Below are 57,671 nucleotides of genomic sequence, written 5' to 3'. Positions count from 1 at the left end.
ATCCCAGCGCAAGCAGCCACGGAGATCGCACTACCCACAGCACCGAACCAGGGTAACACACCCCAGAAAACAGAAGACAGGCTCACAAAAGCCATGGCGACATTGGCGGCAAATGTAAAATGCCAGATAAATGAGGATGGCAAATCAGGCATCTTCATTGAAGGGCGTTGCAATTCAAGCTAATATGCTGCCAAATTTGCCATGAGCGTAATTGTGCTCAGAGGCGGCAAACGGAGTTTTAATCTAGGCCAATCTTTGGAGATTTAATAATCTCACTATGGTGCTGATTAAATAAGGTTTTCTAAAAACTGCTAGAAGAGCTTTTGTGATATTCCATGTCAGAGGTAGACATCTCATTTTTTTGTCTGGACGCTGAGCAAAAAGTAGTGAAAAATGAGCAATCTTAAACAAAAAGAAAAACCATCGGTTTTGCACTGCGAGAAGGCGGCAAATGAGCCATTCGACGCGGTCAGCACCTGGATAAGTCTGAGCCAAAAGGGCTATTTATGAACGTCTTTCAAACACATTCACGTATAGTTTCGGATTACGAAACATACATTCAAAGCTTTCTAAACATAGCAGATTCTCAAATCCTTGAGAAAGTCAAAGATGAACTTGGTCAAGGAAAACTATGGCCAGAGCCGCTTTTGCAATTTAATCCGTCGTTTGAGATGTCTGGCAACGTGGCAGAGCTTTGTAAAAAAAATGTACTGCACTCAGATATTGCTGACATCTTTAAGGGATATTCATTATATAAACACCAAAAAGATGCGATTGAGTTGGGTAAAGACGGCAAAGATTTCATCGTTACCTCAGGTACAGGTTCTGGTAAATCTCTAACATACATTGGTTCTATTTTTCATCATCTTCTTTCCAATCCAGATGCAAAGGGCGTTACTGCCATTATTGTTTATCCGATGAATGCACTTATCAATTCGCAATTTGATGAGTTCACTCGTTACAAAGAAAATTACGAAAATTCGACCGGTAAGAAATTTCCAATCTCATTCGGCCAATACACCGGTCAGGAAAAAGAAGATTCCCGAGCGCGAATGCGAGATAGTCCGCCGCAAATTCTTTTGACCAACTACATGATGCTAGAGTTGCTCTTGACTCGTATCCGCGAGCGCCCCATTCGTGATGCTATCTTCAAGAACTTACAATTTCTCGTTTTTGACGAACTGCATACATACAGAGGTCGACAAGGTGCCGATGTAGCTATGTTGATTCGCCGTATACGCTCGAAATGCGCCCATAATGCTACTTGTATTGGGACATCTGCGACCATGGTTTCGGTTGGGAGTATTTCTTCGCAACGTGAGGAAGTCGCTGGCGTTGCTACCACTTTATTTGGAAAGTCATTTGAACCGACACAGGTTATTAATGAAACTTTAGCGCGTTCTTTATCGCTTTCCTCTATGGTCGCAGGACCTGCTGAACTATCTAAGGCAATTAAAGCAGGCATTGATGTGGAAGCGGATGTCGAATTTTTAAAAAGTCATCCGGTTGCAGCTTGGTTAGAAAATTGTGTGGCGTTAGAAGAGGTCAGTGGTGACTTGATCAGACGTAAACCGCAACGCATAAGTGACATCGTTTCAAATTTGTCCCGTGATTCAAGTTTGACTGAGTTGGAATGCCGACAATTTATCGCAGCATTATTGCAATGGATAAGCAACGTTAACAAACGGTTGCAGGACGGAGGTCATCGGTACACGATTTTGCCATTCAAATTACACCAGTTTATTTCTCAAACTGGTTCTGTTTATACAACCCTTGATCAGGATGAAAATCGTTTCATTACTTTAGAACCTGGTATTTTTAAATTAGATGACGAAGAGAAGAAACCTATCTTCCCTAATGTTTTTAGTCGTGCCACCGGTCACGCTTTCATCTGCGTGTCTCGTTTGGGAAATCGATTGGAACCTCGTGAATTCAGAGAGTATTCTGAAGAAGATGTTGAGCTAGATAGTGCAATAGATGGATATCTAATTGTTGGTGAGGATATTTGGGACCCAGATGAAGATCTTGGATTTTTACCTGACTCATGGTTGCTGAAATCAAAAAAGGGGCCAGAATCAAAAAAGAAGGCCAGCTTTCCTATAAAGCTATATTTTGATCAATTTGGTAAGTGTTCTGAGACAGAACAATTGGCTTGCTGGGGGTGGTTTATGAAAGCGCCACTTCTATTTGATCCGACTGGAGGCGTTTTTTTTGATACGAAGACCAACGAGGGCACGAAACTTACGAAACTTGGAAGTGAAGGGCGGAGCACATCAACAACAATTACAGCCTTTTCAATTCTTAATCAATTGAATGATGCTGGTTATCATTCCAACGACCAGAAACTTTTAAGTTTTACTGACAATCGTCAGGATGCGGCATTGCAAGCCGGACATTTCAATGATTTCGTACAGGTTGTCCGGTTGCGAGCAGGAATCTATAAGGCTTTACAACAAGCGCCTGAAAATTCGTTAAATCATGCAACATTGGGCGAAGCCGTTTTCAAAGCCTTAGGTTTACCATTTCTCGATTTTTCGAATCGCAATGAAGAACCTGAATTAAATAACGTTCGACGAAACTACGAACAATTCTTTCAAACATATATTTTCTATCGTGCCATTGCAGACTTGAGACGTAGTTGGCGAATTATCTTGCCCAATCTTGAGCAATGCGGTTTGCTATCAATTGATTATCTTGACCTCAATGATATTGTCACTGAGGACGGTTTCTGGCAGAACGTGACATTACTAAACGAATTAAATCACACGGAAAGAAAAGAATTTTTATCTACGATCTTGGATTTTTTTCGACTAGAGTTTGCAATTAACGGCGATAGTCTCTCCCAGTCTAAACTCAAAGAGAACGAAAAACAATTTAGGGAAATGCTACGTTCTCCATGGACGTTAGATCGAAATGAAACACTTAGAGAGCCGTTTTATATTCGATATGATCCGCTTCACAAGTCAGCAAAGCTTTTTTCAAAAAGCATGGGGCCAGCTAGTGCATTAGGAAAATTCATTAAACTATATATTCGACAACGTAATTTGAGCATTGATCTCAAAGGCGATCATTATCGCAATTTCATTTCTGATTTAATGGGGAAGCTAGAAGATGCCGATTATCTAATTAGGCATTCAGCACGGAGTGAGCAGAATGCAGATGTCCCAATTTATCGACTGAGAGTAGATAAGATAATTTGGAAATTAGGTGATGGTGAGACCGTGAAGGCTGACATCATTAAGCGGCGGTCGTATAAAGGACAGGAGCAGCGCCCAAATATATTTTTTCGGGAAATGTATCGGCGTGATTTTTCTAAAACTAAACGACTGCGAGGCGAAGATCATACTGGTCAACTTGGGACCGATGTTCGTATTGAACGTGAAGATCTATTTCGTAGTGGAAAGATAAGTGCGCTTTTTTGCTCTCCTACTATGGAGTTGGGAATTGATATTGGTGGTTTGAGTGTTGTGCATCTGCGTAATGCTCCGCCTAATCCAGCAAATTATGCACAACGTTCGGGCCGAGCAGGTCGGAGTGGGCAAGGCGCATTAGTGTTTACTTATTGCTCTAGTTATTCACCACATGACCGGCATTATTTTCAACAACAGGCAGAATTAGTCGCCGGAGCTGTACAGGCACCACGTTTGGATTTGTGCAATCGCGAGTTGTTAGTCACACATCTAAATGCGTTAGCTATTTCGGAAATAGGTATGCCCGGTTTGGAAGAGCATTCAGGCGTAAAGCCATCCATCATGCGATTTGTGATTGATGATAATGATCAACTACAGCTTGCAGGTGAGGTACGAGCAGGACTTGACATACCTCCTAAAGCTTTTGAGGAAATCAAATCTACATTTAAGCGCGTTATACATGATTTCACGCCAGAGCTTGAGAATAGGGCTGCAAGTTGGTATTCGGATTCCTGGGTTGAGCAAAATTTGTCCACTCTCGCCGATCAACTTGATAAAACACTCATTCGATGGCGTAGCTTATATCGATCTGCGCGAACAATTTTGACACGTGCGACTCAAAAGATTGAAAGTGGCACATTGGGATTGGGGAGTGATGAGTATCGCAAACACAAGCGTAATCAGGATCAAGCGACACGCCAATTGGATCTTTTGCGTAATGACCTAAGTGGGCGATCATCTGAGCTTTCGGAGTTCTATCCTTATCGCTATTTGGCATCTGAAGGATTTCTTCCAGGTTATAATTTTACGCGCTTACCATTACGAATCTTTTTACCGACGAGCGACTCGTCAGGAGAATTTATTTCGCGCCCTCGTTCGATCGCGTTGAGAGAGTTCGGACCTTTGAATGTTATTTATCATAATGGCCGAAAATATCGCGTTTCGCAGCTAATAGTGCAAGATGCAGAGTCAGCGCTAACCGAAGGGCGGATAAGTAAAAAAGCGGGCTATTTCTTGACTGCCGATCAAAAAGATCTAGAGATATGTCCACTAACGGGTCTCAATCTGGGAGATGGTGCAAACAAGGAACATTTGCTTCATTTACTTGAAATGGCCGAATCTCGCGCTGAGGAAATTGATCGAATTTCATGTGAAGAAGAAGAGCGTGTATCGCGAGGCTATGAAATCAAAACTTATTTCTCTGTAGACGGAGGGAATTTAGACCGTGTCCGTAAAGCCATCGTGCGATCTAGTGAAAGCTCGTTACTCAATCTCCGCTATATACCCGCTGCGCGTCTTGTGCATGTAAATTATAAATGGCGTTCTCAGGAGTCGGACGGGTTTCCTTTTGGTATGGTATCTGGTGATTGGCGTAGTTCTAGACCAGATCAAGATAGCAATATCAAAGAAGATTTTCCATTGATAAAATTATGGACGTCAAATCTTGCCGATGCCCTTTATATCGAACCGGTTCAGCCGCTGGGATTGAAGCCAGATGGCGTCATAACGTTACAACATGCTCTCAAGCGAGCCATAGAGGGCGTATTTCAGGTCGAACCTAATGAAATTGGTGTGGTAACAGTTGGGGATCCAAATAGTCCAAATATTTTATTGTACGAAGCTTCTGAGGGGAGCCTCGGTATTCTTTCTCAATTTGTAGAGGACGTTTTGATTTTTCACGAAGTTATTGAGCAAGCTATTAATATTTGTCGTTTTGACGATGATCTGTATAAAGGGCCTGCTTCTTATGATGATTTGCTGAGTTATTACAATCAACGTGATCATAAGAAAATTGACCGATATCTTATTCAAGACGCATTGGATAAATTGCGTAATTGCAACATCGAAATTCAGACTAATACTGGTTTTCGCAGCTATGAAGAACACTATCAAGCGTTATTGCGTGGATTAGATCCGTCCTCTTCCACTGAGAGAAAATTTATTGACCATCTTTATACCCATGGCTTGCGTCTGCCGGATGCCGCGCAAAAGCAAGTTGACGGAATATATGTTCAACCCGATTTTTACTACGCGCCACGGATCTGGATTTTTTGTGATGGAACACCTCACGACGAACATTCCGTACAGGCCGATGATGAGTTGAAGCGCCAAGCGATAATTGCACAAGGGGATGAAGTGTGGGTTTACTATTACAAAGATAATTTAGCTGCAAAAGTGGCAGCAAGGCCAGATATTTTTAGGAAAGTCCGATGACGGTCTCTTTACAGCCTGGAAAGCTTGTTTCTTTGCGCGGACGTGACTGGATTGTATTGCCATCTGAAGATCCTGACCTGCTAATTATTAAGCCACTTGGCGGCTCCGATGAGGAAATCACTGGTATTTACTTGCCCTTGGAAGTGAAGAGTGATCAACCTGTTGATGCTAATTTCCCTAACCCAACGTCTGCGGACTTAGGCGACATCAGTACCGCACGGCTTTTGTATGACTCAGCCAGGCTTGCATTCCGTAACGGTGCAGGACCATTCCGTGCGTTGGCAAAACTATCCTTTCGTCCGCGTTCTTATCAGATGGTGCCGCTTATCATGGCGTTGCGCCAAGCAAAAGTCCGACTGCTCGTCGCGGATGATGTCGGTGTGGGTAAGACTGTAGAATCGCTGCTCATCATTAAAGAATTGCTTGAAAGGCGCAAAATCAAGCGCTTCGCCATTGTATGCCTGCCGCATTTGTGCGAACAATGGCAAGCGGAAATACGTGCAAAAATAGATCTGGAAGCCGTCATCATCCGGTCAAATACTCAGGCACGACTTGATCGCCAAATCCAGGGGGATACTAGTGTTTATGACTACTATCCCTATCAAGTGATTAGTATTGATTTTATCAAAGCAGACAGCCGCCGCGATGTTTTTGTCGAACAATGCCCCGAAATGGTCATTATTGACGAGGCGCATACTTGTGCTCGTCCTGCTGGCGCATCCAACAGTCAGCAGCAACGTTACCACTTGATTAGTCGGATTGCGGCAAAACCCGACCAGCAAATCGTTTTACTCACAGCCACTCCACACAGTGGAAAGCCAGAGGAATTTCAGTCTCTTCTCGGATTGCTAAGGTCAGATTTTGAGTCTGTTGACTTACCGAATTCTACGCAGCAACAGCGCCGGGATCTTGCCCATTACTTTATACAGCGTAAGCGCGGAGATGTCGAAAAATGGTTAGGAGAAGATACTCCCTTTCCTCAACGCGATGCATTTGAGTGGCCGTATCAACTGTCACCTGCTTACCAAAGATTCTTTGAGGATATTATAGATTTCGCTCGAAGGATGATTGCCCCAGATCCCGCGCGTAGTGATAGGAAGCACGTTCAATACTGGACTGCATTAGCGTTGCTGCGCGGTGTTATGTCCAGTCCTGCTGCAGGCGTTGAAATGCTCAACACTAGGCTTTCTGGACTGGCTGTTGCCGTGGGAGGTGATGACGAAAATTTGGTCCAGCCGGAGCTTGATTTTCAAGAAAATCCTGTACGAGATACCGAGTTTGGCTTTGAAGGGGACAATGCACCCACGCAACTAGTCGAGCGCAATGACTGGACCAAATATCAACGCGAAGAGCTTCGTGGTTTTGCAAAGCAACTTGAGCAACTAGGCGACTTGAAGCAAGATTTAAAACTTGCTTCTACTGAATTGATTATTGACGAATGGCTCTCTAACGGGTTTAGCCCGGTAGTGTTCTGTCGTTATATTGCTACGGCAAAATATGTCGGTGAAAAACTTGCACCTGTTCTGCGAAAGAAATTTCCCAACGTCGACGTGCAAATCGTAACGAGTGAACTTCCCGATGAATTACGTAGGCAGCTAATCGAGGAAATGGGAAGACAACGCAGAAACTCAACAGGAAAGTTGAATCCTCTGGTTTTGATTGCAACTGATTGTTTATCTGAAGGGATTAATCTGCAAGAGCATTTCACTGGCGTCTTACATTACGATCTACCATGGAATCCCAATCGCCTTGAACAACGTGAAGGCCGTGTTGACCGTTTCGGTCAAGATGCCCCAATTGTTAAAGCATGCCTGCTTTATGGAGAAGATAATCCTATTGATGGAATTGTTCTTGATGTCCTGCTTCGCAAGGTGAGAGAGATCAAACGAGCTACAGGTATCAATGTACCTTTTCCTGAAGACTCGCAAAGTATTATCGACACAATTACGCAGGCGCTTTTGCTAAATCCAAACCGTCAAGTCTCATCAAAGCGTACTAACAAGCATCAAATCGCATTCGATTTCGGCGATTTTGAGGAAGCGAGTATTGCAAAGGTCAACGTGACTCGTAAGATCGACGAAGCTGCTGAAAGAGCGAAGGTATCGCACAGTATTTTTGCCCAAAATTCGATTAAGGCGCAAGAAATAGAAGCTGATCTCCGTAGTGTGGATGAAGCTATCGGCGAACCGCACGCTGTTGAAAGCTTTGTTACCTCATCACTGAATAATCTGTTTGGTGTGCAAATTAATAAAGATGGCAAAGGCTACAGGATTGTGACGGGAAATATTCCTCGGCAATTACGCGAATTGTTGCCAACTGGTGATTTTGTCAAGGTGAGCTTTATTTCTCCAACTCCTCACGGCTATCAATACCTCGGTCGCAATCACCGGTTCGTCGAACAGATCTGTCAGATCGTGATGGCAAATACTTTGGCGAGAGTAGACCGGCGAGCGGCAAGAGCTGCTGTCATTCGTTCGAAGCAGGTCAACGTTAAAACCACTCTGCTACTTTTTCGTTGCCGGAACGTCATCGAACAGGTCAAGGCCAACCACCAGATTGTTGCTGAAGAAATGTTGCTCTGGGGCTGGCGCGGCGTACCTCAGCAAAAGGAGTTTCTCAATCATACGATCGCGAAATCCCTGTTGACTGAAGCACGAGCGTCGTCGGATTTATCACCACAGGCTCGTGCCAGTTTCCTTGAGAACGAGTTGAAGCTGCTCGATAATCTGGGCGATGAGTTTCGTGTCATAGCTGAGCAACAATCCAAGCACCTTGTAGAAGCTCACGAGCGCTTCAGTGCGTTAATGGACAAACAAAATTTCCAAGTTGTTTATCCAGTATTGCCGATGGATCTTCTTGGCATTTATATCTTACTACCAGAATAAATCATGCTTTTGTTAATTTACATTGGTGACATCTTCTGCAGCAAGTGGGAGTACACCGAATTCAAAGCTCTCTGGATTTCTCTGGATGGCCAGCGCACTCTTTCTGCTTTTACCAGTAATTTCCTCAACTTCATTTGCGAAAATATAGTCGCAGGCTTAGCTGTGAAACTAGAGAGCATCGAATGATTTATCCCAGCATTCGCATTGAAGGTGCCATTCTTTCTCCAGATATTCTTGATCATCTTGACGATGCTGTTGGACAACGTCCTGCTGATTTTGGCCTAGACAGTGCCACCAAGGTCAAAGACGAAATCGCTCGCGCTTGGGCTGACGCGCAAGACTACTGGCGTATCTTTCAACGTAAGCTAGAGGCACTGCGGTCAGACTCTCCGGCAACCACTGAAACACGTCAACAATGGATTACTCCTTTATTGGGTCTTCTAGGATACCAACTTGAATACCAGGCTAAAGGGGCTGAACTCAACGGTAAGACTTATACTATTTCCCACCGCGTTACTAATCGCGGCAATGTTCCCGTTTACATCATCGGCGCTCGTGAATCAGCAGGATTGGACCGCAAGCCTGAGCGCACCCATATTGGTGCACCACGTATGTCCGCTCACGCGATTGTTCAGGAATACATCAATCTCCACGACGAACTGTATGGTCTTGTCACCAATGGACGTGTACTACGGCTACTGCGTGATAGTTCCCGGCTCATTAAGCTCAGCTATCTTGAATTTGATCTTGACCGCATTTTCGGGGACGGGTTGTTTGCAGATTTCGCCATTCTCTATCGTTTGCTGCACGTTTCCCGTCTGCCGGCAAGCAACGAGAGCGCGAACGAAAGTCTGATCGAACGCTATCATCAGGACTCGCTTGATTCTGGAACACGCATCCGCGAAGGACTTTCCAAGGCAGTTGAGCAGGCCATACGAGATTTTGCTGACGGTTTTCTTGTGCATCCTGCTAACGAGGAAATGCGCCAATTGATTATTGACGGAAAGTTGACGCCGGAAGCTTTCTATCAACATCTTTTGCGCCTGATATACCGCTTACTGTTTTTGCTCGTCATCGAAGAACGTGATCTCATATTTCCGATCGCTATTAACAAGACCCAACGTGATATTTACCGACAATGCTACAGCCTTCAACGTCTAAGGATATTATCTGAGAAACCTCACTTAGCAGAAAAGCGTCACCATGATCTTTGGTTAGCGTTACTTGCCAGTTTCCGCCTTTTTGAAGCGCACGGACCTGGATGCAAACTCGGTGTTGCCGCCTTGGCAGGAGATCTGTTTGATTCTGCTGCTATCGGTCTGTTGTCGAAGTGTATGCTTGGGAATGATGTGCTTCTTGGCTGCCTGCGTTCACTTGGACTTTATCAACACCCGCAAAACGGGCAGGTCATTCGTGTGAATTATGCTGCTCTTAACGTTGAGGAATTCGGTTCGGTCTATGAGGGCATGCTTGAATTTGAACCGGTTTTCCTGCACACCAATGACCGTATTGAGTTTTCTTTTGCGCAGGGTGACCAGCGTGCGGCGACAGGTTCTCACTACACGCCTGACGATCTTGTTCAGCCTCTAATCAAGCACTCACTTGACTACCTGATAGCTGACAAGCTTAAGGCGCCTAATCCTGCACAGAGTTTACTCGATTTGAGGGTGGCAGATATTTCTTGTGGTTCCGGCCACATATTACTTGCTGCTGCGCGCCGTATCGCAACCGAACTCGCTATTGTCCGCACTGGCGAGGAGCAACCATCACCCACTGCTTACCGCAATGCGATTCGTGACGTTATCCGTGACTGTATTTACGGAGTGGACTTGAATCCACTCGCTGTCGAGCTATGCAAAGTCGCTCTCTGGCTGGAGGCCCACAGTCCAGGTGAGCCGCTCAGCTTCCTTGATCACCACATCAAGTGTGGCAATGCAATCGTCGGCTTTACAAGTCGTGAGGAAGCTGAACGCGGTGTACCTAACGAAGCTTTCTCGACTATGCCTGGCGACGATAAGGACACTGTCGCAATGCTTAGAAAACGCAATAAACAGGAGCGTAAGGATCATGAAACGGGCCAGTTACCTCTCTCTCCGAGTCTACAAAAGCAACTGGATGACATCCTGCGTGGATGGGGTGAACTTGCGACGCTACCGGAGCACACGCCTGATGAAATTGAAACAAAAAAAAGTAGGTATTTCTCCTTTAGTCAAAGTGAAGATGCTTGGCTACTAAACCAGATTACCGCTATTCCCATAGCTCAGTTTTACATACCTAAGACGTCAGGAAATTTGCAAAAAATTATTACTGATGCCACTTATCGGCGTTACTGGAAAGGCGAATTGACTCCACAGGGACAGGCTACAGCTGAAGCATGGACTATCGCAGAGCGCAAACGCTTCTTCCATTGGTTTCTTGAATTCCCGGAGATTATTGGGCGAGGTGGATTCGACTGTATTCTTGGGAACCCCCCGTATTTAGGTGACAAACGAATTAGTGGGAAGTACGGTTATCCATTTTGCGAGTACGTGAAATGGGAGTTTGCACCGACCGGCATATCTGATCTTGTCGTCTATTTCGTGCGTCGCATATTTAGCCTGCTTAAGCCAAACGGATTTTCCGCGTTCATTACCACTAACTCCATTAAAGATGGCGACATTCGAAAGGATGGTCTTGAGCAAGTGATCTCTAAGGGGGGTGAGATAAATATGGCCGTACGTGGTGTGAAATGGCCGGGCCGGGCAAATCTTGTGGTGTCTTTAGTGTCATTGCACAAAGGAGCGTGGAATGGCAGACGCTGGTTGGACGGACAAAATGTTCCTTCAATCACAGCATTTTTTGAGGCGACACCTGATGGTGGCGAGCCAAAATCTCTCGTTGAAAGCTGTCAAAAAGTTTATACAGGTTATTACTGGCTGGGCGATGGCTTTCTCTTATCGCATGCCGATGCCAAGCGATTATGTGGGCTTGACATGCGGAACAGCGACGTTTTGTTCCCGGTTATTAACGGGCAAGAACTTAACAACGAACCAGATCAGAGCCCACAACGAAGCATTATAAATTTTCATGATTGGAGCGAAGAAAAGGCACGAACTTACATTGAGCCGTTTCGAATTATTGAAGACTTGGTTAAACCGTTCCGAGCAACGCAGAACAGACCGCGTAATAGAGACATCTGGTGGATTTATGCTGAACATCGGCCGGGATTGACTGCCGCGATCAAGCCGCTTTCGCGGTGCTTCGTTACGGCTAATACGACCAAATATCTGAATTTCTCAGCTGTTCCTACCAACTGGATGATTAGCCACCCACAAAATATCTTCACGACTGACCGTTGGGATCTATATGCTGTCGTCCAATCTACGCTACACGAAGTCTGGGCGCGCAAATATAGCGGCGCATTGGAAACACGATTACGCTATTCACCGTCGGAATGCTTTGAAACTTTTCCTTTTCCCGAACATCTGTGGAGTACAGTCAATCTCACCTTGGCTGACCTTGGTGAGAAGTATCACGAATACCGGCGCGCGCTCATGCGACAGCTTTGGTTGGGGTTAACTGATATTTATAATCTTTTGCACACACGCGACCTGACGTGCGAGCGAGTCGCCAAGGTCAGCAAAAAATCATTGGAGGAAGCGGAGAAAGGATACCAAGGTATCCTCACTCTCCGTCGCTTGCATCGAGAGTTGGATCTTGCTATTCGTGATGCCTATGGTTGGTCTAATGTTAATTTAGCTCATGATTTTCACGAAATCGAGAGTTTTCCTGAAAACGATCGCGTTCGTTTTACTATCAGCGAAACCGCACGCAAGGAGATTTTGTGTCTATTGTTGGATCTCAATCATAAACGCGCTGCAGAGCAGACTGTTGCAATGCCAGCTAAGAAAAAACGTAGCAAGAAATTGAATATCGATGATGTACGCGGCGATTTGTTCGATTCTGTCAATCTCTTACCTTTGCCAGAAGTGGTGTTGGCACCATCGACAGATATTGACTTAACCGTTCTTCTTTCCGGCTCTTGGTCACGGCCACATACAGATCACAATAGCGAAGTGATGGCAATAATCGCGGCAGTTCTCAAATCCATCAGAGCGCCAAAAGCGATACATGATATCCGCTTGGCTGCTCTACTAGCCGAAGAGCCACGACTACTCACACCCATGCTCACTGATGACGATGCTGCTCAATGGAAGCGAGTTATCGGAGCGGAAGCAGATATTCTCGTAGCTAATGTACAAGCATTGGTGCCTTATGCTAATCGCGCTTGGGGTGAGGCAGTACGACATTTACGGAGTAGCGGCTTGCTTATCGAAGATATTGTCGCCGGTACTTGGGCACCAGGACCTGGATTGGATGCCTTATATACGGACGGCTGGCCAATTGGCCGCGCTCAAATGGTACTGACCGTGTTGAATCAACGTGGTGCCGACCAAATCATGCAACAGCTTCCAGAGGAATATAAAGGATTGATTTATGCCCGCGCAGCTTAATCTGTTACCGCAGTCTGAATTTATTGTGCAACCAAAATCAGGAGATACAGAGCCTCGCCTATGGGTCCGACGTTTCGTCTTATGGTCTGAACCTGGGATACAAATTCGCGAGATTTTGTTGCGTCCAGGGTTGAATATCGTGTGGTCTCCAGACCCTGCTGATCATGCTACGGGAGGGAAAGAACTCATTGATTCGGATGCATTAGGACACGGCAGCGGAAAAACTTTATTTTGTCGCTTAGTGCGATATTGTTTAGGCGAAAGCTATTTTGCACCCGAAGAACAGCGACGTCATATTTCTTCTGTATTCCCAAATGGTTTGGTCGGTGCAGAAGTCGTGCTTGACGGGATCGTTTGGGCGGTTCTTCGACCAATAGGTTCGAGAGGAGAGCATTTTGCTATCCCACATGCGAATCTAGAAAATATTCTCAGCGATAAGATTCCTTCAAAAGGAATTGAGCCTTTTTTGAAGGCGGTTGGTGAAGGCGTTTTGACTAGTGATGTTGCAGAGCTTGTCCCAGGCGAACAACCGCATCACGCCTGGCTAGTGGCACTTGCGTGGCTAACAAGAGATCAGGAATGCCGTTTCGATCATGTCTTGGATTGGCGCTCCTCAGAGTCAGATTCAGGTTCACCTGTACGCTCTTTGAAAGAGACAAAAAAACTTGATGCACTTCGAGCATTGATTAAGGCAATAAATCCAGAAGAATACAAAATTCGTGCTGAAATAAGCCAACTGGAAACCAAGCATGGTGAAACGGTTCAAGATGCTGGGCGTCGCAAGTGGCAGGCTGAGCAAATCCGATCACGTCTGATCGCTGAGCTTGGAATGAAAGAGGAAGAGCTTTTACCTGGATTGTTGGCAGTAGAACCTATGCGCCAGACAGCTAAGGCTGGACTTGCTCGTCTGGCGACTGTGGATAGCAATGTTGATGTCGCAAACATTGATGCTTTTCGAACGGCAAGTGATGATGCACAGACATATGTCAATGACTTGACTAAAACTTTGGCTGAAATCGATGTGCGTATCCCAGAGATAGGACATTTAGTAAGTCGTATACGTGGAGAGTTACCAGGACTATCATCTTCAGTCCATAAGTCGGCCAACCCGCAATGCCCTGTCTGTGAAGTTCCAATTGATCGTGTTCTTGCTGAGAATTGCAAACTTTCTCATAAACTACCAAACATTGATGAGATTCGTCAGCGTCACCAAATAGTTCACCAAGATCTTACCGATGCATTGCAGCGGCAGAAAGCAGAGCAAGACAAACGACTACAAATTAGTACTGAGCGAATATCTGCTGTTAAAAAGGCAGAAGAGTTGCGTAAACGACTGCGAACAGTTGAGAAGATGAGAGATGCTAGAACTAACGGATGGTACAAGGCTAGGCGCTTAATTGATGATACAGACCAGTTAAGGGAATTATTGGCTACTCAAGAACAAGTTCAATCTACCTTCGAAAAATTGGCAGAGTCCATTGAGAAGAAGCGTCTGGACGCTGCGACATTTCGCGATGCACAAGCAGATGTTTTTCTTCAATTATCTAAATTTTTTAATGCCATCATCAACCTGATAGTTGGGCCAACTGCAACAGGTAAAGTTGTACTGGATGGAAAAGGGTTGCGATTAATTGTTGAAATGGGAGGAGAGCGCTCAACAGCGGCAATTGACTCGCTGAAGATTATCGCATTTGATTTAGCTGTATTGTGCATGAGCATAGAAGGAAATACACATCTACCCGCATTTCTTGTACACGATAGCCCTCGTGAGGCCGACCTCGGTCTTAGTGTCTACCACCAAATTTTCCGCTTTATGCAAAAGCTAGAAAAGGTCGGCGATAGCCCATTATTTCAGTACATCGTCACGACTACGACTCGCCCTCCTGATGAATTATTAAGTAAGCCTTGGCTATGCGAGACGTTAAGCGGTGCTCCAGCCGAGAAAAGATTATTAAAGCGAGATCTTTAATTAAACAAGAACCGACGCAGGGACTTATTATTGCGGTGCTCGTTACCGCGTATCTGGCAGAGGTAATGTTTACTAGATCAGACTTGACATGACACTTTATGTACGACGACCGACAGCTTCTGCAACCTAAAGCGAACATTAAATCCAGTATTCTGACTTAAATCGCACGTTGTCACGGAGCGCACTGTGACGGGCTGGGGGGCTCTGCCATTGGGTCTCGTCGCATTGGCGGCTCTCGTAGCGAAGTGTGCTTGACCAATTCTGCGCAAGTGTTAGGCATCATCGCTGCCTGAATTGCGTGGGAGGCCCACCTCGATGGGCGTGCAGCGGTGATGGCATATGCAGAATGCGTAAGGTGTCGCTGCTCCAATATAGCATTGAATTCGGAGACCGTTGAGAGTAGTATCTTTACTACTGGTAACTCTGTGATTGAAGAGGCCCTATGGGAGAAGCAAAGCGACGGCGCCAAGCCGCCATGAGTGGCAGCGGTGGCGTGATTGCGACTGGACTTGCGCCGAGCATCTGGCCATTGGCGAACAGTCAAATATTGGAGCAAGTACAACACACGTTGTTGCGGCAGCGAATCAATTTCGAGTCGCCGGGCTTTCATGACAGCCCCGCATTTATGGCGGCAGAATGTGCAGACAGCGCCTTTATATACAATCTTGCCCGGTTTGTCGAAGCTAGAGGGTATTCGACCGAAGAATTGAATGCCGCTGCCGCCAAAATCGAGATTGCTGCTGAGGCAGTGCGTGCAGCCGTCCAAGCTGATGGTCGGCCAGGTCTTTGCGTGATAGCTTCTGGTATCCTTTCGCGAATGCTTGATGCCTTAGGTGTTTGGAATTACTGCGCCAAGTCCACGTTGACCATCAGGTTCCCGCCCGAAGTTTCAAGCTCTCCTCGTTTTTTTTATGCAATTGATGAGGGCCAATTCGAATCACCGCATAGTATTGTGGTCGCCCCACCGTACACAGTTATCGACCTTACGGTAAAACATCAGGGGTACGATAGAGTTGAGATGTCAAGATATCTACCCAACATTGTGATGTCACGTAGCTTCAATGCGTATACATGGCGTCCAGAAGACATTGTTGCTCCGAAAGTATTACCGCTTCGAATGAAAAATCGCAATGAACTTGAGCAATTCTTGAGCATTAGCAATCCACAAATGCATAAAACAATGAATGCGTTGCCCGCAAGGGAAGTTCGGATTAATGGCGGTGGGGTGCTTCAGTACGTGTTGACCGGAGTAGGTGGGTACTCAGAACAACTACATGAACTGGTTCACAAAAATTCACATCTCAATGGTCGGCGCGCGCAAGATATATTTTCCGAAGACGTGCTACCTCGCCTATAAGCGGAGCAGCACTTTCCTTTGGCTCGTTGAAAAGTGGCGATGACCGATGGTTTGGCATCGGAATATTTGGATAGCCAATATTGGGAACAATCACCGCCAGCGATGTAACCTTTCCATCAGAATGACCAATCTCAAGGCAGTCCGTAACGAGCACCATCGGATCTAGAGCGGTCATGACCGGCATCGTTTCGCCATTCACCAGCAAGAGGTCATACTGCATCGACCAGCGAGTTTTTCCATATACTCCAGAGTGTTCGGCAGCGGTGCCGTGCGACCAAGACTTCCAAAATTGTCTGACAAAAGAAAATCCAGATCCAGTTAATTCATTGATTTACACAATAAAATCAGCAAACAAAAACTACGGAAGTGAATGTCCGCTGGTCAACCATGAAGACTTTAACTTATCTGACCGTTTGTGCTAGGTCACGTCTGAGCTAATACAGGTAATGCACGTGAAAAGTCTCTTTAATTGATTGTAAAAAGTTCAATTTTCAACTGCTTCAATGCTACTTAGAAAATCTGAAAGATGCCATATCCGGTATGGACGGGTCGCCGTTGGATTTGTGCGACGAATTATAGGGCGAGTCCAATTGAAACTAAAATTCGAGTCGCCGATTAATAGTGCAGGGCGTTTCCTGCTAAATCCTTCATAGTCAATATCGTCGTGCCACCCTGTATCTAACTCATGCAGCCTGTGAGCGTGTCCAAGCACAGGAGGTTGATATGAGTCGGTGCGGAAGCGGTCGTCGCCAGAAATATTTCGCTTCACGGGAATCATGAGGTCGCCCAACTTATTATGGTTCGAAGCTTTTGCCTTAACAACTGACGATCTTCCCGATTGCTTAAGACATTCCACAAGCTCTACCTGAGAAGAAAATGCTTCGCCGATTCGCATTAAATAAATAAGCGATTGTTGTTTGTTGAAATCTCTATCCCAACTCGTCAGACCCGCAATCCATATCCCTTTTTGCCATTGCTCCGGGGTTAGAGCTGTTCTCATGCTGTGTTTGCATGTGCATAAAGAAATAACACCGCCATCAAAGTTTGGAGCACTGCCTTGCTGAGCAAATCCGCCATCCTTAGGCCTCACGGTTCGTATAACGTAGCCATAGACGATTTCATTCTCAGTATTGCCTAGTAGGGCTATACGATTTTGAAGGGCTGTTATATCCAAGTTTGACGCGATTTCTTTAAGAAATGGAGATGTAGGAAATGAGAAATCTATTTTGCATATTTTTTTAGCTGACTTTACCAATATCTTTTCTTGTTGCACATAGCAGGACTTAGTCATGGCTCCTCCTTTGATTGTTTTTTTGGACTTGTCGCAAACTGTGGATCTTTTTTGTTATAGAAAACCAATTACTGCACTGTCTAATATGCAATCAAATGACATTCAACCTGATAGATGGCATATATTCTTATGCGGCGTTTTTCCCGAATTTTCCTACAATCACGTTCCCATTTTCCACGTTGTCCAGATAGTCAGCATACTGCTGCATCATGACTTTCCTCTCGTCGAGAAACAGGGCGCGATCATAAGCCTCTCCATAAGCATCGCCAGAGGCGTGCGACAACTGACGATCAACAACTTCATGTCTAAAGCCAAGACGCTCCTTGATGACACCCATTGCCAGTGAGCGGAATCCATGGCCCGTCATCTTGCCACTGTATCCCATTCGCTTTAATGCTGCCAGGATGCCAAAGTTTGTTGCTGGCTTTTCGTGATCTCTTTGATTCGGGAAGAGGTATTTATTCCCGCCCGTAATTGCATGAAGCTCGCGCAAGAGTTCCCAGCCTTGGCGTGGCAGGAATACATGGTGGTTAACTTTGCGAGGGTTTATTTTCTTTTTGCCCATCTTCATGCGATGCCAGTCGATGATCCATGATTCGTTTTCGAGGTCAATTTCTGACCAGGGAGTTTCTGTTAGTTCACTTGTGCGAACAAAAGTCAGCATCATCAATCTGAACATCACCTTGGTTGGAACAAACATGCGGCCTTCAATCTTCTTGAAGGCGCGAATGAATTCCGGGATGTCATCAGGGGTTATGGCTGCATGATGTCCCTTTGCTATAGGCTTTAATGCGCCGCGCAAGCTGGGAACAGGATCAATATCAGCTTTACCTGATGCAATCGCAAAGCGGAATATCTGGCTGCAGACCTGGCCTTGCCGTTTCGCCATGTCCAGTGCCCCACGTTTTTCGATCTGGCGCAGGACATCAAGCATTACGGGTGCTTTGATTTCTGATATCGGGTGCTTGCCAATCAGCGGAAACACGTCTTTTTCCAGTCGATGCAGCACATTTGTGGCGGTGCGGGTTTGCCAGGTTTCGAGTCTGTTGGCGTGCCACTCCCTTGCTACCGACTCGAAAGTGTTTGCGTTTGCGGTTGCTTTGTTAATTTTCTCTATGCGCTTGGCCTGGGCGGGATCAACACCGGCAGATTTCAGCTTTTTTGCTTCCATGCGCTTTTCGCGTGCTTCCAGAAGCGAAACCTCAGGATAAGAGCCAAATGTCAGCCTGGTATTTTTGCCATTGGGTTGCCTGTAACTCAAGCGCCAGATTTTTGATCCAATCGGCATTATCTCCAGATACATACCGCCGCCATCTGCCAGGGTGTAGGGTTTGTCCCTGGGTTTTGCGCTTTTGATCTGGATATCTGTGAGTGGTTTGGCAAGTTTTGGCATTTTGCATCCATGCGGTTTAAGAGTTTGCATCCATGGATTCAAGTATGGATGCAAAAGTGCTGGATGTAAATGGACGCCATAAGACCGGGTTAAACAAAAAACCCGCTTCAGCACTGGGCAGGAAGCGGGTTCTTGTATTCCAAAGAACTTCTTTGGACATATATCTGGTGGTGATAGGTGGACTTGAACCACCGACCCCAGCATTATGAGTGCTGTGCTCTAACCAACTGAGCTATATCACCAAGAAGCCTGCGATTATGTCAGTTTGGCTTTTGGCTGTCAATATGCAAAACCAGATTTTGATGGAAACTGGGGCTATTTTTGCTTAAAAAGCAAAGCATTTCTGGTTTTGTGTCTGCATTATGCTGCGTATTGTTAAAAATGAGGTTCGCACTGAGATTCCCAGCAAAGCTCGTAGTGAGCTTGGCAGGGGGTCACTCTGGCATTGCCAATGCCTGCCTGACACTCCCCATGATTTGCGCTTGGGCGTCGGCTGTCAGGCAGTCGATGATGATGCGGTTTGGCATGGATCTTAGCCAGGTGACCTGGCGTTTGGCGAGTTGGCGGGTGGCGATGATGCCTAGTTCGCGCATTTCTGCCAGGGTGGTCATGCCATCGAGATAGTCCCAGGCCTGGCGGTAGCCTACGCAGCGTATGGATGGCAGGTTGGCGTGCAGGTCAGGTCTTTGTTTTAAGGCTTTGACTTCATCGATAAAGCCTTGCTGCAGCATGGTGTCAAAGCGCAGGGCGATGCGCTGGTGCAGTACGGCGCGGTCTGAGGGTTCCAGCGAAATGGCGTGCATGTCAAACGGTGGCGCTGCGCGTTTCTGTTTGGCCAGCAGGGCGGACATGGGCTGGCCGGTGATGGCGATGATTTCCAGGGCGCGTTGTATGCGCTGGCTGTCTTGCGGTTTGAGCCTTGCTGCGGTTTCGGGGTCGAGCGTTGCGAGTCTGGCGTGCAGGCCGGGTACGCCTATGCGTGCGGCTTCTGCATCGAGTTCTGCGCGTATGGCTGGGTCTGCGCCGGGCAGCTCGTCAAGACCATCCATCAGGGCTTTGAAATACATCATGGTGCCGCCTACCAGCAAGGGCAGCTTGCCTCTGGCTTGTATTTCGGCGACCAGTCTTTGCGTGTCTTTGCGAAACTGCGCTACTGAGTAGGACTCTGCCGGGTCGATGATGTCGATGAGGTGGTGGGGTACTGCGGCCAGTTCTTCTGCATTGGGTTTGGCTGTACCTATGTTCATGTCGCGATAGACCAGGGCAGAATCGACGGAAATGATTTCTGCCGGGTAGTGGCGCGCAATTTCCAGCGCGGCGGCGGTTTTGCCTGAGGCGGTAGGCCCCATGATGGCGATGACTTTGTTTACGGACATATTCATACAGGTTGTTCTGCCGGGATCAACGCAGGGAGGACACGGGCGGCGATAAAAATCAGGCTGCCCATGCTGCAGGCGATGATGGCGAGTGGGTAGACCGTGCCATTATGCGTGGCACCAACGATGCTGCCGACGATAAAGGCGACCAGCATATACAGCGCACCCATGAGGCCAGCGGCAGTGCCCGCCTGTTGCGGGAAAGGCGAGACGGAATTGGATTGCGAAATAGGAAAGTTGATGCCATGCGCACCCATGGTCATGAACATGATGGGCGGTATCATGGTCCAGTGCTGCACACCTGCCAGTGTCATTGCCAGAAAAGTCGCGCCAGCAGCGAGAGACAGGCTGCTGCCTATGCGCATGGTGATCTTGGTGCCAAAGCGCGCATGCAGGCGGCGGCAGACCACGGTGCCGCTGAGGTAGCCAGATACACCAAAGGCAAAACAATAACCAAACCAGGCTGTTGGCAAAAGCAGCACTTTGATCAACACAAAAGATGCGCCAGAGATAAACACAAAGATAGAGCCATACGACAGCGCACCCGGCAATGCATATACCCAGAACACCGGCGCACCCAGCACGATACGGTAATTGCGCAGCAAGCCGCTGACGTTGGTGGCCTTGGCATCTTTATACAGATTGGTTTCTTGCAGGCGCAAGATGACCACGATGAGCAGGGCCGCTGCCAGCAGGGCATGCACAAAAAACGCTGCGCGCCAGCCTAGATTGACTTGCAAGAATGAACCCAGGATAGGCCCGAGCAAAGGTGCGGCAGATACCCAACTGCTGGCTTTTGAAATGACCTTGATACTGTCTTGTGGATCATAAGCATCGCGCACTATCGCACGCGCAATTATGACCGCAGAACAGCAGCCCAGCGCCTGCAGGAAGCGCGCAATGATGAGCATGCCCATGCTTTGCGATGCACCACACAGGAGGCTGGCCAGCAGATAAAGACTGAGCCCCGTTATCACCACAGGGCGGCGGCCAAAACGGTCGGACAAGGGGCCTATGATTAACTGTGCGCCACCAAAGCCAGCGACGAAGATGGACAGCGTGAGTTGCACCGTTGAGGCAGGCACATCAAACACTGCCGCCAGGCTGGGCAGGGATGCCAGGTACAGGTCAGTCGATAGCGGTTGCAGCATCAGAAATGCGGCAATCAAAAAGAACAGTGGCGCTGTCGAGAATTGGGCGATGGCCTGGGCTGGCTGGTTCATGGCTGCTTCTGAAGTCTGCACTTTATTTAGCACGTCACTGCCCACGCAAGAACATCTTGTCGAGATCATTCAAACCCAGTTGCACCCAGGTCGGGCGGCCATGGTTACACTGGTCCGAGCGTTCTGTATGTTCCATCTGGCGTAGCAGGGCATTCATTTCTGGCACGGTCAGGCTACGGTTGGCGCGCACGGCGGTGTGGCAGGCCAGGGTGCCCAGCAATTCATTACGCCTGTCTATAAGGACACGCGAGCCACCAAATTCACGCACTTCACGCAAGACATCGCGTGCCAGTGACTGAGCATCGGCATTCTTCAAGAGAGCTGGTACTGCGCGCACCGCCAGCGTGGTGGGTGAGATGGCGGCCATGTCAAAGCCCAGTGCTTTCAAGGTGTCCTGGTGTTCTTCTACTGTGCCAACTTCTACTGCATCGGCAAAGAAGGTGATGGGGATCAGCATGGGTTGCACTGGCATGCTGTTTTCATCGAGGGCGTTTTTTAACTGTTCGTAGAGTATGCGTTCATGGGCGGCATGCATGTCCACCAATACCAGGCCCTTGCTGTTTTGTGCCAACACATAGACGCCGTGCAATTGGGCGAGGGCAAAACCCAGTGGGTAGTCGTCATCTGGCAGGCTGTTGGCAACCTGGTTGGCGGGCGCGTAGCTGGCACCTGCTTCATTGACGCCACTACTGATACCTGGGCTGAAGAAAGCGCCATAGCTTTCCATGCTTTGGGTGACGCCGCCATTGGGCTGTGGGCGGTAGGGGTTTTGGTAGGCATTGCCATAGCCGCCATTGCCTCCTCCACCTCCAGCATAAGGGGATGGATTGGCAAACTGCGACGCAAAGGTGGTTTGCTCACCGGATATCCAAGGCGTGCCTCCATTTGCAGGTGCAGCTATGCCGGAGCCAGCAGACATGGGGCCGGGGACTGTACCAAATGCCGTCGCCGATGTTTGCGCCAAGGCGCGGCTGACTGCATGGAAGACAAACTGATGCACAGAGCGGCTATCGCGGAAGCGTACTTCTATCTTCGATGGGTGTACGTTCACATCGACCAGTGCCGGGTCGAGGTCCAGCCCCAGTACATAGGATGGATAACGGTCACCGTGTAAAACGTCCTGATAGGCAGCACGCACGGCATGCGTCAGCAATTTGTCGCGCACGAAGCGGCCATTGACGTAAAAAAACTGGGCATCGGCGCGGGCCTTGGATGCTGTGGGCAAGCCGACAAAGCCGTGTATGCGCAGGGGGCCCGCACTTTCATCGAGGGACAGGCGGGCATTCGAGAAAGCTTCCCCCAAAATCTGCGCGCTGCGCTTGTCTATGGCACTGACGTTCCAGTGGTCTACTGCCTTGCCATTATGACTTAGTGAAAACGAGACATCGGGTCTGGCCAGGGCTATGCGGCGCACGATCTCGGCGCAGTGGCCAAACTCTGTCTGCTCAGACTTTAAAAACTTGCGCCTGGCCGGGGTGTTGTAATACAGGTCTTGCACATCCACGGTCGTGCCTTGCGCGCCGGAAGCGGGGGAGACCTTGCCGTTTTCTATCTGCCAGGCATGTGGTGCATCGGCGGTGCGGGTAGTCAGCGTCAGCAATGATACCGAGGCGATGGAGGCCAGCGCCTCACCACGGAAGCCAAGAGTGGCGACATGTTCAAGCTCATCCAGGCTGGCAATCTTGGATGTTGCATGGCGGGCCACGGCCAGCGTTAACTGGTCTGGCGGTATGCCGCGGCCATTGTCGGTGATGGCAATGCGCTTGACGCCGCCTTCTTCCAGACGGATGACGACATTGCTGGCACCGGCATCGAGGGCATTTTCCAGTACTTCCTTGACGACGGCAGAGGGCCTTTCCACGACTTCGCCAGCGGCGATCTGGGAAATCAGGTTGTCGGGCAGGGCCAGGATGGGGCGATGGGTAGCAGGGTTCGAATTCATATCATGATTATACCTGTCAGGCGTCTCAGACATTGCCGTCTGGTGTATGATTGCGGCGGCTTTATGTACAGACTATCTAGACCCTGGGACAATAATGGATTTTATGCAACTCCTCGACGTGATTTTGCACGTCGATAAAATGCTGGGCAGTTTCGTTACGCAGTATGGTGCACTGGTGTATGTCATTTTGTTCGCCATCGTGTTTTGTGAAACGGCCTTTGTGGTTTTCCCATTCTTGCCTGGGGATTCACTGTTGTTCATTGCAGGTGCCCTGTGTGCTGCGCCTGATTCCCCCATCAATGTCTGGGTGCTGATCGCCTTGCTGGTGATCGCCTCTATCACTGGTAACTCCATCAATTACTGGATAGGTAGTCTGCTGGGTCATAAGGTCATGGAAAAAGATTTCCGCTGGATAGACCGCAATGCCTTGATGAAGACGCATATGTTTTATGAAAAACATGGCGGCAAGACAGTGGTGCTGGCGCGCTTTATTCCGCTGGTGCGTACCTTTGCCCCTTTTGTGGCAGGTTTTTCCGAGATGACGCACAAGACTTTCCAGCTCTACAATGTACTTGGTGCCTTCTTGTGGGTATTCAGCGTGGTACTCAGTGGTTACTATTTTGGTAATATCCCTATTCTGCGCGATCATTTGAATACCGTCGTCCTGATCGGTGTCGGTGCGGCAGTTGTGCCTGTCGTGCTGGGTGGCCTGTGGAGACTCTTCAGGGGCAAACGCAAACCTTCTTGAAAGCGGGTCTTTATCTTGAAGCCCAGGCAGATTTCATCCACGGTTATCTGGCTACATGCCAGTGCACCAGTCAAGCCTGCCCAGGGTCAGGCCTGTAATGGTTGTGGAGTTTGCTGTGCGGCTGAGCCTTGCCCGGTGGCGCGGGTGTTTTTATGGCAGTTTCGTGGCAGTTGCCGGACGCTGGAGTGGCATGCGGATGTGCAGCAATATCGCTGTGGGATGCTAATCCAGCCTGCGAATTATGTGCGTTTGTTGCCGCGTGCATGGCAGGGCTGGTTTGCCAGACGGGTGAGGCGGTGGATAGCGGCGGGGACGGCTTGTGACTCGGATGCTAGTGTAGCTGTCGCGACCGAGGGTGAATAGCTATCACAAAAACTTCGCACAAATAAACACAAGCACAAAATTGCCGCCCACCAGCATGGCCGGGATGCGCAAATCCGGTTTTAAATCATCCGTATTAAATTCTGCCTTGATCGCGGCGGCGATACCATTTACGGTTTCTTCACGGCTGCCATTTGCGACGGCTGCATTTTTTTCCATGACACGTGCTGCGACGGCGACAAAGTCGAATTTGCTCATCAAACCGCTGAAAATGGCTTTGTTGATTCTTGATTGCTCGCTTAGCGTGGCGATCAGGGCGCTGAGTTTTTCCTGGATGACGGCACTTTTGGCTTGCGCCGTATCGAGTATGTTTGGATAGGCATCGAGCAACTTGCCCATGACAAAGCGGGACAGGTCTTCACCATGTTTTTCTACGATGAAATGAAAGGCAGCGGCTGCACCCTGTTTTTGGCCTATGAAAAAATAGACGATAGGGGCGAACAAGGTCAACGCCCCCATCAAGCCACTGTGGCGTGACCCGCTGTTGGAGAAATACAGGAACAGGACGAGATTGAAAATCAGGCCAAAAACCGTGTATCCAATAATACGGCTGGTCAACTTGACGCCTGCCAGCGCTGTGACGTTCAAAATACTTTTAATTGCCATGTCTGCTGTTCCGTCTGTATGAGGTAAGAAATTATCAACAAATCATAGCACACGAGAAGTTTCACAAAGTAAAAGTAAGATGCAGTACTCAGAGCCTTAGCGCGTCATCAATAGCAAACGCAAAGCCAGCAAGGACAGCACTGCCGCCAGTATGCGCGCCTGCAATTTTGCGGCTTTGGCATGGCGCATCAATGCATGCCGGATGACATGGCCAAAGCTGCCCAGCAAGGCATGAAAGACTGAGCTGATGATGGTCAGTGTTAGACCGAGTAACAGCAATTGCTGTGTGACTGAGTTTGTTTGTGCATCGACAAATTGCGGCAAGAACACCATGAAGAATAACAAGGCCTTGGGATTGAGCAGGCTGTTCAGGCAGGAGCGGGCAAATACCGTGCGCAGCGGCACTGCCTGAGCAGTAGCTGGTATTGCTGAACCAGGATTACGTAGCGCCTTGTAAGCCATCCACAGCAAATACACCGCACCCGCATAACGTATCAAGTCAAACGATGGTGGCCATGCCGTGATGATGGCAGTGATACCGCAGGCGGTCAGCAGCGTGAGGATGATGTCTGCTGCACCTATGCCCAATGCGGCAGCGATGCCGCCACGCACACCATATTGCATGCCGCAAGTCATGACAAAGGCCATATTCGGGCCGGGTGAACATAGTAAAAGCAAGACAGCAATGCTGAAGGTGGCGAGGGTAGTCAGGCTGATCATGGTAGCTGTCCTGGTGGTTGCTGAAAAGATGCAGGCAGTGTAGTCTTTTGATCTGATACAGTAAAAAAATTGTTCTAGATACTTTCATGTTCCTGTCTTATGGCCCTGGCTCGCTATAAATCTATTGTTGATGATTATGCTGCCCGCATACGCAGCGGCAAATTGCGCCCCGGCACTCAGTTGCCGACCCAGCGCAAGCTCATGCAGGAGCATGGCATTGCGCTGGCAACGGCGTCACGTGTCTACACTGAACTGGAGACGCATGGTCTGGTTGCCTGTGAAATGGGACGGGGGACTTTTGTGCGCGATACCAGTTTGCCGCGTGGACTGGGACTGGAACAGCAGACCTTGCAATCTGGTGCGGTGGATTTGATCTTCAATTACCCGTGTTTGCCAGGGCAAGATGAAATGCTGCGCGAAGGCTTGCGCGCAATCGCTAGCTCAGGTGACCTGGATGCCTTGCTGCATGCTGCGCCACAAGGTGGCCGCCCGCATGAAAGACAGATCATCGCCCGCCATTTACGCAACCGCGGTTTGCGTTTACCTGCAGAGCAGGTACTCATCGTCAACGGTGCACAGCAGGCGCTGGCGGTGACTGTGCAGGCTTTGCTGGCACCGGGAGATATTCTGGTCATGGATGCGCTGACTTTCCCCGGCATGAAAACCCTGGCGCAATCTGCACGGCTGGATGTAGAAGCCTTGCCGCTGGCAGAGGGCAAATTGAACTTGCCAGCCCTGACTGCGCTGTGCAAACGACGGCCAGTGCGTGCCGTGTATGTCATGCCCACCATGCACAATCCCATGGGCACGGTGATGACAGATGCGGAACGCAAGCAACTTGCGCAACTGGCGCAAAAGTATCAATTTTTGATCATAGAAGATGGGGCATATGCCTTCCTGGCAGAGCCTGCACCCAAACCTGTTTTCACTTATGCGCCTGAGCAGACCGTGTATATTTCTGGCCTGTCAAAAAGCGTGGCATCGGGTTTGCGCATAGGCATGCTGGCAGCGCCAACAGCATTGATACCTGCACTGGAAACTGCCATCCGCGTCACCTCAGGCAACACGCCATCATTGATGATCGCACTGGCCTGCCTGTGGATAGAAACAGGTGCAGTCGATGAACTGGAAATAAGAAAGCGCAAGGATGCCAGACAGCGTCAACGCCTGGCACGCACAGTTTTGCAGGGCTGCGATGTCAGGTCGCATCCTTCGTCATATTATTTATGGCTGAGTCTGGGCGAAGGCGTGCGTGCTGACCAAGTTACCGTAGAACTGGCGAAGCAAGGCGTCATGGTCAGCACGGCAGATGCTTTTTCTGCTGGAGCCAATGCGCCACAAGCCTTGCGTCTGGCACTGGGTTCCATACCGCTGGATGCGCTGGAAAATGCGCTGCACAAGGTACAAAAGCTTTGCAGTTATTAAGTACCTGCACAACACATCAGGTCATGCGGTTTTTTGCCAGTGGCGGGTTCTTGGAAAAATATTTCTTGATGCCCTTCATGACGGCATCTGCAAGTTGATCCTGGTAGGCATTGTCGGTCAGCTTGGCTTCTTCTTCCGGGTTGGAAATGAAGGCGGTTTCTATCAGGATGCTGGGGATATCAGGGGCTTTCAATACCGCAAAGCCAGCCTGTTCAACCGAACCCTTGTGCAGCCTGTTGATACCGCTGATCTCACTGAGTACGACCTTGCCCAGCTTCAGGCTATCATTGATTTGTGCCGTTGTCGATAAATCGAGCAAGACGCTGGCAAGTTGTTTGTCGTGGGTCTTGATGTTGACGCCACCGATCAGGTCGGCGGCATTTTCTTTATCTGCCAGCCAGCGGGCAGCAGTCGAGCTTGCGCCTTTTTCTGACAAGACAAATACCGATGAGCCACGTGCGCTGGAATTAACAAAGGCATCTGCATGCACTGACATGAACAAATCTGCCTGCACGGCGCGGGCTTTTTGTACCCTGACGTTCAGTGGCACAAAATAATCAGAGTCACGTGTCAGCATGACACGCATATTCGGGTGTTGCTCTATCTTGGCCTTGAGGCGTTTGGCAATCGCCAGCACCACGTCTTTTTCACGGCTGCCGCCACGGCCTATGGCACCGGGATCTTCCCCACCATGACCGGGGTCAATGGCGATGGTGATCATACGCGTCAGTTGTACCGGTTTTTCCTGCTTTTCTATGGCTGGCGCACCGGGTTTGATTTCTGGTTGTGGATCAAGTTTGACTTCTGGCTTTGGTTCAACTTTTGACTCACTCTTGCCCGCCAGTATATCTGCCGGGTTGGCAGTCGCCACCGGAGCCTGATTGATGGCACCGGGTTCCTTGTTCCATTCCCCTTTTTCTATCAATGCCGCCAAAGGGTCAGTAGGGTTGGACGGATAAAGATCGAATACCAGTCTGTGCTTGTAATTACCCACCGGTGGCAGGGTAAATACCTGCGGGCTGACTTCTTCTTTGAGATCGAACACCAGGCGCACGACATTCGGGCGGTTCTGGCCCACGCGCACTTGCTTGATGTAGGGGTCATTCGACTTGATCTTGGCAACCAGCTCCTTGAGTTTGGCATTCAGCTCCAGGCCTTCGATATCGACAAACAGGCGATACGGGTCTTTCAGCACGAAATGATTGGTTTTGAGCTCGCTGTCATTTTCCAGCGTGACGCGGGTATAGTCTTCTGCAGGCCAGACGCGCACGGCCAGTATCTGCGCCGCATTGGCAGCAGGTGCCAGGACAGAGAGCAGCAGAGTACCGCCTGCCTTGAGCAGGACGCGGCGTTTTTGGGAGCGCACTGTATCAGTACCAGACGTACTTTCAGGGCTTACAGATTCGGGGCGAACTTGAGTGATGCGAGACATGCGATACCTTTAGCAGACAACGCGTGCAATTCTACCTCACGACCGTTACCGGCGACGCGCAAAAATACATTCAAATCGGGTTCTGGCAGTACGCCATCGGCTTTTTCTGGCCATTCAACGACGCAGATATTGCTGTCATTAAACTCTTCCCTGAAGCCTGCTTCGGCAAATTCATCTGCACTGATCATGCGATACAGGTCAAAATGCATGATGGTGACAGCCTGGCCCTTGAGTGTGACCTGGTAAGGTTCGGCCAGGGTATAAGTCGGGCTTTTGACGTTGCCATTGTGGCCAGCTGCATGGATCATGGCGCGGGTCAGGGCAGTCTTGCCTGCACCCAGGTCGCCATGCAAAAAGATGCTCATGCCCGGTGTCAGCGCATGCGCCAGGCATTTACCCAGTGCCTGGGTCGCTGCTTCATCGGCGAGTGTGGTCTTATAATGTGACATTTCCTGCAAAGTTTCCTATTCATGAATCTGCCTAACATAGCACAACACCCTCAATCTGTGTACTACAGAGGGGCGGGCGCGTGAGTCTGGACAGCACAGCCCTCGCCGACCTGGCCGGGCAAATACGCCTGTGGGGCAAGGAGCTGGGCTTTGCCGAGCTGCGCATAGGTGATGTCGATCTGTCGCATATAGAAGGCAGCTTCCAGGCCTGGCTGGATGCGGGCTACCATGGTGAAATGGCCTATATGGCAAGTCATGGGACTAAACGCACCCGTCCGGCAGAGCTGGTACCAGGCACGGTCAGGGTGATTTCTGCCCGCATGAATTATTTGCCCAAGACAGAAAGCTGGCGCGCTGAAGAGCAGGGGCAGGCGGCAGACAAGGCCGTGATTTCACTGTATGCGCGTGGCCGCGACTACCACAAAGTCTTGCGCACCCGTCTGCAGCAACTGGCTGAACGCATAGAAAAAGCCATAGGCCCCTTCGGTTACAGGGTCTTTACCGATTCTGCCCCCGTTATGGAAGTGGCGCTGGCAACTAAGGCTGGCTTGGGCTGGCGCGGAAAACATAGTCTGTTACTCAGCCGCGAAGCTGGTTCCATGTTCTTTCTGGGGGAAATCCTGATTGACATTCCCTTGCCTGTCGATGAGCCGGTAGGCGAGCATTGCGGCCAGTGTAGCGCCTGTATGGATGTCTGCCCGACCAAGGCCATAGTTGCGCCTTATACCGTTGATGCGCGCTTGTGCGTGTCTTACCTGACCATAGAGTTGCACGGCAGCATACCAGTGGAATTGCGCCCCTTGATCGGCAACCGCGTCTATGGCTGCGATGATTGCCAGTTGGTGTGTCCCTGGAACAAATTTGCCCAGGCTGCCGCCGTTGACGATTTCTCTGTCCGCAATGGCCTCGACAATGCCCGCATGGTGCACTTGTTTGCCTGGACTGAAGAACAATTCCTGCGCATGCTGGAGGGGAGCCCGATACGGCGCATTGGACATGAACGCTGGTTGCGTAATATTGCGGTTGGCTTGGGGAATGCAGCGGTTAGTATGCCGGGGAATGTTGAAATCGTTGCGGCCTTGCAGGCACGCTTGACTCATCCTTCAGAGATGGTGAGGGAGCATGTGGTGTGGGCTTTGGAGCGGCATAGAGTAGATAGTTAGTCCATCGTATCCAGAGCTAATAAACCGTAATGGTAATTTCGTCGCTCCTGCGAAGGCAGGAGCCCAGTGGCGTTTGTTGTGTACTTTTGTCGCGTGTAAAACGATTGTCCTTCGTGGACACAAGCCGGGTCTCGACCCGGCAATCGAGATACTTTCTTTTGCTTCGCCAAAATAAAGTATCCAAAGAAAAGGCGACCGAGGCGTCGCTGCCCCTCCGGGGTCCCCTTTGCTGCAAGTCAAAAACAGCAACAGAGTCAAAAACAACCCCAAAGTCAACAGCAACGTCAATGCGGCCGCTCGGTATATTGCTGCTTTAATTTTTCCTTGACGATCATCTCACCAAACTCAACCACACCGGCAAAGTCAGCACCGACAATACCGTACTCGCAGAAATCAGGAAGGCCACAAACGGCCCGTTGCCACCCATGCGCGCTGCCAGTACATAGGCACTGGATGCGGTAGGCAGGGCGCAGAAGACTACGGCGATCTGCAATTGCAGCGGTGGCAATTCCAACCAACGCCCCAAAAACAGGGCGATTAGGGGAAGGGCCAGCAGCTTCACCGATAAGAAGTAGGCAGCGATGCCCTTGGCTTCACGCAGGCCGGACAGACGCATGCCTGCGCCAACTGCCAGCAGACCCAACGCAATCGAGGCATTGCCAAGGCGCGACAGGGTGGCTGCTATGCCTTCTGGCATGGGGATTTCGAGCACGCTGAACAGCACGCCGCTGGCGGTGCCGACAACAAGCGGGTTGCTGGCGATTTCTTTCATGAGCCTGCCGCTGTTGTGGGCGAGGGCATACACGGCGCCCATATTACAGAGTGGTACGAGGAAACCAATCAGCAAGGCCATCAATGCTGTCCCTTCTTCACCCGCGAGGCGCGAGGCGATTGCCAGGGCGATATAGGAATTAAAGCGAAATGCTGTTTGCACACCGGATTCAAATATCCTGGGCGCTGTCTTGAACATGAATTTGGCCAGCCAGCCCAGCAACATGCCGCAAGCCGTGGTGATCAAGGCGACCTGTAGCAAATGACCCGTTGAATGAAAATCAAAGCGGGTGCGTGATGTCGTATAAAACAGCAGGGCGGGGAACATGATGAAGTAGACGATTTTTTCCACCCCGGCCCAGAAATGCCCGCCCCAGTGCGCATGACGCGCCAACAGAAAACCGATGAGTATCAGACTGAAGTCGGGGAAGAGCAGGGTGAAAATCGACATCGTTCTTTATTTCAGCAATCCCGCCAGTTCTACTGCAGTCTTGACCTGCATCTTGTCAAAAATATGGGCGCGGTGTACTTCTACAGTACGCATGCTGATGCCTAACTGATCAGCGATGACCTTGTTCATTTTGCCGAGCAAGATCAGGTCAAGCACTTCTTTTTCCCTGGCCGACAGGCTGGCCAGGCGGTCGTGCACCAGTGCGGCTGAACCTGCCTGGCGCGAGATGGCCAGGGCTTCTTGCACTCTGTCCATGAGTTTGTTGTCATTGAAGGGCTTTTCAAAAAAGTCAAAGGCACCGCGTTTGAGGGTGTCCACCGCCATGGGCACATCGCCATGGCCAGTCAGGAAGATGACGGGCAGGCGTTTGGTCAATTGTCTGGCTGCCAGCATCTCAAACAGATTGATGCCAGTCAGGCCGGGCATGCGCACGTCCAGCAGGATGCAATCGCCCTGGGTGTCAAAGATCAGGGGCTTGTCGAGTGCGGTCAGGAATTTTTCTGCGCTTTCGTAGCTGTGCGCGGCAATTTGCCTGGACCTGGCCAGCCAGGATAAAGAGTCGCGTATGACCTCTTCATCATCAATGATATGTAACATGTGATCTCCTGTTTATTGTTTGGCGCACTCATGTTGCTGCGCTCGGATAGTCTTGGATTGGCAAAGCGAATTGGAAAATAGTACCACCGGCTGGATTTTCATGATGTGAGAGCTTGCCGCCATGGAATTCGATCGCGGTGCGGCAGATATTCAGGCCCATGCCCATGCCGGCAGACTTGGTGGTGAAAAACGGTGAAAACAGTTTTTCTGCCACTTCAGCCGGTATACCGTGCCCTCTGTCGGTTACGCTGACGATAACTTGCTGGCTGCTCTCATCCAGCGCCGCCTCCACCCGCAATATGCGTTTTTCTGGTGCGGTGGTTTGCATGGCTTCTATGCCATTCCTGGTCAGGTTCAGCAGCACTTGTTCCAGCAGGACACGGTCAGCCAGTACCAATGGCAGCTTGGGTCTTACCTTCCATTGCAAGGCGACATGGCTGGCCTGCGCCTGTAATTCCACCAGCGGCATAGCGCTCTGTACCAGGTCGGCAATTTGCAGGGGCTCGCGGGCGGCTTCGCGTTTTTTTACGAATTCATGCACGCTGCGTATGATCTGGCCTGCGCGCTGGGCCTGGGCATTAACTTTTTCCAGCGCACTCTGAAACAGGCTACGGTCTATCATGCCGGCCTGCAAGAGATTGACCGCGCCAGTGGTGTAACTGGAAATCGCTGCCAGTGGCTGGTTCAGTTCATGCGCCAGCATCGATGCAATCTCGCCCATGGTGGCCAGTTTGGCGCTGGTATGCAGTTTCTCTTCCTGTTGTCGGGTCAGTTCCTGCGCCCGTCTGAGTTCAGAAATATCGAGGATAGAACTCATCCAGCCCGCCTGCTTGCCCTGCTCATCAATCAGTGCAGATTCATAGATCAGTACCGGAATACGCTCGCCGCTGGCATGCTGGTACGTAGTTTCGAAACCTTCTGACGGCACTGTGCCAGCCAATAATTGGGTAAAGCGCTGCTGGTATTCTTCTATGGCTTCCGGTGCCCAGTAAGGCATGGGCGGCATGCGCCCTATGATTTCTTCTGCCGGGAAACCCACCATGCGGCAAAAAGCCGGATTCACATAAGTCAGGCGGCCTTCCATATCGCGGGCCCGCAAACCGGTGACCAGGGAATTTTCCATGGCGGTACGGAAGGTGACTTGCTTGCGTAATGCACCTTCAGCCGCCAGCCGCCGGTTGATATCGCGCCACAGGGCCAGCAGGCTCCAGATCAGGCCTATCGATAGCAAAATGACCGACAGCACCAGCAGGTTCGACAAGAGCTTGGGTTCAGTCTTGATGCTATTGGTACGCAATACCAGGCTCAGGCTGGGCAATTCCCAGGCACGGCTATGGGTGTAGACGTTTTTACCGCTGCCACCGGCACTGCGTTCCGCCAGGATGCGGTCGTCGATATCAGTGATGGTGATCTGGTTGTCCTGGGCAAACCACCAGGGCACCAGTTCTTCCAGGATGGCATTCATGCGATAACTGATCATCATGCTGCCTATCCTGCGATCGTCCTTGATCAGGGGGATCTGGCAATGCATGAGATAGGCATTCTTGGCATTGATTTCCAGCACAGGCTTGCGGCAGATGGTTTCCTCACTGACATCGAGTTCACCAAATTCAAAATGGGGCAGGGGCAGCCTGTCATTATTTGCTGGAATGACTTCGCGGGTATCGACCAGTATTTTATTATTGGCGTCGTACCAGGCTATGCGCTGGATTTCGCGGTTGTTCTTGAGTATGGTACGGAAGCGCTCCAGCACTGCATCTTTTTGCAGTTTGGACGATTTGATTTCATTGCCTATCTGGCGCAAGACTTCGTCATTGCGGTTGAGCTGGAATTGTATGGCCTGTTCCACCCACAGCGAATCAGCGATCAGTTGTTCCTGACGCTCATTGGCTTCCATGCGTTGCGCCTGCCACGGTAACCAGATCAGCGTGGACAAAAATAACAGCAACAGCAAAATAGGAATAATCCAGCGCCATTTTTGATTGGGCCAGGATTGGGAACGGTGGCGACTTTTCATAAAAACGAGTTTATCGCAGCCTGGTAATTGCTGACAGGGTTAATTGATGCATGTTTAAGGCTTGTTGTTTCAGATCATGAGATCACTTACAAAGAGTGATAGTTGAGGTTGGAAAGTCAAAGGGCCAGAAATATGTGCATTTCTGGCCCTTTACTTCGTTTATTTGCTTACATCATTCCCATGGCCCGTGGCAGCCATAAGGAGAGCCCCGGCCAATACGTGACAATGACGAGGAAGACCAGCATAGTGCACAACCAGGGCATGACCGCAACAGTCAGCTCGGTAATACTCATTTTTGAAATGCCACTGGCCACATACAGGTTCAAGCCTACCGGTGGGTGACAGAGCCCGACTTCCATATTGGCATCAATCAGGATACCAAAGTGAACTGAATCAATACCCAGGCGTATGGCTGCAGGATGCAGGATAGGTGCCATCACCAGGATAATCGAGGATGGTTCCATGACATTGCCAGCCAGCAGCAGCAGGATATTGGTGAAGAACAGGAAGCCAGCCTGGCCCAGTTCTTTGCCCAGGATCCAGTCAGCCATGAGTTGAGGAATATTCTCATGCGCCATCAGGAAGGAGAACAGGACCGCATTGGTGATGATGTACAGCAGCATGGCCGACAGCGCAGCTGAGTTAACCAGCACTTTGGGCGTGTTCGCTATTTTCATGTCCTTGTACACGAAGACTGAGATAAAGAAAGCGTACACGGCGCTCATGGCGGCGGCTTCGGTAGCGGTGAAGATACCGCTATAGATACCACCGATGATGATCACGACCAGCATCAGGCCCCAGATACTTTCACGGAATGCCTTCCAGCGCTCACCCCAGGTCGCTCTCTTCATGCGTGGGTAGCCATGCTTCCTGGCCAGATACCAGGTAGTGGCGCACAGCATGGCCGTCAGCAGCATGCCCGGGAACAGACCCGCTACGAACAAGGCACCGATAGAGGTATTGGTAGAAATTGCATAAATTACCTTGGGAATCGATGGCAGCATCAGGATACCAAGGGAACCGGCAGTGATGATGACACCTGCGCCAAACTGCTTGGGATAGCCCTGTTTGACCATGGCTGGCAGGATGATGGAACCAATCGCCACCACAGTCGCCACGCTGGAACCGCATACCAGCGCAAACATGGCGCAGGAAATGATACCTGCCAGCGCCAGACCACCATGCCAGTGGCCGACCATACTGGTTGCAAAATTGATCATGCGCTTGGCAACGCCGCCATGCGTCAGGAAATTACCGGCCAGGATAAAGAAAGGGATCGCCATGATCTCAAACTTTTCTATACCGGTGAACAGTTTCAGGGCCACCGCCTCAATCGGCACCTGGGTGAGCAGGTACATGAACATCAATACTGTCAGACCCAGGGCAATAGAGACCGGGATGCCGGTCAGCATCAGGGCAATCAGCAGGGCAAACACGATACCGATTTTACCGAACATGCACATGGCACCGAGTGCCAGGGCTATGCCACACAAGACGATGGTGGCACGTTGTTTTGACATCTGTTTGATGCCCAGTGTATCAATGGCGGCACTCATTACACACCTCCTTTAGTTGCTGTTGCGGCTGCTGTAGCCGTTGCAGGTTGTAATTGAATGGCGCTTTCTTCTTCACTCAAACCTTCTACATGGGCATGGTCATGCACAGGCAAATCACCAGTACGATAAAAGATAAGTGCGACCTGAATAAAGCGGAAGCACATCAGATAAGAACCCATCCAGACTGCGGAATAGACTATCCAGGTTGGCCATTCCAGATCTGGTGTGGTCGGGCCTTCAGTCAGTTCAGTAATGGAGAGGCCCAGTGTCTTGAAAACTGCATAATGCATGCCGTTCTCCCATACAAAAGTCAGGCCCAGTGTGCCGATGATACCGGTAAAGATCATGCCGCAGACCAGTGCTGTATATACAGTCGCATTGCGCCATTCTGCAGGCAGGCGGGTTACCAGCACGTCAACGCCCACATGCACACCGGCTCTTACGCCATAGGCGGCACCAAACTTGGCCATCCAGACGAACATGATGATGCAAAGCTCTTGCGCCCAGCTGAAGTGCAGGGACAGTAGCCAATCCTGTACCACTGGAATACTGAAGCCAGTACCGTAACGATGGAGAACAGAGACGAAGATGATGAACGTTGCACCACCCATAAGGGCAGCGATAATCCACTCTTCCAGATGATCGAGAAATTTCATGGCAGGATCCCTTTGGAAAAAATAACGCGATTGTGAAAAGACAGGCAGTATTTTGTTTAAATATGCCTTGGTGCCGATCCGGGTAGATAATATTTGTAGCGCATTGTGGAGCGATCTGCTGCTATCGTCACAAGCTACAATTTTGCATTCCGTATCGCTACCGCAAGTCAGGACGACTGGCGGGCTTCAGCTAAGCAATGTGGATTTTTGCTTCATAAGGTCCCCGTATTGTAAGAATTAATTTTTATTTTGCTTCCCATTTTCAAGTAGCAATGCAGCTGCCACAACTGTGGTTTTCCACATTGTGTCATACAGTATACTTTTGCAAAAAACAAAGCTGGCGAACTTTGATAAAGCTATGATGGTTTTTCAATGCCATATTTCATGCATGGAATAGGTATAAGTATAATAATTTTTCGATCAAATGGCTGGGGCAATGTCATTTCTGTGCTGCCATGGCCAGACTTGTGGTTTTCCACAGTTGGCAGATAATGCTTACCTTGCAATAATCAGTGCAACAATCCATAAAAACGTCTGGAGACAAATATGAAACTGAAGTCAGTGCTGTTTTCCCTGTTGACCGCTTCCCTCGTGAGTGGTGCTGCATTTGCGCAAGCACCTATCGTCATTAAATTCAGTCATGTGGTTTCCAACGATACGCCTAAAGGCAAAGCTGCCGAGCGCTTCAAGGAATTGGCTGAAAAAGCCACCAAGGGGCGCGTCAAGGTTGAAGTTTATGCCAACAGCACCCTGTACAAAGATAAAGAAGAACTGGAAGCACTGCAATTGGGTGCTGTGCAAATGCTGGCACCTTCCCTGGCCAAATTTGGCCCGCTGGGCGTGAAAGAATTTGAAGTTTTTGACCTGCCGTATATTTTCCCTTCCAAAGATGTGCTGTACGCAGTGACCGAAGGCCCAATCGGCAAAGACCTCATGAAGAAGCTGGAGCCCAAGGGCATCATCGGCCTGGGCTTTTGGGACAATGGCTTCAAGGTCATGTCCGCCAACAAACCCATGCATTTGCCTGCGGATATGAAGGGACAAAAGCTGCGTATACAATCATCCAAGGTACTGGATGCACAAATGCGCGCTCTGGGTGCCAATCCTCAGGTGCTGGCATTCTCTGAAGTTTATCAAGCCTTGCAAACGGGTGTTGTTGATGGCACAGAAAATCCGCCATCCAATCTGTATACGCAAAAAATGCATGAAGTGCAAAAGCATGTCACTGTAACCAATCACGGTTATCTTGGTTATGCAGTCATCGTCAATAAAAAATTCTGGGATGGTTTGCCAGCAGATATACGTGCACAGTTGGATGAAGCGATGAAATCGTCAACCAAGTATGCGAACGCGATTGCCCAGCAAGAAAATGACAACGCACTGGAAGCAGTTAAGAAATCTGGAAAAACGGCAGTCTATGTGCTGACCGACAAAGAAAAAGCTGAATGGCGCAAGGCCTTGTTACCTGTACAAAAAGAAATGGAAGGACGTATAGGTAAAGACCTGATTGCCAACGTCAACAAAGAAGCCGTCAAACTGGGTTTCAAATAATTTTCTGAGTAATCAAAAACCATCATGACTTTGTCATGGTGGTTTTTTTATTTTCAAGCTTGCAAATAGAGGTGCTCTGGTAGCAGGCAGGCTTTATGTAAGGCCCAGGCAGCCATTTTTCAGAGTCCCCAAATTGGTGAATAAACTGTGCAACCGTAGCCGTTTTGCCATGCTTCGCGACGAAGGTGTTGGGGCTTTTGCTTATTGCTTACGCAGCGCCTGCTATCACAGGCTTGTCAAATTTGCTTTGCAAATAAGTTAAACAAAGTAAACTGACCAAAGTTTAAAAGAAATTGCTGTGTTTCCCGCAAGGAAATACGGCATTTTTTATTTTGGCAGAATTTAAATTGGTGTTGCCTAGCACATTTTTTAGGTTTATGATCGATTTTCACATATCTGCAACAATGCACTGTTTTGTATCATTTTTATTTTGAAAGCCAAAACTTGTCATGCTATATTCACGGCAGTTCAGAATTCTGCAAGACAAAAACAAGAAGAAAAAGGCACACAGGTTTAAAAGGCGGTAGTGCAAAATAACGGTAACAATACCGTACACACTGAGGAGACGCGCGTTTTTACTACAAGCTGAGCGGATGTGATAAATTTAAAAAAATCGCATACGCTAAACAGCCGAAAACGCGAAAGATGTTTTAAGGGCGCATCGTATGATGCGCCTTTTTTCTTTTGTCAAAAAGGAAATCATGTTGAACAAAGAATCTAAAGAATCCAAGGAAGCAGGTTTTTTTTCCGCCATCGTCGAAGCACCTTTTGGTGCCGTCGGCATACGCTGTGAAGACCAGAAGGTAAGCGAGCTGGTCTATCTGCCACCACGCTTCCAGGAAAAGGCGCCCACTGACAAAGTGGCTGAAAAAGCTGCCAAACAGATATCTGCCTATTTGCAAAACCCGGACTTTCAATTTGACCTGCCTTTGAAAGAGGCGGGTACTTTGTTTCAGAGTAAGGTCTGGCAGGCCATCTCTTCCATACCGCGTGGTCAGGTGCTGACCTACGGCCAAATTGCCAAATACATACGCTCTGCACCGCGTGCAGTTGGCCAGGCTTGTGGTGCCAACTGGTACCCGTTGGTGATCCCATGTCATCGTGTCACTGCAGCTGGTGGCCTGGGTGGTTTTGCTCATCATGATGATGAAACAGGGTTCCACCTTGGCGTGAAGCGCTGGTTGTTGACCCATGAAGGTGTGCCAGGTTTTACCCAGGAAGCATTGTGGAAGTAAAGCAGCTACCTGTAATCTTGCCTGAAAAATTAACGGCGCAAATCGACCAGTTTTGTGATGCACTGTGGCTGGAGGATGGCCTTGCAAAAAACACCATAGAAGCTTATCGCCGTGACATGCGTTTATTTGCTGAACATTTGCATAAAGAACAAAGCAAACATTTGTATGAAGTCAATCATGCTGACATAGGCAATTATATTGCGGTCAAACATGGAACATCTAAAGCCAGTTCTGCCAACCGGCGCATGAGTGTACTCAAACGCTTTTATTTGCTGGCGTTCCGTCAAAATTTGATCAGTGAAAATCCCTGCACCAAATTGCGCTCGGCCAAACAGGGGCAGCGTTTACCGAAAACCCTGAGCGAAGCCCAGGTCGTGGCTTTGCTACAGGCCCCGGATGACACAAATCCGCATGGCTTGCGCGATAAGACCATGCTGGAATTATTGTACGCCTGTGGCTTGCGTGTCAGCGAACTGGTAGGTTTGCGCTCGATAGAAGTCGGTTTGAATGAAGGCGTCCTGCGTATCACTGGCAAAGGCGACAAAACCAGGCTGGTTCCCTTTGGTGAAGTGGCACGTGCATGGCTGGAGCGCTATCTGCGCGAAGGGCGGCCAGCTATCCTGAATGGGCAGATTGATGATGCCCTGTTCGTCACTGCACGCGGCGGCGCCATGACCAGGCAGATGTTCTGGATACTTATAAAAAAATACGCGACGCAGGCAAATATCACTACTCATTTGTCACCCCATACTTTGCGTCATGCCTTTGCCACGCATCTCTTGAATCATGGTGCCGATTTGCGGGTCGTGCAGTTATTGCTTGGCCATGCAGATATTTCAACGACCCAAATTTATACACATGTGGCACGTGAGCGTTTAAAAAAGCTGCATGCCTTGCATCATCCACGCGGTTGATTTACTTGATCGCGGATAAAAAAATCCACGCAAATCAGCGTGGATTTTTAATTGAAGCGTATGGATTTATTTTACTGCCGTATTTTCTTCCAGGAATTTTTCTACCCTGTTCCAGAAATCGACATTGTTTTGAGGCTGACGCCAGCCATGGCCTTCACCTGTATAAGTGATCCATTCCACTTTGGTAGTAGCTGGCACCGCTTTTTTGAAACGCTCACCATGTACCAACGGGACACGGCGGTCTTCTATGCCATATGCCAGAATTAAAGGCTTGGTCAGGCGACTTGCCTGCTCTACTGGCGAAGTAGCTTTTAATTGTGCCGCATCTTTTTCCTGGTCACCGATGAGGATAGGCATACCGTAGCGTTGCCAGGTACTGCCAGCTTGATCACTCCAGCTTACATCATAGAGCAGGTTGATGTCGGTAACACCGACCCAACTGATACCGCAGCGGTACAGGCCTGGTTCTTTGATCAACCCCATCAATACCGCATAACCGCCATAGCTGGCGCCGGCGATACAGATACGCTTTGGATCGGCATAGCCCTTTTCAACTGCCCATTTCGTGACATCAGTAACGTCGTCCTGCATGGAAAGACCCCATTGTTTCCAGCCAGCTCTGTTCAATGTCTTGCCATAACCTTCGCTGCCACGGAAATCTGGCTCTATGACGATATAACCACGTGAAGCCAGGAATTGTGTTTCCCGGTTCCAATCCCAATGCCCGCCACGCACATATGGACCACCATGTACCATGACTACCATTGGCAGATTCTTGCCAGTGCTATTTCGCGGAATGGTGATATAGGCCGGAATTTCCAAACCATCGCGAGCCTTGACTCTGACAAAGTCTTTGTACGACATCTTCTTGGAATCAATTTCTGGTTTGCTGTCACCAATGGCCGTAAATTGTTCAGTTTTTGTGTTGTAGATCAGATATGAACCAGGGTGAACGTCTGAAAATGAATGTACGACAATTAAATCATTTTCAGCGTTAGTGCCACCGGACAAACTGTTGACTGTGTTTGGCAATGCTTTATCAATTTTCGCTTGATAAGATTTCCATTTTTCATCAAGCCACAATACGCCCGCAGCATCACTTTCATAGCTGATACCCAAGAGTTTGTTTTGCTTATTGTTGAAGATAAACCTGCCAGCGAAATCAAATCCTTTGGTCGATACAATGGGTATATCGTCGATTTTATTTTTTTCCAGGTCATAGCGATAAATGGAAGTTGTGTCCTGTCCCTTGTGAGCCCTGACATAGAGCTGGCCATCCGGTGCAATAAATGCAGGCGCGAAACCATCTTCCTTGATATTGTCAAACGTAATCAGATTGCGCCATTGCTGGGTTTTTGGATCCTTATATTCAATACCGGTCATATTATCTACTTGGGTAGTTGCAATCCGAAGCTGACCAGATTTATCGAGCATGAAACCTACTGAGTTGACTGGCGCAAGAATGGTTTCGTTCTGTCCTGTCACTGTATTCAGTTTAAGCAACGCTGCGCTGCGATTTTTACGATTACCCGTTTGACGAGTTACATATATATCGTTTTCTTCGTTTGAACCGACGGTGGAATGAAGTTCATGCAGGCCGTTGAGTACCCGTGTTTTTTCCCCACCCACGCTACCTATCAACTGACGAATTTCAGTACCATCTTTATTGATGGCAAATGTCCCGCTACCACCGCGACCCTCACCAATCAGTGCGCGAACATCGCCGATGCTGAAAACCAGCCTTTGGCTACTGACCCAATTAAAAGAAACAACATCTGTTTTGTCATAGCCGGCAATAACTTTGGGCGTCAGGGTGGCCGCATCGAGAACTGACAATACAAACCGATCGTTACTATTCAATGCCAGCATGGCGATTGATTTACCATCTGGCGACAGCTGTACTTTTTCAATGTGAGAAATTTTGAAGAAATTTTCAACCGGGATTTTTTCTTGTGCTGGCGTCTGGGCATGAACTGCTGCCGTCAGACTGAAAGCGATAAATGCGCAAGCAGAGAGTTGCCTGCACATGGTATTGAGCAGTTGTTTCATTCTTTTTCCTATGCAGTTCAATTTTGAAAAATAAGAAGCACTAAAAATAAACGCCCCGGATTACGAGGCGTTTATTCATGACACTACATTAGCCGATCAACGGAAAACGTATCTTGCTGACAATGTGAAATAACGACCGAGGTTGTTATGCAAAGTCGAGTTGTAACCTTGCTGGATAGTTGCAGCAGTGGTCGATGGATTGTAAGGTGCTTTGGAATCAGTAACGTTTCTGATATTGATGCCCAGAGTCAGGTCTTTAAATCCAGTGTAGGTGTAACCTACGTCCAGAGTAGTCCAGCTTGAGATTTGGCAATCTGGGAAATACTTGGTGTAGTTAGGTTGGTTAGCAAAAGTCGCGCCTGGAACACCAGCCGGAACACCGCTGCCATAGTAGCAGTATGGTGTTGCATAGGTTGTGGCGTTGTCATAGCGACGATATTCCGCGATGCTGTCGGTGAAGTTGATCGTACCGTAGGCAGTATGTGGACCTTTTTCCCAAACCGTACGCAGTGTTGCACGCAGACGTGGGATAGGACCAACGGAAGTTGCCCAGTCATTGATACCACCGGCTGTACCAACAGCATTTCTTTCTACGTCGCCTGGAGCTTCTGCACGACGATAAGAAATCAGGTACGTGGATTTAAATGAGGTAGACAGCTTGCCATTTTCACCCAGGTTGTTGCGCATTTTCAGCTCAACGTCCACACCACTGACTTCAGTACTGCCTTGGTTAACCCAAGGAGTTTTTACTGCCAGCAACGGACCTGTACCAGGGATAGGATTGCCATTGGCATCCTTCAACTGATTCAATGGGTTTGTGTCGCGGACAATGTAGTCAGCTGGGAAGTTACCTGGATGTTCCAGCAGGAAAGTAGAGCTACTCAGGGCAACTTCACCTTCTTGACGCAGTTTGTATGCATCTACAACGATGTCAAAGTTGGCTGTTGGAGAGTAGATCAGACCCAGAGCATAGCTCTTGGATTTTTCTGGTTTCAGATCAGGATTGGCACCACCGACACCGGATACACTCTTGGAGCAGTCAGCCTGTTCAGCACCTGCAACAGGGTTTGCACCATTCGGGCAACGGATAGGATCAACTGTACCGTTCAGGAAGAACTGCGCACCACCGGCAGCAACCTGGGACAAGGCTGGAGCGCGGAAGCCTTCAGCATATGTACCACGGAATGCCAGACCGTCAACAACTGTCCATTTTGCACCGACTTTAGGTACGAAATTACCTTTGAAAGAAGGGTATTTATCGTAACGGCCAGCGAAGTCCATTTCGAAGTTTTTCAGGAATGGTGTACGCAATTCGAGGAATGTAGAAGCTACATTACGTTGCGCATCAATCGCAGTTGTTGACAGACCCAGAATGTCACCGCGTGCATTGACCGGATCTGGGTTGATGGACAGTTTTTCTTGACGGAATTCAACACCGGCAGCAAAGCCGATTGCACCGCCACCGAGAGAACCAAATTCTGTCGTTGCCTTGGCATCCCACTGAGCGATTTCAGCAGTTGCTTTGTTGACCAGAGTCGGGCTGATGGTAGGATCAGCTGCGATGGAAGCCAGTGAGCGGTTTTCTGTAATCAGCTTGCGCAATGTAGGCAGATACAGGAAGCCAGTCGTAGCTTCTTCGCGTTTGGAACGGTTCCACAATACTGCAGTTTCCCAATCCCATGTAGAAACGGTGCCTTTCAAGCCAGCAACCAGACGTGCGCTCTTGTTATCGAGATCAGTACCTGCTTTCAGGTTCTCAAAGCGATAAGACACGGCAGAACGTGCATCAGGATTTGGATTGTCCGGGTGACCAACTGGCAAAATTGCCTGGAAAGGCGTTGCCAGACCACCAACCAGGAAGTTGGTTGTTGGAGATGTACCACTGATGGAACGTGGTGAAGAGCGATAAACGCGCTTGGAATCTGTATAGGCAAACTCACCAAAGGCAGACAGCTTGTCATTGATTTTCAGATTGCCAACGGTCATGAAGTTGACGTCATCACCTTTGGTCTGTGCATCAGTATCTGCATCCAGATCGTAGTTACAGAACGTGCGGCCGAACAGTACGCTTGTAGATGCAATATTGTTTGATGCTGCACCGACGATTTTGCGTGAAGGGTCGCAATTGGTCTGGTTGATAACTGTTGCGCCTGTCGTGAAGAAGGACAGGGAGCCAGGAGTACGTTCTTTATAGAAGAAAGCCTGGTTGGAAATGCTGCTGCTATAAGGATTCAAACGATAGTTAATGTCAGCATAGGCTTGAGCATTGATATCGTTGGAACCATTTTTCATGGTTGTGGCGTTTTGTTTTCTATAATCGATAGCAAACAAAGCGTTATAACCCTGGCTGGAATAGTCACCAAAACCAATCGTACCATTCACGTTTTGACGACCAAACTCACGGTCATCATTAGCTGCGGCGGATACTGCAATTTCACCGCCCTGATAGTCACGCTTGGTGATGAAGTTGATAACACCGGCAACCGCATCGGAACCGTAAACTGCTGACGCGCCATCTTTGAAAATTTCTACTTTTTCAATCGCGGACAGAGGGATGCTGTTCAGATCGTACAGTGTCGATTGACCATTGTTTGGGTTCGCATACGCAGATGGCGTCATGCGGCGACCATTCAACAGAATCAGTGTGGAAGTTGAACCCAGGCCACGCAGGGATGCTGTTGCAACACCGCGGGAGAAACCATTTTGGTCTGGAGTGTCGTTATAACCACCAGTACCCATGGAAGGAACATTTTTCAACAGTTCGAGAACCGTTGTCGCACCACTTTGCTTGATTTCTTTAGCAGTGATGGTTTGAATCGGTGATGTGCCTTCTTTATCAGCGCGCTTGATGTTCGAGCCGGTAATTTCGATACGTTGTGGTGCTTCAGTCTGAGCGTGGGCATAGCCCCCGATCAGCATGGAGCCAGCAAATACGCTGAGCGCCAGGCGCACTGACTGCACGCCTATTTTTTCTTTAAATATCATTATTGTTCCCTCTTTGTTGATAGACCAGATGCAATCGGGTGCCGGATCCGTGTTGGCAGTTAGGTTCACTTCAGAAATTTTGTAAATTTCTAAACTTTCCTGTACTGCTACCTGATGAAATGCTGCCGAATCCATCCTCTTTATAAATGCGTGCGGGAAGTGAAAGGCAATGAATCAAACAGAACTTTATTATGTAAATAAAATACCTTTCGGGGAAAGCATTTGTTACTTTTTTTTGGTGGCTTGTTGTTTGATGGCGACAAGAAATGAAAATTTAATTTCTAAATTTTCATGAAAATGATTTTTTGTGATCTTTTTGAAAATGCATTTATTTTTATATAAATTCAGGTAATAAGCTTATAAAAGCTCGAAAAATGAATCAGTTATAAGAAAATAAGCTGGAATTGTTGTCATTTGCATGTTTAATCTGAACTTGAGAAATGCGAAAAAATTTTCAAATTTCCGAATTTCTGTAAAAATCCAGCCTGATAATAAGTTCCTGCGATATGTAAGAACTTGTAACCAGAAATCAGGTCTATGCACTTAGCAAATTAATGCTCGGTAAGTAGTTTGCGGCCAATTCATCTAACCAGGAAAAATATATGAACTTGTCAAAAGAAGTACATTTTAAGAAAAAGACCTTACTCCTTTTGCTTTGCGCATTGAGTGAAGTTGCTTTTGCTCAAACACCGCCTGCAACTCCGGCAGCAACGCCTGCTGCAAACGGTACTCCTGCGGCGGCTCCTGTTGCTGCACCTGCGGCAACACCTCCTGTCGGGTTGCGTCCTTTTAAAGATGTTATCAAGGACGCCAAAGAGCTCAAGGGATTTTTTAATTTGTACCAGAAAGACGACAAGGTCTGGCTGGAAATCCGCCCTGAACAATTCGATAAGCCTTTTTTGTTTACTTACAATATTCCTAACAGCATAGGTGAGCGTGGACTGTATGGTAGCCAGATGGGACGCGGTTACCAGGCGGTGTTCAGGAAGATTGGCAATCAGGTACAACTGCTGGCCAAGAATACTGAATTCTTTGCCACGCCAGGCACGCCACAGGCACACGCAGTTGCCCAGGCTTTTTCGGACAGCCTGCTGAGCAGTGCAAACGTATTGAGTACTCCACATTCAGAATCAAAGGGTATCCTGGTAGACGCCAGTGCCTTGCTGTTCAATGATATCCCGGCTTATTCGACCAGGCTGGAATATGCCTACCGCACCCTGTATGCTCTGGACAAGGCCAATACCAGTTTCGGCAAATTGAATGTGGATGAGTCGCTGGCCGGTTTTTTTGTGAATGCCCACTTTACAACACCACGTATTGCGGCTGCACCGTTGGTACCACCACCTGTTGCCATCCCGACACCACCACAAACGACGCCTGATCCACGCAGTTTCTTTGTCGGCTTTTATTTTAACTTCTCTGCATTGCCGTCAGAAGTCATGCGCCCGCGTCTGGCAGATGACAGGGTGGGGCATTTTGTCACGACCAGCTATGACTTTACCGATGACGTCAAACCCAAGACTTCACGCCATTTTGTCAATCGCTGGCGCCTGGAAAAGCAAGATCCAACGGCAGCCTTGTCAGAACCAAAACAGCCTATCGTGTATTGGCTGGACAAAAACGTGCCGGAAAAATATCGTCAATCCATTACTGAGGGTGTACTGGAATGGAATAAGGCATTTGAAAAAATAGGCTTCAAAAATGCGGTCGTCGTGAAGCAGCAAACTGAAAAAGATGCTTTTGACACCATGGATTCGCGCCACGCTTCCATACGCTGGTTTGTTGGTGCCGATGTCGGTTTCGCGATTGGCCCATCACGTGTTGATGAGCGTAGCGGCGAAATCCTGGATGCCGATATCGGTATGTCGGATGTTTTTGCCCGGGGCGCACGCCGTATGATCGGTGAAGATGCACAAACGCAGACGCAAGCACATGCACAGCATGCGCAGGGCGATTGCGATTTTGCGCATGAAGCGTCGATGGAAATGGGCTTTGCCATGGATTTGCTGGATGCTCGTGGTGAAATGGACATGGACAGTCCAAAAGCAGAGGCGCTGGCACAAGCCTATGTGAAGGACGTCATCATGCATGAAGTAGGTCACACTCTGGGCCTGCGCCATAACTTCCGCTCTTCCACTATCTATACTTTGAAGCAATTGCAGGACCCTGCATTTACCAAGGTGAATGGTCTGGCAGGCTCTGTCATGGATTATGTACCTTTCAACCTGGCAACTAAAGGTGAACCACAGGGCGAATACGTCATGTCTTCCCTTGGACCTTATGACTACTGGGCAATTGAGTATGCTTACAAACCTGTCGATGCAGATAAGGAAAAAGAAGAGCTGACCCGCATTGCCTCCCGCTCCACCGAGCCTTTGCTGGCTTTTGGTACCGATGAAGATTCCATGGGTACCCTGGTGTCCGATCCTGACGTCAATGTTTTCGACCTGGGATCTGATCCGCTGACTTATATCCAAAAACGTTTGACGATTTCGCGCGAATTGTGGGACAGACTGCAAACCCGTCAGTTGAAAGCTGGTGATAGTTATGAAACCTTGCGTCGCAGTTTTGAATATGGTTTCGGTCAATTTGCCCGTACCGTACCATTGGCGACCAAGTTTGTCGGTGGCACGACCTTCCTGCGTGATCATGCAGGCACAGGCCGCGCAACTTTCACGCCTATCGCGGCTGATCGTCAGCGCCAGGCTTTGAAGCTGGTTTCTGACAGTTTGTTTACTGCCAAGAGCTTTGTCTTCTCCCCTGAATTGCTGAGCCGTATGGGCGTAGATCATTTCCAGCGTGCCAATCGTAACGACATTTCCATCTCTGCCCGTTTGCTGGGCTTGCAAACAGCAGCGCTGGATCAGTTGATGTCGGATGTGGTGGCACAACGTATGCTCAATGCAGCAGAGAAATTGCGTGATCCCAAGAAAGTATTGTCTCTGCATGAGCTGTATGTCAGTTTGCAATCCAGTATCTGGAGTGAACTGTCCACTGGTGCTGACATCAATTCTGCACGCCGTAATCTGCAACGTGAACATTTGAAGCGTTTGTCGAACGCGCTGCTGAAGCCGGCGGCAACTACTCCAGCTGATGCCCGCAGTCTGCAAAGAGAGCAGGCAAATCAGTTATTGGTGGCAATTCGTGGTGCAGTTGGCAAGCCCATGAGCGCAGAGTCCCGCGCGCATTTGTCTGAAAGTCTGGCAACTTTGAATGAAGTACTGAAGGCTTCACTGGTGAGGGCAGGGGTGTAATCCCCGGCTCTTTTCAAGAGGCCATAAAACTGAGCGGTCCTGGCTGATCGTTCAGGTAGCGAAAAACCCCGTGCAAATGCGCGGGGTTTTTTGTTTTTAGCGCCAGCAAAAGCAAGTTTGAAGAAAAGATGAATGAATTATTTTTTTACTTACTGTTGCACTTAGTCTTGCACTTAGGCAAAAGTTCCAGCGGTGAGTCAAAAAAACAACAAGCCTAAATATATTTTAAAAATTATTTAAATATTAATTTTTAAAAACATAATTTTGGTAAACAGGAAAATTCCATAAAAAACACACTAATTAGGGATGAATCGAAAACAATATTCCCAAATACGTGAAAACATGTCTTTATAGACATGGTACTCATAATGAAAAACTAAGTAAGTCACATAATGTAACAGTCCATAATCAACATTCTTTCCAAGAGCCTTATGTTTTTGCAAGCAAATTTAATCGGTGAAGTAAGGGGACTATCACTTTCGAGAGGAGAAACTGATAGCTGTACCGAATTAAATTTGAGCAAAAATGATGCATGTCTGGTTCGGGAAAGTACGCGCTTGCACTGAAAAATTAAAATAGAAAGGTAATTCATGAAGCTGAGTCGTCTCGCATTTGCATTGTCCAGTATAGGCCTGTTCTCCATCGCCACTGGCGTATTGGCACAGGTAACTACCCCTCAAGAGGATGAAAAGAAAGCAGAAAAAATCCAGAAGGTGGAAGTGACTGGTTCAAAAATTAAACGTATCAACTACGAAACTGCGTCCCCGGTACAAGTTATTACCCGCGATGAACTGGTACGTGGTGGTGCTACTTCTTTGACTGAGGTATTAAGAACTATTTCAGCCAATACTGGCGGTATTGATGAAAACCGTACTAATGGCTTCACTGCTGGCGCATCCGGTCTGAATCTGCGCGGTATTGGTAGCCAGGCAACATTGGTACTGATCAATGGCCGCCGTCTGGCTGCCTATGCACAACCAGAATATCAAACTACTTTCGTCGATTTGAACTCTGTGCCGGTTGGTGCGGTTGAGCGTATCGAAATCTTGAAAGATGGCGCATCAGCGATCTATGGTTCTGAAGCGATGGCTGGTGTGGTCAATATCATCTTGCGTGACAGTTTTGTTGGCGCAGAAATCAGCGGTTCTATTTCGCAATCCCAAAGAAATGACGGTGAACAAGTCCGTACCAGCTTGAGCTACGGTTTTGGTAGCCTGGTAGAAGACCACTACAACGTCTATGCAACTCTGGATATCCGTCAGCGCAAGCCTATGTTCATCAGCAAGCGTGACAGCTACCTGAGCACAGAAGATCTGCGTCCTTACGGCTATAAAGATAATCGCTCACTGTACACTTTCCCAGGCAATATCTACTGGACAGACAAAGCAACTGGTAAATTCGTGTCCCAAACCCTGGACAAGAATTGCCCGGCCAATAACCTGGTACCTGCGGATACTTTCTTTGGTGCCGGTACGCTGGGCACTGCCTGCGTATTTGATGACTTGAAAGACGCATCGGTCAACTCTGGCGGCAAAACTGACCGTGTAGGTTTGACTAGCCGTGGCACATGGCAGATCAATGCAGACACGAGTGCATTTGCAGAAATCATGTACAACCAGAACAAAGCGACCGTTACTGGTTTGCCACACTGGTTTGCCGGTCAGGTTGGTCAGCCAACTGGTGCATTGCCGATCACTCACCCACAATATCCTAAAGAGTTGATTGATCCGGTAACCGGCAAGACACTGGCTGGTGGTAACGGCACAGTACGTGTTCGCGCATCCTTGAAAGACTTCCCTGGTCAAGGTCTGGAAAATACGACAGATTTCGGCCGTTATCTGGCTGGCTTGAAAGGTACTTATTCGAAGTGGGACTGGGAAACTGCGCTGATGTTCAACACCAGCAAAGTTGAATCCAAAGCCACTGCTGGTATCTTGTCCAAACCATTTATCGAAGCTTACAATAACGGTACCTTCCTGTTTGGCAGCTCTGCGCAAAATGCTGAGTTGTACAAGAAAATCGTGACTGGTTCTTCCGATAATTTCAAATCCGGCATGTATATGTGGGATGGCAAAGTATCTGGTGAATTGATGCAGTTGCCAGCTGGCCCAATGTCCATCGCTATCGGTGTTGAAGCACGTCGCGAAACGCTGGAAGTCAATCCTTCCCAATTGTCTATTGATGGCGAGTTATACCATCGTGCGCAGGCAGAACCTGGCTATAAACGTGGCCGTAACATCGCGTCTACCTATGCTGAATTGTCAGTACCTATTTTCAAGACACTGGAAGGTCAGGTCGCAGCACGTTATGACCGTTATTCCGATTATGGTAATTCAACTACACCAAAAGTCGGCTTGAAATGGAATGCTGATCCAACTTTGCTGGTACGCGGTACTTATGCAACCGGTTTCCGCGCACCGACACTGGTCGAAAACTCTTCCCAGATCTTGAAGGCTTTCTTGTCTTATCGTGATCCTGAGCGTTGCAACGACAAGTTCAAAAATGGCTGCCAATGGAGTAGTGCATATGAGAGCGGTTCCAATCCTTTCCTGAAACCTGAAACTGCAGACAGCTTTACTCTTGGCCTGGTATGGGAACCAACATCCTGGTTGAATGCCAGCCTGGATTTCTGGCAAATCAAGCGCAAGGATGAGATTTCTACATTTGACTTGACGACAGTGCTGGCAAATCCTGGCCGTTATGCAGGTAACCCTGCTGCCGTTATCACACGTGATCCTCTGAGCGCAGCAGATAAAGCCGCTGGTGCGACTGCGGGTGAAATTACCACTCTCAGATTGTTGTTGACCAATGTGGCAACAACACAAGTTCGCGGCGTCGATCTGGACATCAACACCAAGTTCAACCTGGGTGAATATGGCCGTATCACTCCAAACTTGAAAGTGACTTATAACCACTCTTACAAATCTGCTCCGTCGCCAGAAACAGAAGCAATCGAGTACGCTGGTTCCCGTAACCAGCCACGTGTCCAGGCAACTGCAGGCATAGGCTGGGAAAAAGCAGCATGGAAAGCATCACTGGATGCAGTGCATATCGGTCACATGTCTTCCAATGGTGACTTTACACAGCCATGCGTATTTGAAACTCAGGGTTATGCCAACCTGTGTAAGGATATCCCATCCTTCACAACATTCAACCTGGGTGGTAGCTACTCTGGCTTGATGAAAGACTTGAAGCTGAGCTTCGCGATCAGGAACGTATTTGACCGCATGCCTCCATTTGCGCCAAGTGCAACATCAACACAAGCCGTTGCAGCAATCACAAGCTTGCATGATGTAGTTGGTCGTTACTTCCAGCTCACAGTGGATTACAAATTCAAGTAATTCCATGAACTGATAAGTGCCGGAATCCCTGATTCCGGCACTTATTTTTTTATCTGCTCGCTTTCCATCCGATAGCGATATAAAAATAGAGTGATAAAAACAGATTCTTCTGAGGGAGATAAATCGTGAAGAAACAATTTTGTAAGACCGTTCTTGCGGGTATGTTATGTGTGGCAGGTGCGCTGAGTTTGCCTGCTTATGCAGATAAGTCCATCCCGGTTGCAGATTTCTTTAAGAAAGCACAGTTCAGTGGACGTCCAGTGTTGTCCCCTGATGGGCAAAGTATGGCTGTTCTGACGCCACGCAATGGACGTTTTGTACTGGCAATCATCCGTTTGGATTCGCGCCAGCCCAAAGTGATTGCATCAGATCCTGACTACGACATCATTGCCCCGCAATGGATCAATGACAGTCGCCTGGTATTCAGCTTGAGCCGGGGCAGCGATGTTGTCATGGAAGACAACGACGGTGGTGGTTTGTTTGCTGTCAACAGTGATGGTTCAGTCTTTCGCAAACTGGTACCAACCAGAAAAGAAGCGCAGGGCGGCAATGTTGCATATAAACCTTTCTCAGTACTGGCACGTACTTTTGATGGCAGTAACGACCTGATTGTGGTCAACAACCAGCGCGGCAGGGATGCCAAATTAGGCGCTTCTGATGTGCTGCGTCTGGATACCTTAACTGGTAAAACCAAGCTCCTGACTTTTGATAATCCGGGAAAAATAGGTGGCTGGTTGCTTGACCATAATAATGTTATCCGGGTTGGCGTATCGAATAGTGTTGATCCCGACAACAAGCGTATCAAGCAGACTGTGTATTACCGGGACGGTGAAGGCAGCGCCTGGAAAACGATACATCAGGCTTATCTGGACGAAGGCAAAGAATTGAATCCTCTGGGATTTGATTTCGATAATAAAACTTTGCTGGTAGGTGGGCGCTTCAATGGCCGTGACAAATCTGCAGTATATATCTGGGACTTTGCCAAGCAGACTGTAGGTGAAATGGTCGCCGATCACCCTGACGCAGACGTGTCAGATCTGGAACTGGATTTGCAACGCAAGAAGCTGATTGGTGTCAATGTCGAGGCAATGACACCAGAAAACATCTATTTTGACGAGGATTACGCCAAACTGGATGCCAGTTTGCGTGCAAGTTTTCCTGGACAAAAAGTGTTTTTTGAATGGAGAGGAAAAAACGTCGTTGTTGTTGTACGCGGCGATAATAATGCTGGTTCCGTCTATTTCTATGACACTGAAAAGAAGGCACTCGAACCCATCTACGTCGCAAAGCCAGAGTTTGAAGGCAAGAAATTATCTGCTCAAAAAGTCATTAACTATGCAGCCAGAGATGGTTTGAATATACCGGCTTACCTGACTTTGCCTGAAGGTACGCCTGCGAAGAATCTGCCATTGGTTGCTTTCATCCATGGCGGTCCACATGCGCGCGATAGTTTTGGTTATAACCCTATGACCCAGATGTTGGCATCGCGCGGGTATGCGGTATTTCAGCCACAGTTCCGCATGTCCACAGGCTTTGGCTGGAAGCATCATACTGCCGGCTGGAAGCAATGGGGTCTGACCATGCAGGATGATATTACGGACGGTATTGAAAACCTGGTCAAGCAAGGTATCGTAGACAAGAACCGGGTCTGCATCATCGGAGCCAGTTACGGTGGCTATGCCACCATGTATGGCCTCGTAAAAGATCCGGATCTGTATAAATGCGGTATCAACTGGGTAGGTGTAACTGACGTGAAAATGTTATTCACCGTCAACTGGTCAGATATGTCAGGTCCTTATATGGATAACCTGGGTGTAAAAATGCATGGTGATCCTAAAACTGACGATGCCTATTTCCATAAAGTGTCGGCGATAGAAAATGCCAGCAAGATCAAGGCACCTGTCCTGATGGCCTATGGCAGTGAAGACATACGCGTACCCTTGATCCATGGTGAAAAAATGCGCGACAAGCTGCAATCACAAGGCAATACCGTGGAATGGATGGTATTTACCGGTGAAGGGCATGGCTGGGCGAAGGAGAGCAACAATATCAAGTGGGGCGAAGCTGTTTTGCGCTTCATAGATAAATATATTGGTGATAATTCTCCTTCGGCCAAAAAATGATCATCGCCGATTAAAATAATTTTTAATAAATTTGAAACCGACAAGCTCGCTTGCCGGTTTTTTTTCGCTTATTGATGCACCAATTATGCAAGTTTGCAATCGACGGCTATAATTTGCAGCGTTATTAGAGCTGTATATCTTTGCAAATCCTGATTTTGAGAGTGTAATTTGGCCAAAAAAGAACATGTATCGGTAACCCAGGCAACCCAATTGCTACGCAAGCACAAGGCAGAGTTTACTGAACATCCCTATGCGTATGAGGAGCATGGTGGTACCTCTGTGTCTGCGCGCGAGTTGGGCGTGGATGAACACCACGTAGTCAAGACGCTGGTGATGCAGGACGAAGCCGCCAAGCCCATGATCGTGCTCATGCATGGCGACAAAAAAGTATCTACTAAAAATCTGGCCAGGCAAATCGGCTGCAAGTCAGTAGAGCCCTGCAAACCTGAAAATGCGCAAAAGCATTCAGGTTATCTGGTCGGCGGCACCTCCCCCTTTGGCACCAAAAAGGCCATGCCCGTATATGTAGAGCGCAGCATACTGGCGCTGTCAAAGATTTACATCAACGGTGGTCAGCGTGGCTATCTGATTGGTATTGCCCCAGGCTTGCTGGAAAGTCTGTTGCAGGCGCGTCCTGTTGATTGTGCGCTGGACGAGTAGTCCCGAAACCCCATCCCAAGAATTTTGCCTGAGTAGCCATTTCTGCTACCTGCCTGGCTTATACTTGCGAAGCATTGATGAATGAAGGAATAAGATGAATACAATTCTGGCTGCAGTCGCAGCTTATCTGATAGGTTCGCTGTCGTTTGCAGTAGTGGTCAGCAAATTATTTGGTTTGGCTGATCCGCGTACTTATGGTTCAAAAAATCCCGGAGCTACCAATGTTTTGCGTAGCGGGAACAAGGCTGCAGCGGTGCTGACCTTGTTGGGCGATGCGTTCAAAGGCTGGCTGGCAGTGTGGCTGGCGATCCGCTTCCAGGATCAGTTTGATCTCGGTGACAGTGGTGTCGCTATCGTTGCACTCGCCGTGTTTATTGGTCATTTGTGGCCGGTGTTTTTCAAGTTTGTAGGCGGCAAGGGCGTGGCCACGGCAGCCGGTGTGTTGATCGGTATAGATATCTGGCTGGGTGTGGCGACGCTGGTGAGCTGGGCGATGGTTGCGTTTGCTTTTCGCTATTCATCACTGGCAGCTCTGGTCGCGGCGATTTTTGCGCCTTTTTACTACGGCCTGCTGTTCGGCCCTGACGTCAAAATGCTGTCTATCGCCATTATGAGTGCCTTGCTGGTATATCGCCATAGCCAGAACATCGCGAACCTGATCGCTGGCAAGGAAAGCCGCCTGGGTAGCAAGAAGACGGCAGTGAAAGAAGACAAGAAAGAAGATAAGAAACAGGACAAAAAAAATAAATCTTAAATATTGCAAATACATCTAGATTATTCGCTACCCCTCATTTATGCTTAAAAAGCTCCATGCCTTTTTATTCATCAATGAGGGGTTTGCTTATGCTGACGCGATTTGTGAAATTTTGGATAGCGGGGTTTCTAGCTCTGGGCCTGTTGAGCTTTTCAGCCTTTGCGGCGGACCATGGCAGTGCCAATGAAGCCAAAGCCATGGTGCAAAAAGCCATAGATTCCATGAAAAAGCATGGCGTTGATGCGACCATCAATGAAATCAATAAGCGCGATGGCCAGTATCAGGACCGCGACTTGTACGTAGTCGTGTATGACATGAATGGCAAAAATCTCGCCCACCTGAATCCCAAGATGGTCGGCAAAGAGATGATGGACCTGACCGACGTGGATGGTAAATTCTTTATACGCGAGCGTATAGAGTTAGTAAAAGCCAAGGGTAAGGCCTGGCAGGATTATAAATTTGTTAATCCTACCAGCAAGCAGATCGAGCCTAAATCCATGTATGTGGAGAAATTCGAGAACGTTATCGTTGGCTGTGGCATCTATAAATAGCTGTGCCCTGCATTAGATAAAATCAGGCAGCAAGCAATTCCTGCAAGGGCCAACGCGGCCTGACATTAAAACCATAATCCCGCGTCGCCAGTCCGGGATTGTTTTTCAGGCGCATGGCGCCGGCAAAGGCGATCATCGCGCCATTGTCGGTACAGAACTCCAGCTCAGGGTAATACACCTGGAAGCGTTTCTTTGCAGCCGCTGCATTCAATGATGCGCGCAACTGCAGGTTGGCACCGACACCGCCAGCGATGACCAGACGCTTCAAACCACTTTCCTTCATCGCAGTCGTGCATTTGGCCGTCAGAACGGCAACGATGGCATCAACAAAGCCGCGTGCAATATTGGCTTTATCCTGTTCACAGATATTTGCAGGGTGATTTTTGACGACCGTCAGTACTGCTGTCTTCAAACCAGAGAAACTGAAGTTCAAGTCTTTTGAATGCAGCATGGGGCGCGGGAATTGATAAGCCGCAGGGTCACCAAATTCTGCCATGCGCGAAATCGCCGGGCCACCAGGGTAAGACAGTCCCAGCAATTTGGCTGACTTGTCAAAAGCTTCACCGGCTGCATCGTCCAGGGTTTCCCCCAACAGCTGATAACGGCCCACGCCATCAACACGCATCAACTGCGTATGTCCGCCAGATACCAGCAGGGCAATGAAAGGGAACTCAGGCGGTTGGCTGGCCAATAAGGGGGAAAGCAGATGGCCTTCCAGATGATGGACGCCCAGCACAGGCTTATCCAGCGCCATACCCAGGCCGCAGGCAACCGAAGCGCCGACCAGCAGGGCGCCGGCCAGGCCTGGTCCCTGGGTGTAAGCGATGGCATCTATGGCTTGTTTGTCTACATCTGACTTATTCAGCACCTCGGTCAGCAAGGGTAGGGCACGACGTATGTGATCGCGTGAAGCCAGTTCCGGCACGACGCCACCATATTCCTGATGCATGGCGATTTGCGAATGCAGTGCATGGGCAAGCAGGCCACGCTCTGTGTCATACAGGGCAAGGCCGGTTTCGTCACAGGAGGATTCAACGCCGAGAACTATCATGTCTGTTTCTAAATAAGGGAAATACGAGCCAATTACATATGCATGGCAAGAAGGCAAGCTATTGGCATGCTTTCATGCCAGATCAGGGATTGGTGCGATTCTTGCTAAGAACCTGTTTACGATCTGTAGCGAGCGTGCGTCAGCGGGGAGAAGAGCAGCACAAAAAGCGGAATGTACTCTAGTACATGAGCATTTTGAGCAGCACATGAGCCCCGATCACGCTCGCGCAGTAAGATCGTAAGCAGGTTCTAAGATTTTTATACGTAATTATATCTGGCATGGGCCATCAATGCGCGGCAAAGCAAATACTGACGAAGCGATAACACCGGCATCACCCAGTCTGCGGATCGTGGTGGTGAATACGGTTATCCAGCGCGAAGACGAGTTGCAAGAGCATGCTCAGGCGCAACTGGCGCGTTCACGCGCCTTGCGCATAGGCTTGCTGCAAGCGGGTTATAACATCATCGCCGTTATTCCTGGCGATATTTATATGAGTGAACGCATCGCCCAGTTGCAGCCCGATATGATCATCATTGACGCCGAATCTGATTCACGCGATGTGCTTGAACACATGGTCATGCTGACCCGCGATGCACCACGTCCCATCGTCTTGTTCACTGAAGATGGCAATCAGTCGAATATGGCTGCAGCAATGGAAGCCGGTGTTTCTGCTTATGT

General features: G+C 48.8%; 37 protein-coding genes and 1 tRNA gene (2 of these 38 cut by a window edge). 19 read left to right on the top strand and 19 right to left on the bottom strand.

The genetic code is table 11. The features are described 5' to 3' along the window. On the bottom strand, window positions 1-158 hold the 5' portion of the coding sequence (locus AC07OI_RS21060; protein WP_495258600.1) for a hypothetical protein. 97 nt of this gene lie to the left of the window's left edge; only the first 158 of its 255 coding nucleotides appear in the window; the start codon lies at window positions 156-158; its stop codon lies beyond the left edge, outside the window. Window positions 159-506: 348 nt separating this feature from the next. Between AC07OI_RS21060 and AC07OI_RS21055 the strand changes: the two genes are divergently transcribed. From AC07OI_RS21055 to AC07OI_RS21035, 5 genes are all read left to right on the top strand, one after another. After that, the gene (locus AC07OI_RS21055) at window positions 507-5,624 is read left to right on the top strand and encodes a DEAD/DEAH box helicase (RefSeq protein WP_495258599.1); all 5,118 of its coding nucleotides are present in this window, start codon (window positions 507-509) and stop codon (window positions 5,622-5,624) included. Beyond that, window positions 5,621-8,509, top strand: a complete 2,889-nt coding sequence (locus tag AC07OI_RS21050) for a DUF8741 domain-containing protein (RefSeq protein ID WP_495258598.1) — start codon at window positions 5,621-5,623, stop codon at window positions 8,507-8,509. The genes AC07OI_RS21055 and AC07OI_RS21050 overlap by 4 nt, the downstream gene beginning before the upstream one ends. Window positions 8,510-8,691: 182 nt before the next feature. Then, window positions 8,692-13,002 carry an Eco57I restriction-modification methylase domain-containing protein gene (locus tag AC07OI_RS21045; RefSeq protein WP_495258597.1) on the top strand — a complete coding sequence of 1,437 codons (4,311 nt, stop codon included), beginning with the start codon at window positions 8,692-8,694 and terminating at the stop codon, window positions 13,000-13,002. Continuing rightward, window positions 12,986-14,971 carry a chromosome segregation protein SMC gene (locus AC07OI_RS21040; RefSeq protein ID WP_495258596.1) on the top strand — a complete coding sequence of 662 codons (1,986 nt, stop codon included), beginning with the start codon at window positions 12,986-12,988 and terminating at the stop codon, window positions 14,969-14,971. Before AC07OI_RS21045 ends, AC07OI_RS21040 begins: the two co-directional genes overlap by 17 nt. A 442-nt stretch (window positions 14,972-15,413) precedes the next feature. Further along, on the top strand, window positions 15,414-16,328 hold the full coding sequence (locus tag AC07OI_RS21035; RefSeq protein ID WP_495258595.1) for a hypothetical protein: 915 nt from the start codon (window positions 15,414-15,416) through the stop codon (window positions 16,326-16,328). A gap of 484 nt (window positions 16,329-16,812) precedes the next feature. On the opposite strand, the gene AC07OI_RS21030 is transcribed toward AC07OI_RS21035, so the two are convergent. From AC07OI_RS21030 to mutL, 6 genes are all read right to left on the bottom strand, one after another. Continuing rightward, window positions 16,813-17,619 carry a hypothetical protein gene (locus AC07OI_RS21030; RefSeq protein ID WP_495258594.1) on the bottom strand — a complete coding sequence of 269 codons (807 nt, stop codon included), beginning with the start codon at window positions 17,617-17,619 and terminating at the stop codon, window positions 16,813-16,815. A gap of 127 nt (window positions 17,620-17,746) precedes the next feature. After that, on the bottom strand, window positions 17,747-19,012 hold the full coding sequence (locus AC07OI_RS21025) for a tyrosine-type recombinase/integrase (RefSeq protein ID WP_495258593.1): 1,266 nt from the start codon (window positions 19,010-19,012) through the stop codon (window positions 17,747-17,749). Window positions 19,013-19,177: 165 nt separating this feature from the next. Further along, window positions 19,178-19,254: transfer RNA gene (locus AC07OI_RS21020), tRNA-Met, on the bottom strand. Between the two features lie 192 nt (window positions 19,255-19,446). Then, window positions 19,447-20,394 carry a tRNA (adenosine(37)-N6)-dimethylallyltransferase MiaA gene (gene miaA / locus AC07OI_RS21015; protein WP_495258592.1) on the bottom strand — a complete coding sequence of 316 codons (948 nt, stop codon included), beginning with the start codon at window positions 20,392-20,394 and terminating at the stop codon, window positions 19,447-19,449. Next, a complete protein-coding gene (locus AC07OI_RS21010; RefSeq protein ID WP_495258591.1) occupies window positions 20,391-21,644 on the bottom strand; it encodes a multidrug effflux MFS transporter in 1,254 nt (417 codons plus the stop codon). Before AC07OI_RS21010 ends, miaA begins: the two co-directional genes overlap by 4 nt. A gap of 1 nt (window position 21,645) precedes the next feature. Continuing rightward, window positions 21,646-23,553: a DNA mismatch repair endonuclease MutL gene (gene mutL / locus AC07OI_RS21005; protein WP_495258590.1), complete on the bottom strand. Its 1,908-nt coding sequence runs from the start codon at window positions 23,551-23,553 to the stop codon at window positions 21,646-21,648. Window positions 23,554-23,647: 94 nt separating this feature from the next. Between mutL and AC07OI_RS21000 the strand changes: the two genes are divergently transcribed. Together AC07OI_RS21000 and AC07OI_RS20995 are read left to right on the top strand one after the other, a co-directional pair. Continuing rightward, window positions 23,648-24,301 carry a VTT domain-containing protein gene (locus tag AC07OI_RS21000; protein ID WP_492706370.1) on the top strand — a complete coding sequence of 218 codons (654 nt, stop codon included), beginning with the start codon at window positions 23,648-23,650 and terminating at the stop codon, window positions 24,299-24,301. A 15-nt stretch (window positions 24,302-24,316) separates the two neighbouring features. After that, entirely contained in the window at window positions 24,317-24,664 is a 348-nt protein-coding gene (locus tag AC07OI_RS20995; RefSeq protein WP_495258589.1) for a hypothetical protein, read from the top strand. Between the two features lie 3 nt (window positions 24,665-24,667). Here AC07OI_RS20995 and AC07OI_RS20990 read toward each other — a convergent pair whose 3' ends face one another. Together AC07OI_RS20990 and AC07OI_RS20985 are read right to left on the bottom strand one after the other, a co-directional pair. Further along, complete coding sequence (locus AC07OI_RS20990) at window positions 24,668-25,288, bottom strand: hypothetical protein (protein ID WP_492706373.1); 621 nt, start codon at window positions 25,286-25,288, stop codon at window positions 24,668-24,670. Between the two features lie 96 nt (window positions 25,289-25,384). Further along, entirely contained in the window at window positions 25,385-26,008 is a 624-nt protein-coding gene (locus AC07OI_RS20985; protein WP_495258588.1) for a LysE family translocator, read from the bottom strand. Window positions 26,009-26,107: 99 nt separating this feature from the next. Here AC07OI_RS20985 and AC07OI_RS20980 point away from each other — a divergent pair, with 99 nt between their 5' ends. After that, window positions 26,108-27,433 carry an aminotransferase-like domain-containing protein gene (locus AC07OI_RS20980; protein ID WP_495258587.1) on the top strand — a complete coding sequence of 442 codons (1,326 nt, stop codon included), beginning with the start codon at window positions 26,108-26,110 and terminating at the stop codon, window positions 27,431-27,433. Window positions 27,434-27,449: 16 nt separating this feature from the next. Here AC07OI_RS20980 and AC07OI_RS20975 read toward each other — a convergent pair whose 3' ends face one another. Continuing rightward, on the bottom strand, window positions 27,450-28,865 hold the full coding sequence (locus AC07OI_RS20975; RefSeq protein WP_495258586.1) for an N-acetylmuramoyl-L-alanine amidase: 1,416 nt from the start codon (window positions 28,863-28,865) through the stop codon (window positions 27,450-27,452). Beyond that, window positions 28,829-29,314, bottom strand: a complete 486-nt coding sequence (tsaE, locus tag AC07OI_RS20970; RefSeq protein WP_492706381.1) for a tRNA (adenosine(37)-N6)-threonylcarbamoyltransferase complex ATPase subunit type 1 TsaE — start codon at window positions 29,312-29,314, stop codon at window positions 28,829-28,831. Before tsaE ends, AC07OI_RS20975 begins: the two co-directional genes overlap by 37 nt. An 80-nt stretch (window positions 29,315-29,394) precedes the next feature. On the opposite strand from tsaE, the gene queG reads away from it, so the two are divergent. Further along, the gene (queG, locus tag AC07OI_RS20965; RefSeq protein WP_492706383.1) at window positions 29,395-30,477 is read left to right on the top strand and encodes a tRNA epoxyqueuosine(34) reductase QueG; all 1,083 of its coding nucleotides are present in this window, start codon (window positions 29,395-29,397) and stop codon (window positions 30,475-30,477) included. Window positions 30,478-30,808: 331 nt separating this feature from the next. Here queG and AC07OI_RS20960 read toward each other — a convergent pair whose 3' ends face one another. The 5 genes from AC07OI_RS20960 to AC07OI_RS20940 all read right to left on the bottom strand — a co-directional run bounded on the left by AC07OI_RS20960 (window position 30,809) and on the right by AC07OI_RS20940 (window position 36,525). Further along, window positions 30,809-31,699, bottom strand: a complete 891-nt coding sequence (locus AC07OI_RS20960; protein ID WP_492706385.1) for an AEC family transporter — start codon at window positions 31,697-31,699, stop codon at window positions 30,809-30,811. 6 nt (window positions 31,700-31,705) lie between these two features. Continuing rightward, the gene (locus tag AC07OI_RS20955; RefSeq protein WP_492706386.1) at window positions 31,706-32,296 is read right to left on the bottom strand and encodes a response regulator transcription factor; all 591 of its coding nucleotides are present in this window, start codon (window positions 32,294-32,296) and stop codon (window positions 31,706-31,708) included. Between the two features lie 28 nt (window positions 32,297-32,324). Next, entirely contained in the window at window positions 32,325-34,313 is a 1,989-nt protein-coding gene (locus AC07OI_RS20950) for a sensor histidine kinase (RefSeq protein WP_492706388.1), read from the bottom strand. A 167-nt stretch (window positions 34,314-34,480) separates the two neighbouring features. Next, window positions 34,481-35,770 (bottom strand): TRAP transporter large permease, encoded by a 1,290-nt coding sequence (locus AC07OI_RS20945; protein ID WP_492706827.1) that lies wholly within the window; start codon window positions 35,768-35,770, stop codon window positions 34,481-34,483. A 98-nt stretch (window positions 35,771-35,868) separates the two neighbouring features. Further along, window positions 35,869-36,525, bottom strand: coding sequence for a TRAP transporter small permease (locus AC07OI_RS20940; RefSeq protein WP_492706390.1), 657 nt, complete (start codon window positions 36,523-36,525; stop codon window positions 35,869-35,871). A 546-nt stretch (window positions 36,526-37,071) separates the two neighbouring features. On the opposite strand from AC07OI_RS20940, the gene AC07OI_RS20935 reads away from it, so the two are divergent. The 3 genes from AC07OI_RS20935 to xerD all read left to right on the top strand — a co-directional run bounded on the left by AC07OI_RS20935 (window position 37,072) and on the right by xerD (window position 40,225). Continuing rightward, window positions 37,072-38,076: a TRAP transporter substrate-binding protein gene (locus AC07OI_RS20935; RefSeq protein ID WP_492706392.1), complete on the top strand. Its 1,005-nt coding sequence runs from the start codon at window positions 37,072-37,074 to the stop codon at window positions 38,074-38,076. Window positions 38,077-38,777: 701 nt separating this feature from the next. After that, complete coding sequence (locus AC07OI_RS20930; protein ID WP_492706393.1) at window positions 38,778-39,311, top strand: methylated-DNA--[protein]-cysteine S-methyltransferase; 534 nt, start codon at window positions 38,778-38,780, stop codon at window positions 39,309-39,311. Beyond that, on the top strand, window positions 39,302-40,225 hold the full coding sequence (gene xerD, locus AC07OI_RS20925) for a site-specific tyrosine recombinase XerD (protein WP_495258585.1): 924 nt from the start codon (window positions 39,302-39,304) through the stop codon (window positions 40,223-40,225). The genes AC07OI_RS20930 and xerD overlap by 10 nt, the downstream gene beginning before the upstream one ends. Window positions 40,226-40,291: 66 nt before the next feature. Here xerD and AC07OI_RS20920 read toward each other — a convergent pair whose 3' ends face one another. Together AC07OI_RS20920 and AC07OI_RS20915 are read right to left on the bottom strand one after the other, a co-directional pair. Continuing rightward, window positions 40,292-42,274, bottom strand: coding sequence for a S9 family peptidase (locus AC07OI_RS20920; protein WP_495258584.1), 1,983 nt, complete (start codon window positions 42,272-42,274; stop codon window positions 40,292-40,294). Window positions 42,275-42,370: 96 nt separating this feature from the next. Next, window positions 42,371-45,259 carry a TonB-dependent receptor plug domain-containing protein gene (locus AC07OI_RS20915; protein WP_492706399.1) on the bottom strand — a complete coding sequence of 963 codons (2,889 nt, stop codon included), beginning with the start codon at window positions 45,257-45,259 and terminating at the stop codon, window positions 42,371-42,373. 602 nt (window positions 45,260-45,861) lie between these two features. On the opposite strand from AC07OI_RS20915, the gene AC07OI_RS20910 reads away from it, so the two are divergent. The 6 genes from AC07OI_RS20910 (at window position 45,862) to AC07OI_RS20885 (ending at window position 55,942) form a co-directional block, all read left to right on the top strand. Further along, window positions 45,862-48,513, top strand: coding sequence for a zinc-dependent metalloprotease (locus AC07OI_RS20910; protein WP_492706401.1), 2,652 nt, complete (start codon window positions 45,862-45,864; stop codon window positions 48,511-48,513). A 590-nt stretch (window positions 48,514-49,103) separates the two neighbouring features. Beyond that, the gene (locus AC07OI_RS20905) at window positions 49,104-51,854 is read left to right on the top strand and encodes a TonB-dependent receptor (protein WP_492706403.1); all 2,751 of its coding nucleotides are present in this window, start codon (window positions 49,104-49,106) and stop codon (window positions 51,852-51,854) included. A gap of 125 nt (window positions 51,855-51,979) precedes the next feature. Continuing rightward, window positions 51,980-53,977, top strand: a complete 1,998-nt coding sequence (locus tag AC07OI_RS20900; RefSeq protein WP_495258583.1) for a S9 family peptidase — start codon at window positions 51,980-51,982, stop codon at window positions 53,975-53,977. Window positions 53,978-54,145: 168 nt separating this feature from the next. Further along, complete coding sequence (gene ybaK, locus AC07OI_RS20895; protein ID WP_492706407.1) at window positions 54,146-54,637, top strand: Cys-tRNA(Pro) deacylase; 492 nt, start codon at window positions 54,146-54,148, stop codon at window positions 54,635-54,637. A 94-nt stretch (window positions 54,638-54,731) separates the two neighbouring features. After that, window positions 54,732-55,391 carry a glycerol-3-phosphate 1-O-acyltransferase PlsY gene (gene plsY / locus AC07OI_RS20890; protein ID WP_492706408.1) on the top strand — a complete coding sequence of 220 codons (660 nt, stop codon included), beginning with the start codon at window positions 54,732-54,734 and terminating at the stop codon, window positions 55,389-55,391. An 89-nt stretch (window positions 55,392-55,480) separates the two neighbouring features. After that, window positions 55,481-55,942 carry a cache domain-containing protein gene (locus AC07OI_RS20885; RefSeq protein WP_495258582.1) on the top strand — a complete coding sequence of 154 codons (462 nt, stop codon included), beginning with the start codon at window positions 55,481-55,483 and terminating at the stop codon, window positions 55,940-55,942. 22 nt (window positions 55,943-55,964) lie between these two features. On the opposite strand, the gene tsaD is transcribed toward AC07OI_RS20885, so the two are convergent. Next, a complete protein-coding gene (gene tsaD, locus AC07OI_RS20880) occupies window positions 55,965-56,993 on the bottom strand; it encodes a tRNA (adenosine(37)-N6)-threonylcarbamoyltransferase complex transferase subunit TsaD (RefSeq protein ID WP_495258581.1) in 1,029 nt (342 codons plus the stop codon). Window positions 56,994-57,282: 289 nt separating this feature from the next. On the opposite strand from tsaD, the gene AC07OI_RS20875 reads away from it, so the two are divergent. After that, window positions 57,283-57,671, top strand: partial view of an ANTAR domain-containing response regulator gene (locus tag AC07OI_RS20875; RefSeq protein ID WP_492706414.1) — the 5' portion only. It continues 280 nt past the right edge of the window; the window shows 389 of its 669 coding nt (coding positions 1-389); it begins with the start codon at window positions 57,283-57,285; its stop codon lies off the right edge, out of view.

It is taken from the genome of Undibacterium sp. GW821-FHT07F11, from assembly GCF_059418665.1.
This window is presented reverse-complemented; position numbering and strand designations above follow the sequence as displayed.

Coding starts and splice junctions, on each gene's coding strand:
- AC07OI_RS21055 (WP_495258599.1), top strand. CDS start 507: ATGAACGTCTTTCAAACACATTCACGTATAGTTTCGGATTACGAAACA.
- AC07OI_RS21050 (WP_495258598.1), top strand. CDS start 5,621: ATGACGGTCTCTTTACAGCCTGGAAAGCTTGTTTCTTTGCGCGGACGT.
- AC07OI_RS21045 (WP_495258597.1), top strand. CDS start 8,692: ATGATTTATCCCAGCATTCGCATTGAAGGTGCCATTCTTTCTCCAGAT.
- AC07OI_RS21040 (WP_495258596.1), top strand. CDS start 12,986: ATGCCCGCGCAGCTTAATCTGTTACCGCAGTCTGAATTTATTGTGCAA.
- AC07OI_RS21035 (WP_495258595.1), top strand. CDS start 15,414: ATGGGAGAAGCAAAGCGACGGCGCCAAGCCGCCATGAGTGGCAGCGGT.
- AC07OI_RS21030 (WP_495258594.1), bottom strand. CDS start 17,619: ATGACTAAGTCCTGCTATGTGCAACAAGAAAAGATATTGGTAAAGTCA.
- AC07OI_RS21025 (WP_495258593.1), bottom strand. CDS start 19,012: ATGCCAAAACTTGCCAAACCACTCACAGATATCCAGATCAAAAGCGCA.
- miaA (WP_495258592.1), bottom strand. CDS start 20,394: ATGAATATGTCCGTAAACAAAGTCATCGCCATCATGGGGCCTACCGCC.
- mutL (WP_495258590.1), bottom strand. CDS start 23,553: ATGAATTCGAACCCTGCTACCCATCGCCCCATCCTGGCCCTGCCCGAC.
- AC07OI_RS21000 (WP_492706370.1), top strand. CDS start 23,648: ATGGATTTTATGCAACTCCTCGACGTGATTTTGCACGTCGATAAAATG.
- AC07OI_RS20990 (WP_492706373.1), bottom strand. CDS start 25,288: ATGGCAATTAAAAGTATTTTGAACGTCACAGCGCTGGCAGGCGTCAAG.
- AC07OI_RS20985 (WP_495258588.1), bottom strand. CDS start 26,008: ATGATCAGCCTGACTACCCTCGCCACCTTCAGCATTGCTGTCTTGCTT.
- AC07OI_RS20980 (WP_495258587.1), top strand. CDS start 26,108: ATGGCCCTGGCTCGCTATAAATCTATTGTTGATGATTATGCTGCCCGC.
- AC07OI_RS20975 (WP_495258586.1), bottom strand. CDS start 28,865: ATGTCTCGCATCACTCAAGTTCGCCCCGAATCTGTAAGCCCTGAAAGT.
- tsaE (WP_492706381.1), bottom strand. CDS start 29,314: ATGTCACATTATAAGACCACACTCGCCGATGAAGCAGCGACCCAGGCA.
- AC07OI_RS20960 (WP_492706385.1), bottom strand. CDS start 31,699: ATGTCGATTTTCACCCTGCTCTTCCCCGACTTCAGTCTGATACTCATC.
- AC07OI_RS20955 (WP_492706386.1), bottom strand. CDS start 32,296: ATGTTACATATCATTGATGATGAAGAGGTCATACGCGACTCTTTATCC.
- AC07OI_RS20950 (WP_492706388.1), bottom strand. CDS start 34,313: ATGAAAAGTCGCCACCGTTCCCAATCCTGGCCCAATCAAAAATGGCGC.
- AC07OI_RS20945 (WP_492706827.1), bottom strand. CDS start 35,770: ATGTTCGGTAAAATCGGTATCGTGTTTGCCCTGCTGATTGCCCTGATG.
- AC07OI_RS20940 (WP_492706390.1), bottom strand. CDS start 36,525: ATGAAATTTCTCGATCATCTGGAAGAGTGGATTATCGCTGCCCTTATG.
- AC07OI_RS20935 (WP_492706392.1), top strand. CDS start 37,072: ATGAAACTGAAGTCAGTGCTGTTTTCCCTGTTGACCGCTTCCCTCGTG.
- AC07OI_RS20930 (WP_492706393.1), top strand. CDS start 38,778: ATGTTGAACAAAGAATCTAAAGAATCCAAGGAAGCAGGTTTTTTTTCC.
- AC07OI_RS20920 (WP_495258584.1), bottom strand. CDS start 42,274: ATGAAACAACTGCTCAATACCATGTGCAGGCAACTCTCTGCTTGCGCA.
- AC07OI_RS20915 (WP_492706399.1), bottom strand. CDS start 45,259: ATGATATTTAAAGAAAAAATAGGCGTGCAGTCAGTGCGCCTGGCGCTC.
- AC07OI_RS20910 (WP_492706401.1), top strand. CDS start 45,862: ATGAACTTGTCAAAAGAAGTACATTTTAAGAAAAAGACCTTACTCCTT.
- AC07OI_RS20905 (WP_492706403.1), top strand. CDS start 49,104: ATGAAGCTGAGTCGTCTCGCATTTGCATTGTCCAGTATAGGCCTGTTC.
- plsY (WP_492706408.1), top strand. CDS start 54,732: ATGAATACAATTCTGGCTGCAGTCGCAGCTTATCTGATAGGTTCGCTG.
- AC07OI_RS20885 (WP_495258582.1), top strand. CDS start 55,481: ATGCTGACGCGATTTGTGAAATTTTGGATAGCGGGGTTTCTAGCTCTG.
- tsaD (WP_495258581.1), bottom strand. CDS start 56,993: ATGATAGTTCTCGGCGTTGAATCCTCCTGTGACGAAACCGGCCTTGCC.